Origin of the sequence: Mesorhizobium sp. M0960 (genome assembly GCF_040319055.1) — a bacterium.
In the GTDB taxonomy this organism is placed as follows: domain Bacteria; phylum Pseudomonadota; class Alphaproteobacteria; order Rhizobiales; family Rhizobiaceae; genus Mesorhizobium.
Map to the genome: position 1 here is coordinate 54,896 of NZ_JAMYNN010000002.1, position 53,358 is coordinate 108,253.

Below are 53,358 nucleotides of genomic sequence, written 5' to 3' on the forward strand. Positions count from 1 at the left end.
GAGGACAAGAAGGTCGGGCTCGACAGGCTTTCGCTGCAGGATTTGCAGTCCATTCACCCCGGTATCAGCGCCGACGTGTTTTCGGTTCTGGCCGTGCAGAATTCTGTAAGGAGCCGCACAAGCTTCGGCGGCACCGCGCCGTCCGAGGTGCGCAAGCAGATCCGCTACTGGAAAAAGCGGCTCGCCAAGGCGTAAGACGCGGGGTGCAATGGCCGCAAAACTCGGATAGAAGCGCTGCGGGCAACAGTTTCGGACGGATGACGCGATGACCGGAAGCAGGATTTTGGTGACGCTGACGCTGCTAGCGGCGATGGCGACCGTTGCGGCCTGCGGCAGGAAGGCTGCGCTCGATACGCCCTACGCGGCAGCCGTGCAGGCGCGCAAGGACGCCGAGAAGGCCAAGCAACCTTTGCCGCCGGAGCCGGAAAAACCTGTCGAGGACAAGAAATTCATCCTCGACCCGCTGCTCTGATTTTCGGACCGATCTCGTGAACCATTTCGACTACCGCGACGGCGTACTGCATGCCGAGGACGTGGCGATATCAGATATCGCCGCCAGTGTCGGCACGCCGTTTTATTGCTATTCGACGGCGACGCTGACCAGGCATTTTCGCGTCTTTGCCGAAGCTTTTGCCGGGCTCGACGCGCTCGTCTGCTATGCCATGAAGGCGAATTCCAACCAGGCTGTGCTGAAGGTGCTGGCAAGGCTTGGCGCCGGCGCCGACGTGGTCTCGGAAGGCGAACTGCGCCGCGCTTTGGCTGCCGGCATTCCGGCAAGCAAGATCCTGTTTTCAGGCGTCGGCAAGACCGCGCGCGAAATGGATTTTGCGCTCTCGGCCGGCATTCTCTGTTTCAACGTCGAATCCGAACCGGAGCTGGAGCTGCTGTCGGCCCGCGCCACCGCGCTGGGCAAGATCGCGCCGATCTCGCTGCGCATCAACCCGGATGTCGACGCCAGGACGCACAAGAAGATTTCGACTGGGAAGGCCGAGAACAAGTTCGGCATTCCCTGGCAGCAGGCGCGGAAGGTTTATGCCCGCGCGGCTGAGTTGCCGGGCATCAGGATCACCGGCATAGATACCCATATCGGCAGCCAGATCACCGAATTGCAGCCCTTCGACGACGCCTTCGCGCTGCTGGTGGAACTGGTCGGCGCGTTGCGTGCCGACGGGCATGCCATTGAGCATATCGATGTCGGTGGTGGCCTCGGCATTCCCTACCGCGTCGACAACAACCCGCCGCCTTTGCCCGAAGCCTATGCCCAGATCGTCAGTAAGCATGTCGCCAAGCTCGGGCTGAAAGTGATGTTCGAGCCGGGCCGGCTGATCGTCGGCAATGCCGGCATCCTGGTCTCGGAGGTCATCTTCGTGAAAGAGGGCGACGCCAAGAACTTCCTCGTCGTCGACGCCGCGATGAACGATCTGATCCGGCCGACCCTTTACGACGCCTTCCACGACATCAGGCCGGTGGTGCAGCAGCCGGTCGCGGCACCGCGCATGAAGGTCGACGTCGTCGGCCCGGTCTGCGAGACCGGCGACTATCTCGGGCTCGACCGTGACCTGCCCAGGCTGAAAGCCGGCGACCTGATCGCTGTCGCCACCGCCGGCGCCTATGGCGCCGTCCAGGCCGGCACCTACAACACCAGGCCGCTGGTGCCGGAAGTGCTGGTCGACGGCGACCGCTTCCACATCGTGCGCCCGCGCCAGACCTATGACGAATTGATCGGGCTGGATTCGGTGCCTGATTGGTTGACCTGAGAGATACCTTGCAGCGCTACAGCCGGTGCTGGATGAGCGCCCTGGCCTCGGCGATCCTGTCCTCGTTCCGGCGATAGAATATCCACTGCTTGATACGCTTGCTGCGCAAAAGCCTTGCCTGGGTGAGCACGCGCATATGCTCGCTGAGCGTCGCCTGCGTGATCCCCAGCTTTTCCGCGATCAGCAGCGCGCAGACCCCGTCCTCGACCAGATCACCGTCCGCCTGCGGCGGAAAATGCGCGCGCGGGTCCTTGAGCCAATCGAGGATCTGCAGTCTGCGCTCGCTGGCAATCGCTTTGAAGACGTCGACCTCTTGCATTTAGGCACTTTGCCAAGTTACTAAGTAATGTCAACTCTGAATGGCAACTCTGGGAGTGAAGCATGCTGCATGGCCACACGATCACCCGCGAGCGCATTGCGGCGATGGAACCCCGCATCCGGCCCTTCGTGCGCCACACGCCGGTGCTGCGCGTCGACATGGCCGATTTCGACCGCCCGCCTCTGCCTGTCGACCTGAAGCTCGAATGCCTGCAGCATTCCGGCTCGTTCAAGGCGCGTGGCGCGTTCACCAATCTCCTCGAACGGCCGGTTCCCGCAGTTGGCGTCGTCGCCGCATCGGGCGGCAACCACGGCGCCGCGGTCGCCTATGCCGCCATGCGGCTCGGCCATAAGGCGACTATCTTTGTTCCCGAAGTGAGCCCGCCGGCCAAGCTGGACCGCATCCGCGGCTATGGCGCCGAGCTGATCGTCGGCGGCGCCCGTTATGCCGAGGCGCTGGCCGCCAGCGAGAGCTTCGCCGAAAAATCCGGCGCGCTGCAGATCCACGCCTTCAACCAGGAGGAGACGCTGGTCGGGCAAGGCACGCTGGGCCTCGAGATCGAGGCCGACCTGCCGAAGCTCGACACGCTGCTGGTCGCTGTCGGCGGCGGCGGCTTGATCGGCGGCATCGCCGCTTGGTTTTCCGGCCGCATCAGGATCATTGCCGTCGAGCCGGAGGGTGCGCCGACGCTACACCGCGCTTTCGAGGCGGGCCGGCCTGTCGATGCTCCGACCGAGGGCATCGCCGCCGATTCGCTCGCGCCGAAGCGCGTCGGCGAAATGATGTTTCCTATCGCTGAGGCGTTCGTCGAGCGCTCGATCCTGGTCGGCGACGGCGACATTATCGCCGCCCAGGCGGCGCTGTGGGATCATGTGCGAATCATCTCCGAGCCGGGCGGTGCGGCCGCCTTCGCGGCGCTCCTGTCCGGCCGCTACAGGCCGGCTGTGGGCGAGCGCGTTGCCGTTCTGGTCTGCGGCGCAAACGCCAATCCAGCGAAATTTTGACAATATCCGGGGCATTATTGTTCACGTTTTGGGGAACCGCCTCGCCTTCGCCGTGTTTGTTGGTATCCTTAGAGCGACGTGCAGCCCGCTGAATGCACGAAGTATGCGCTAAGATTTTGGGTCTTCGCATCGTGCTTCCCGAAAAATCGACTTTTCGGGTCCATGCGATAGACTCGTGAGGTCCGGGCTATCCCGCCCGGCCAGGAAGGGCCGATGACGCAACGACCCATCTTCACCAGCGATCGCAGCCTGGCCGGGCGCCTTGCCTTGAGCCGGCTGGCGACGCAGGTGTCAATAATCGTCGAGCGCGGCTGGCCGTTGCTGCTGCCGCTGATCATCGTCGCCAGCCTGTTTCTCAGTATCTCGTGGCTCGGTCTGTTCCCGCTTTTGCCCGATTTGGCGCGAATCGGTCTCATCACGGCATTCGGCGTCGCAGCGCTTGCCGCACTCTATCCATTGCGTTTCTTCCGCACGCCATCCAGTGTCGAGGTCGACCGCCGCATCGAGGCGGCCAACCGGTTGCTGCACAGCCCGGTGCAGGTCCAGACCGATCGCCCGAGCGGCAAGGAAAGCATTTTTTCGCGAGCCCTGTGGCGCGAGCATCAGCGGCGCATGGCCGACCGGCTGGGCGAGCTTGGCGGCGACGTGCCGCGCACGCGCGTCCCCGAGCATGACCCGTGGGCGTTGCGCGCCGTTGCGGCGCTTTTGTTGGTCACCGCCTTTGCCTTCTCCTTCGGGCCGTCGGGCGGCAAGCTGACTGACGGGTTTGTTGCCCGTGCCGCGCGCGACGTCGTGCCGCCGCGCATTGATGCCTGGGTGACGCCACCGGCCTATACCGGCAGGCCACCAGTATTCCTCAACGCCCCTGTCCTTGCCAACAATGCCAATCAAGCGGCGCCGACCTTCACCGTTCCGGAAGGCAGCGACGTGTCGCTGCGCGTCACGGGCGGTTCGGGCGAGGAAACGCTGAACTACGCCGACGCCGGCGGCAACACCCGCGCCATCGATCCGACCGGGCCGCAAGCCAAGCCAGAGGCAAATACTGCAACGCCTTCCACCGTGCGCCAGTTCAGCGGCAAGTTGACGGCCGACGGCATGCTGACGCTGCAATCCGGCGACGGCGAGCTCGGCCGCTGGGCCTTCGCCATAATCCCCGACAAGCCGCCGCAGATCCGCTTTGTCGGTGAGCCGAAACGCGCCGTCAACGGCGCCTTCGAGCTCAACTACCAGATCGACGACGACTATGGCGCGGCCTCCGCCAAGGCGGTTTTCGCATTGGCCGATCCGCAGGTGCCCAACGCGCATCCGCTCTATGGCCCGCCGGATATGCCGCTGACGTTGCCGCGCCGCGGCGGCAAGGCCAATGCCGCCAAAACGACGAAGGATCTGACCGACCATGTCTGGGCCGGTGGCAACGTCAAGCTGTCGCTTGTCGCCACCGACGGCGCCGGACACACGGCGACCAGCGAAACCAAGACGCTGGTGATGCCGGAGCGGCCATTCTCCAACCCCTTGGCGCGGGCCGTGGTCGAGCAGCGCCGCATGCTGGCGCTCGACGCCTATGCCAAGGACCGCGTCCTCGACCTGATGGATGCGATCACGCTCAGGCCCGAAGACACGTTCGACAATATGGCGCACTACCTCGCCATCATGAGCGCCCGCACCCGGCTGAAGATGGCCGACAGCGACGACCAGTTGCGCGACGAGGTCGCTTACCTCTGGGAGATCGCGCTCGGCATCGAGGAAGGCAATCTGTCGGCGGCGGAGAAGCGGCTGCGCCAGGCGCAGCAGGCGCTGCAGGATGCGATCAAGAACGGCGCTAGCGACCAAGAGATCGAGAAGGCGATGAAGGAACTGCGCGAGGCGATGAACCAGTTCCTGCAGGAATTCGCGGCGCGGGCGCAGCAGAATCCGAATGCGCCACAGATGCAGCAAAACGGCCAGGAACTGCGCCAGAGCGACATCGACCGCATGATGGACCAAATCGAGAACCTGGCGAAATCCGGCAATCGCGACCAGGCGCAGCAATTGCTGTCGGAGCTGCAGGACATGATGAACAATCTGCAGGCAGGCCGCCAGCAGCAAGGCGGCCAGCAGGACAGCGAGATGCGCCAGCAGATGGACAAGCTGGGCGAGATCATGCGGCGCCAGCAGGAGATGATGAACGACACCTTCCGTATGGACCAGATGCAGCGCGGCCAGCAACAGCGCGGGCAGAACCGCGACGAGCAACTCGGCGAGAACGGTGAGCAAGGCCCGATGGGCGAAGAGGGCAAGCCCAGCCCGGGCGACGACCGCGATCCGCTCGGCCGGCCGAAGCCGATGACGCCGCAGGAATTTGCCGATGCGCTGAAGCAATTGCAGGAAGGCCAGGGCAAGCTGCAGAGCGAGCTCGATCAATTGAGGAAGGGCCTCGAAGGCATGGGCCTCGACCCCAATGAGGGGTTTGGCGAAGCCGGCAAATCCATGGGCAATGCCGAACAGGCGCTCGGCGAGGGCGAGGGCGACCAAGCCGTCGGCCACCAGGGCCGCGCATTGGAAGCCTTGCGCAGGGGCGCCAAGGATATGATGAAGCAATTGCAAGCGATGCAAGGCGACCAGGGCGGCAACGGGCAGGGCGGACGCCAGCAGAATGCCGACCGTGACCCGCTCGGGCGGCCCCGCACCAGCGAGGGTCCCGATGACGGAAGTTCGGTGAGAGTGCCTGACGAGATCGACGTGCAGCGCGCGCGCCAGATCCTCGAGGCAATCCGCAAGCGGCTCGGCAACGCGCTCAGCCCCGATATCGAGCGCAGCTATCTGGAGCGGTTGCTGGAGCTGAAGTAAGGCTGCACTCTACATTTTTGGAAGATCGCCGTGCGCGGTCCTCCGTGGTGGCAGCTATCGCCGGACCGAGCGACGTGTTTAACGGTTGGTGAACGCCTCGCGGATCGCCTCTTCCATGCCGTCGATCGCCTCGCCGGAAGCGTTCGGATTGCGCCGCAGCACTACGTTCGAGGAATCGATGTCGCCGAAGCCGTCGGCGGCCGTAAGTTCGCGGCAGCCGGCCGGAATGTTGCTGCGCGAGATCGGCGCAATCGCCAGCCCGGAGGTGACGGCGAGCCGCAGGCCGCCATTGGTATCGCTGGTGTAGGCGACACGATAGGCGAGACCGCGCTGTTCCAGCGACTTTATCGCGAAATCCTTGCACCAGCCGGCGCGGTTGTAGAGCGCGATCGGCACCGGCCGGTCCTCATGCATGTGATGCAGCTCCGACGTCACCCATACGGTCGGATCATGCATCAGCACCTCACCGCCCGAGAGATCCTGCCATTCGAACACCACCGCCAGATCGAGCTCGCCGGCGGCGAGCGCCGCGATCTGCGCACCGGAATGCGCGTAGCGGACGGTGATGTCGACCTGAGGATGGCGCTTGGCAAAGGCACCGAGCGCGCGCGACAGGATCGCGTGGCCATATTCCTCCGGGATACCGATGCGCACCGGCCCGCCAAGCGGCGCCGCGACCATCGATGCCGCCGTCTCGTCGAGCAGCGAAACGATGCGCCTGGCGTTGGCGATGAGCTCGCCGCCGCGCCGCGTCAGCGCCACACCACGCGAGCCGCGCTCGAACAGGCTGTCGCCGACCATGCTTTCGAGCTTCTTCATCTGCATCGAGACCGCCGACTGGGTGCGGCCGGCCCGCTCCGCCGCCTTGGTGAAATTGCCGGTGTCGGCGACCGCGACGAAGGTGCGCAAGAGGTCGCTGTCGAGATTGGGTCGCATGTGCCCGCCATAAGAAAATCTGATTGCTGGCATCATTCCAATTCGTTTGCAACATGTCAAACGGCGGACGATAGTCGCCTCACCCATTGGATATGCGGCCGCGAAATCGGCCGCGGACCAATCAAAAGTCCTCACTCGTACCCGCTGCCCGAAACGGTGGCGGGTTCTTTTTACCCGGATGCAGGCCTGCTTCCGGCCGGCGCGCAGGAGACCGGAGCGCCCATGCAGAATCGGCTTGTGCTCGGCATCCTCAGCCTCTGTCTCGGCGTGTTGGTCTTTTCACTGCAGGACCCGCTGGTCAAGGCGGTGTCGAGCCGCTATCCCGTCACCGAGGTGATGGCGATCCGCTCGATCGTCGCCCTGCCGATCCTGGTTTTCCTCGTCCACGCCGACGTCGGATTGCAGGCGATCCAGTCGAAGCGGTTCGGCATGTTGACGATGCGCGCCTTCATCCAGTTCACCTCCTACACGGCCTACTATCTGGCAATCGCCGCCCTGCCGCTGGCCGACGCGGTGGCGCTCTATTTCATGGCGCCACTGTTCATCATGGCGCTGGCCGGCCCGTATCTCGGCGAACGCGTGTCCTGGCAGGCGCTCGCCACCGTCCTGGTCGGCATGCTCGGCGTGCTGGTGATGGCGCGCCCGGGTGCCGGCGTGTTCGACTGGGCGGCGCTGCTGTCGCTAGGCTCGGCTCTGCTCTACGGTTTTTCGCAACTGATGGCACGCAAGATCGGCGACACCGAATCCTCGACCGTTATGGCGTTTTACCAGAACGGCGCCTATCTGGCCGGTGCTGCCCTGGTGGCGGGGCTGTTTTGGCTGGCAGACATCGACCATGCCGTGCATCCGAGCCTCGAATTCCTAGTCCGGCCATGGGTCTGGCCGACGACGCCGGATCTGCTGAAGATGGGGGCATGCGGCTTCGTTGCCTCGGCCGGCATGATCCTGTTGTCGCAGGCCTACCGGTTGGCGCCCGCCAACAGCGTCGCCACCTTCGAATACACCGGTATCATCTGGTCGCCGCTATGGGGTTTTCTGTTCTTTGCCGAAGTGCCGCGACCGGCGACGGCGGCCGGCGCAGCCCTCATCATCGGCGCCGGCCTGTTTGCGCTCAATGCCAGCCGGCGCCGGAGCGGCGCGCCAGCCATCGCTGCGACCTGCGACCCTGCGTGAAGGCGGTCGGCCTTGGGCTTTAGGCGAAACAGGCGAGCGCCTGTTCGACGCGGGCGCGAATTTCAGCCAGCGTGAACGGCTTTTGCACGACATCGAGAATAACGCCGTCCAATTCCTCGGCGCGCTCGCGCTGATCGGCAAAGCCGGTCATCAGCATGATCTTCATCGCCGGGAACAGCGCCGCTGCCGCCTTGGCCATCTCGATGCCGTCCATCTCCGGCATGCGGATGTCGGACAGCACAAGGTCGTAGCCCCCTTGCGCCGCCCGGATCAGAGAAAGACCGTGCGCGCCGTCGGCGGCAATAGTGACATTATGCCCGGCGCGTTCGAGCGCACGGGCGGCGAGGGTGCGGACGGATTCATCGTCCTCGACGATCAAGAGCTTTGCCATGGGCAGGATATTTGGCGAGGAAAAGTTGATGTTTCCTGAAGGCGCTGAGTGTCGATGAGGCCTTTTCAGAATTCGCTCCGGCGAGTCAGATGGCGTGGTTTTCGAGAACCGGAGCGGAGCGGACGTTCGAGTCCGGGAGCTTCGCGCTTGATCCCGAACTCGGTTTCGATTTCGGAAAGCATCATGCGCAAAATCAAAAGTGCTACAGCGTCCTTTGCGCGTCCAAAGGACGCGCTGCGCTGCAGGAAGCGCAGAACACTGCGTCAGGTGGCCGCCGGAGTAGAATTATCAAAAAGGCCTCAAGCGTCGCCCTTGACCATGCCGACGAACGGCAATTCGCGAAACGCGTGGGCGACGTCCATGCCATAACCGACGACGAAATAATCGGGGCAGTCGAAGCCGACATAGTCGGCGTTGAGCGTGGTCTGGCGGCGCATGCGCTTGTCGAGCAGCACGGCGATGGCACAGCTCCTCGCGCCGCGCGACAGCATGAGGTCGCGGGTGAAGCTCAGCGTCTTGCCGGATTCGAGAATGTCGTCGATGAGAAGCACATCGCGGCCGGCGACCTCGTTGTCGATGTCGCGCAGCACCCTCACCTCACCGCTGGTTGTCCCGGCGCCATAGCTCGAGATGAAGATGAACTCGACCTCCGGCGACAGGCCGACATCGTGCATGGCACGGATAAGATCGGCGGCGAAGATGAATGATCCCTTCAGCACCGAGATTACCAGAAGGTCGTGGTAGTCGTGCCCGGCGATCTCCTTGGCAAGTTCCAGATTCCGCCGCGCGATGGCGGACGCCGAAAACAGGACTTCGATGTCCTTGCCGCGCACAACTGGCATTGGCCGCCTTTCCAGAAATGATCGCCTTGTAGGCGAAGCTGACCGAAAACGGTCTTCAACCCCGTTTCTAGGCATGTCGAGCCGTCTGGCAAGGCCAAATCTTTGGCAGGGCGCCGCGAACGGTCTCCAGCGCGTCGCGAATCGTTTATCTGGTGACCTGTTGATTTTCTGGTGCCGTTCTAACGAACCAGCGCATGGCCGCCCGAAATCCAGAAGGCGGCAAAGGCGGCACCGACGCCGGCAATCCAGAAGATCGGCCCACCGTGCACCCACAACGGCCGTTCGACGGCGGTTTCGGGCTTGCGCAACATGTCCATGCCTTCGATCGAAGGCGTAGAAATCATGCGCGCAGGCGGCGGTGCAAAGTCTGGACTCGTAAAATGGCGGGGCAGCACCTCATAATCGGCATCGATGACGTCGGCGGTCACGTCGCGCATGATGCGTTCCGGCTCGGCGGCCGGATCGGTCATGATTTCGCCGGAAACCGGGCGCGCGGTTCGATCGTCAGCCATCGTGGCCCAACACTACGGCACCTGTTCGCTGTTCGTTTCTTTTGGGTAAACGGAAATGGTTAACGCTTCCCCACCGGAACCCCTGTGACTCGTTTGAAAAGCCCCCAAATTAACCGTCGGTTAACCATGCCGGCCGATGGTCTTTCCACAGAAAGGGCTGGCATCTTGCCGCCGAGAATTTCAGGTCGTCGAAAGTGATCCGCTTCGAAAATGTCGGCCTCCGCTATGGCATGGGTCCGGAGATCCTCCGCGACATCTCCTTGCACATTCCGGAGCGCTCCTTTCAGTTCCTGAGCGGACCTTCAGGCGCCGGCAAGACGACGTTGCTGCGGCTTCTGTTCATGTCGCTGAAGCCGACGCGCGGCCTGATCACCATCTTCGGCAAGGACCGCTCGCGCATCTCGCGCACCGAATTGCCGCATCTGAGACGCCGCATCGGCGTGGTGTTCCAGGATTTTCGCCTGCTCGACCATATGACCACCTACGAGAACGTGGCCTTGCCGCTGCGCGTGCGCGGCCGCGAGGAGGCGACCTACCGCACCGACGTCACCGAGCTGCTGAAATGGGTCGGCCTCGGCGAACGCATGCATGTGCTGCCGCCGGTGCTGTCAGGCGGCGAGAAACAGCGCGCAGCGATCGCCCGGGCGTTGATCGAGCAGCCCGAGATCCTGCTCGCCGACGAGCCGACGGGCAATGTCGATCCACCACTGGCGCGACGCCTGCTGCGGCTGTTCATCGAGCTCAACCGGCTGGGCACTGCCGTGGTGATCGCCACGCACGACCTCGGCCTGATGGAACAGGTCGACGCACGGCGCATGATCCTGGCCGGCGGAAGGCTGGACATCTATGACTGAGCTCTCCGTCGAACATTTCGAGGGTCACGACGCCGCGGCGGCCAAGCCCCGCGTCCAGCGCAAGATGGCGCCGATCGTGCCGGCGCAGAACATCGCCGGCCGGGCGCTGGTGCTGGTCATCGCCATCATGACGTTTCTGTCCTGCCTGACGTTTGGCGCAGTCACGCTGGTGCGTGACACCGCCTCGGTCTGGGAGAACCAGATCTCGCGCGAGGCGACCATCCAGATCAAGCCGGTCGACGGCCTCGACATGGAGGCCGCACTTGCGCTGGCCTCGCAGATCGCCGGCGAATTCCCCGGCGTGAAAAGCGCCAGGATCGTCGACCGCGAAGCGACGGCCCGGCTGCTCGAGCCTTGGTTGGGCTCGGGCCTGAACATCGATGAGCTGCCGGTGCCGCGTCTGATCATCATCACCATCGACGAGAACAGTCCGCCCGATTTCGCCGCACTGCGCGCGGCGATCACGCCGAAGCTGCCGAGTGCCTCGCTCGACGATCATCGCACCTGGGTCGACCGGCTGGTTGCCATGGCCCGCACCACGGTAACGATCGGTATCGCAGTGCTGGCACTGATGCTGTCGGCGACGGTGCTGACCGTGGTATTCGCGACGCGCGGCGCCATGGCCGGCAACGGCCACATCATCGAGGTGCTGCATTTCGTCGGCGCCGAGGCGCGCTTCATCGCGCGCGAATTCCGCCGGCATTTTCTGGTCACCGGCATGAAGGGCGCCGCGGCGGGCGGCGCCGCGGCAATCCTCGTCTTCATCGTCTTCTCCTGGTGGTCGTCACGCAACATGGCAACGCCGCAGGCCGACCAGGCGACCGCCCTGTTCGGCAATTTCGCCATCGGCTCGGCGGGTTATCTCGGGGTCGCTGTCATGGTGCTGGTGATCGGCGCGCTGACCGCGGCAACCTCCCATTTCACCGTGGTTACCTATCTCAGCGACATCGACATTCGCCAGCCGGACGCCGGCTAAAGGAAAGATCGATCACGGATGAAAACGCATCGTCACGAAAATTGCATTTTTTTCCTACCAAAGGCCGTATTTCGGGGTTAACCATTTCATGATGGACGTTCGGGACTCGACCGATACCGCTGGGTGCATGCCAGTGCTGGTTGCGCGTCCGCATGAATTCGCCGGGCCTGATGAATTTGCCAAGCCGGATCAGTTCGCCAAACACGGGCGGCTGCTGGCAGCCCGCTCCTTGCGACTTTCGGCCCTCGTTCTGCTCGCCCTTGTGGCGCTGTTTGTCGCCGGCTTCGGCTGGTTCGCCAACACCGTCAGCCGTCTGACGACGCCCGCCGATCCGGCAAGGGCCGACGCTATCATCGTGCTGACCGGCGGTCAGTCGCGCCTCGACGCCGCGATGGGCCTGCTTGCGTCCGGCAAGGGCGAGCGGCTTCTGATCAGCGGCGTCCATCCTTCCGCCAGCCGCCGCCAGCTTCAAGCCGCGACCGGCGGCGACAAGAGGCTGTTTTCCTGCTGCGTAGACATCGACCGCGCCGCGCTCGACACGATCGGCAATGCCGAGGAAAGCGCCAAATGGGTCGAGGACCATGCCTACGGCACGGTCATCCTCGTCACCAACAATTATCACATGCCGCGCAGCCTGCTGGAAATGGGCCGGCTGCTACGCGGCGCCAGGCTTGAACCCTATCCGGTGGTCAACACCAACCTCGGGAATGGCGGCTGGCTGACCAAGCCGGAAGCGCTGCGCGTGCTGTTCACCGAATACAGCAAATACCTGCTGGCGCTGGCGCGTGGCATCATGCCGGTGAAGCAACCGCCCAACAGCGTCACGCTGGCCGACGCCGCGGGCGGAAACTGAACGGCACCGGCAGTTTTTATTCCCTGGCTGTTGCACCCGAGCGCAAGCGCGCGATCTCCTGCTCGAGCCGTTCTATACGCCTGTCGCGTTCGGCCAGAGCCGCCGCCACATCGGCCGCTTCGAAACGCTGCGGGATGTGCTGTGAGCAATTGGAATCCCAGGCAGAAACGGTAAACAGGATGACCTGTTCGGGTCGCGCTTTGTAGTCTTGCGGCACCAGCTTTGCCATCAGTTCGGCATCGCCCTCGACGACCTGCGCTGTGCCCCAGATCTTGATGCGCTGCCGGTGGGCATAATCGATGAGGAACAGGAAAGCCTGTGGGTTGTCGCTGAGATTGCCTTGGGTGATGAACTGCCTGTTGCCGGAAAAATCGGCAAAGCCGATCGTCCGTTCGTCGAGCACCTTGAGGAAACCGGCAGGCCCGCCGCGATGCTGGATGTAAGGCTGCCCGTCAGCATTGGCGGTCGACAGGAAGACGCTGGTCTGCGCCTCGATGAAGGCGGCGAGATCGGGCGTGATTGCCGCCTGCCAGCCACCACGCTCCTCAACACGGGCATAGGCCTGGCGCGAGCCCTTGCGGGCTTGGATCGCCTTCACCGTCGGTGTGAAGGCAACATCGCTGGTGTGAGCGTTCATGAAGACCCTCCTCAACTGCCGAGCTACGCTGCATTACTCACCGAAAAGTAGATACTTCCATCTTCGAGAAGCAGATGCCATATCTGCGATGCGTCCTTCCATTCTTCGGAAGGGCCAATTTTTTCGGGAAAGCTATGGATCGCCTCCACTCCATGTCGCTTTTCGTTGCCGCGGCGGAGACAGGCAGCCTTTCGGCTGCCGGGCGTCGCTTCGGCATTCCGCTGACGACGGTCAGCCGCAAGGTTTCGGACCTGGAAAGGCACCTGAAGACACGGCTGTTGAACCGCTCGGCGCGGCAGCTGTCGCTGACCGATGCCGGCCACGCCTATCTCGCCGCCTGTCGTCGCATTCTCGACGAGGTCGGCGAGGCCGAGCGAATAGCCGCCGGCGAGTACAGCGCCCCGACCGGCGAACTGATCGTCACCGCGCCGATCGTCTTCGGCCGCCTGCATGTGCTGCCGGTCGTCACCGCCTTTCTCGCCGCCTACCCCGACGTAAGTGTGCGGCTGACACTCGCCGACCGGATAACCCAGTTGGTCGAAGAGCACATCGATCTCGCCATCCGCATCGGCGCCCTTGCCGATTCGAGCCTGGTCGCCATCCGCCTCGGTTCGATCCGCCGCGTCGTTTGCGCGAGCCCGGCCTATCTCGCCGAGCACGGCACGCCGAAAAAGCCGCAGGAGCTTGCGGCACACAGTGCGATCACCTTCGAAGGGCTCAACGCCTCCGCCTGGAGTTTCGCCACCGGCAAGGCCGAATTCACCGTACCGGTCCGCTCCAGGTTACGGGTCAACACCGCTGAGGCGGCAATCGATGCGGCGATTGCTGGCGTCGGCGTGACGAGGCTGCTTTCCTACCAGATCGCCGCCGCGGTTCGGTCGGGTACGCTGCGCCCCGTGCTGCAGGAGTTCGAGCCCGAACCATGGCCGGTGAGCCTCGTCCATGCCGGCCAGGGCCTGCTGCCGGTGAAGCTGCGCGCGTTCCTCGACTTCGCCGCCCCACGCCTGAAGCAGCGCCTGCTGCAGGCGGCGTGGCAGGCGTGACGAAAGACGGCCTACCGCAAAACCGGGCCGATCGCCCGCCTCGCACCGTTTCCTTTTTGCCGGCGCTTGGTGTAACCAACGCACACCTCCTCACCGGGCACTTGCTGTATGCTCTATTTCCGCTCGCTGGCGTTCAATCTCGCCTTTTACCTCAATCTGATCGTCCAGATGATCCTCTGGACCCCGTATTATTTCCTGTCGCCGCGCCACCGCGCCTGGTTCGTGCCGAAATTCTGGTCGCGCACCAGCATGTGGCTCTACGACAAGATCGCCGGCACCAGAAGCGAGATCACCGGCCAGGAGAACCTGCCTGAAGGCTCCTTCATCCTGGCGCCGAAGCACCAGTCCTTCTGGGACACGATCGCTTTCCTGCCGTTCCTCGACGATCCCGTTTACATATTGAAGCGGGAGCTGACCTGGATCCCGTTCTTCGGCTGGTACATCTTGAAGATGCGGATGATTCCGGTCGACCGCGGCAGCCGCTCGAAGGCATTGAAGATGGTGATCGCCGCGACCAAAGAGGAATTGGCGCGCAATCCCCGCCAGCTCATCATCTATCCCGAGGGCACGCGCCGGGCGCCGGGCGACGAGCCGGTCTACAAATACGGCATCGTCGAACTCTACGCGCAACTTGGCATTCCGGTGGTGCCGGTCGCTCACGTCGCCGGCCTCTATTGGCCGCGCCGCAAATTCCTGCGCTATCCCGGCACGATCAAGGCGCGCTTCCTGTCGCCGATCCCGCCCGGCCTCGGCAAGGACGAATTCATGCAACGGCTGATCGGCGAGACGGAGGCCGCCTGCGACCAGCTCCTCGTCGAGGCGTCGCAAACGCCGAACCCGCCGCCGATGCCGCCGACTGCGGTGAAAAGGCTTGGTGAGCTGGACGCGAAACCTGAATTGAAAGGCTGAGCCAACGGCCTCAGATGCCACAAGGGCTCACGGCAGGGCAGCCAGGGCGGCTGTTGCAACCAGCGTCACGGCAAACACCAGATTGATGATCCGCGAAGCCAGCGGTTTGCGCAGCAAACGTGCAAAGGCTGCGCCGGCGAGAAGCCACAAGAGATGAATGGCAACGATCATCAAGGTGAGAACCCCCAGCTTGGCTGAAATACCGAGACCGCCGGCGCCGGAAGACGCGCTGGCGAACACGGCGGCAATCGCCACATAGGCTTTCGGGTTGGCAACAGCCAGAAGAAACCCGCCAAGGAAAGTGGGAAGCGCCGCTCCACGGACGCGTGCCGTCAGTGGCGGCGCCGTCGCTATCTTGAACGCCAGGTAAAGGATGTAGGCTGCCGAGGCGACCGCCAGCAGCGCCGCGAGCTTCGGCAACGCGGCGAGAACGGCCATGATGCCCGTCGCCACCACCACGAGCACGAGGATCGTGCCAACAACGATCCCCGAGGCATAGCGGAGCGAATCCCGCAGGCCGAACGCGGCGCCGACCGCGGTGACGCTTATCGTCGCCGGCCCCGGGCTGCCCATGACGATGGCCGATGCCAGCACAAGCGCCAGCAATTGCTGCCATAGCTGCTGATCGAGAAGAACCTGTCCGGCCATGCGGCGTCCCTGCATCCTGTGACGATGTAGGACGGTAGGCAAGGCAGCGGTGCGGGTCTTGAACGATCGTGCGCGGCTATGCGCTGGCCTTGTCGAGCTCGGCGATATCGTCCGGACTGAGCTGCAACGACGCCGCACGCACCAGGCTGTCGAGCTGGCCGAGCGTCGTCGCGCTGGCGATCGGAGCGGTGACGCCGGGGCGCGCCATGACCCAGGCCAGCGCCGCTTCCGCCGGCTTGGCCGAATGTCTGGCCGACACGGCGTCGAGCGCTGAGAGAATGCGCATGCCACGCGCGTTGAGATACCCTTTCACACCGCCGCCGCGCGGGCTTTTGCCGAGATCGGCTTCGCTGCGGTACTTGCCGCTCAAAAACCCTTTGGCGAGGCTGAAATAGGTGATGACGCCGATGTCCTCGGCCACGCACAGATCACGCAGCGGACCATCGAAGAACGAGCGGTCGTAGAGGTTGTATTCCGGCTGCAGCACCTCGTAGCGCGGCAGGCCGCGCAGGCTTGCTACGTCGAGTGCGGCGCGCAATTGGGCGGCGTCGAGGTTGGAAGCGCCGGCATAGCGGATTTTGCCCTTGTCGAGCAGTTTCTGGTAAGCACCGAGCGTTTCCTCATACGGGGTCGCAGGGTCGGGCCAGTGCGACAGATAGAGATCGACGGTATCGACCTGCAGCCGCTTCAGCGAGGCATCAATGGCCTTTTCGATATAGGCGGCGGACAGATCCCTTTTGCCCTGCCCCATGTCCGAACCGACCTTGGTGATGACGACAACCCTGTCGCGGTTGCCGCGGCTCTTCATCCATTTGCCGATGATGGTTTCGGATTCGCCGCCCTGGTGGCCGGCAATCCAGCGCGAATAGGAATCGGCCGTGTCGATGGCGTTGAGACCGGCGTCGACAAAGCGGTCGAGCAAGTCGAACGAGGTTTTCTCACCGGCGGTCCAGCCGAACACATTGCCGCCCAGAACCAATGGCGCGATGGATAGGTCGGTGCGACCGAGACGACGTTTCTGCAAGGCTGATCTCCATGGTGATTCATGCTGAGGCGGGTGGGAGCCGCCGACCGGGCTAACCTATGTCGCGCCATGGCAACGTCAAACGCATAGCCTCTTTTCCAACCCGCTGGCGCTTCACAAAACCGCGACCCGCCGCGCCGTGTCCGGCTTCCAAACCAGCCCCTCTGAGGAAATTGGCAAGTTTAGCACATAGATTGTCAAATCTGCCAATTCTGGCCTTTGCCGGCCGGCCATAAGTTCCGCGGCGCCGACGCAAATTTCGGCACGGTCTGGCCAAGCCCAGACGGTTTGCCCCGGATCGTTTGTTATGGAGACCGGCATGAAGGCAATTGTATTTGACGCCATCGGCTCGCCGCGCGACGTGCTCTACGTTGACGACCTGCCGATGCCGCGGATCGGCGATGGCGAGGTGCTGGTCAGGATGGTCTCGGCCTCGATCAATCCGGGCGACTTCCTGTTTATCCAGAACCTCTATCCCGAACCGAAGAAGCCGCATTTTCCCCAGCAGATCGCGGGAAACCATGGCGCCGGCATCGTCGAAGCCGTTGGCGCGAACGTTTTGCTGGAACCGGGCACGCTCGTCGCGTTCAGCTATTATGGCAGTTGGGCCGAGTACGCGGCCATTCCCGCCGAATGGCTGATCCCGTTGCCTGCCGGCTATCCGGTCGAACGCGCCGGGCAGATGGTGAACCCCATTACCGCGTGGGATCTGATGGTGGATTCCCGTGTGCGGCCTGGCCAGTGGCTGGCTGTCACGGCCGGCTATTCGTCGATTTCGACAATGGTGATGCAGTTCGCCCAACGACGCGGCATCAACGTGATCGCGCTGGTGCGGCGCTCGCACCAAAGCTTCGATCTGAAGACGCTTGGCGTCGCCGCCATTCTTGACCTTTCGGACTTGAAGGCAAGTATCCGGGAAGCCGTGATGGATATCACCGGTGGCGCCGGATTGAACGGGATTATCGACAATGTCGGCGGACCTGTCAGCGGCGAATTGATCCGCACCCTGGCGCTCGGCGGGCAGATGGTGATCAATGGCGGCATGAGTGCCGAGCGCTTCGAACTTCACAATTTCGATGTGTTGCTGAGCGGCGTCGAGATCAGGGCGAATATCTATCGCTACTTCTTTTCGCCGCCGGTCGAAGCCGAACGACCTGTGCTACGCGAGATCATCGACATCTTCGGCCAGCCCGGCTTCCACGTTCCTGTCGGCGGTCTCCGCCCGTTGACCGAGTTCAAGCTCGCCGTGGCAAACAGTCTGGATCGCGCCGATCTTGGCAAACAGATTTTCAGGATGTAGCCCGGACCACGACGCCGCAAGCATCATGGTCAACGACCAAAGAAGCTACGTCGCGACCCGTCTTGTCACCTCTTCCAGCCAGCGATCGCTTATACCCAGTGCTTCGAGGTGCTCCAGCGTGCTGAGCACGTAATCCTCATTCCTCCCCGACTGGCCGACGGCGCCGCGAACGACGGCTGCTGCCTCGGCGGCGTCGAGCGCACCGGCATATTGCTCATGGCTGCGGTCCACGACATAGGCGATGGCTTCGACCGTCTCGCCCCCATCCGTTTCACGCTTGTCGAGGCGAACGCTGAGCACACGCTCGAGATAGACGTTGGTGACCAGCTCGCGTTCGCGCAGATAGGTGATGACCTCGTTGCGCAGCTCGCCTGGAACCCGGAACGCCAGCCCGATGCAGGAGCCGCCGCGGTCGAGGCCGAGCACCAGGCCCGGCCGTTCGCGCGAGCCGCGATGCACGAAAGAATAGACGCAGAGCGAACGGCGATAGCCATGCAGGCGGGCACGCCGCGTCTCGACATGTGCGAATCCCGGCCGCCAGATCAGTGAGCCGTAGCCAAAAACCCAAAAATCGCCCATATCGCCAAGCCTGATTGTGACGAACCACCCCACCGGTGGTGTTTCAGTCCGTCTACCTGTTGTTGCCGAAAGCGACAGCCCGCCCGTGTCACCCGCGTTAACGAAAGCCGCAGCATGACGTCAAGTGACGAGCGCCCGCCGCCCAGCCAACGTCGCCGCCTGTTGTGGCTTGCCGCTTTCATCCTCGTGCTGTTCGGCATCTACAGCGCCGGCTGGTTCTACCTGGCGGATCTGGTCGAGAGCGCAACCGAAAAGGCGGTCGCCGATCTCGACGACAAAGGCATCAAGGCCGACTGCGCCAATCTCGCGGTCAGCGGCTATCCCTTCACCTTCACCCTTTCCTGCGACAGTCTGGCTTACGAGGACGACAGCCGCAACGTCGCTGCATCGACAGGCAAAATCAACGCCGCCACGCAGATCACGCGGCTTCTGTCGCCTGCCGCCGAGTTCAGGGGGCCGCTCAGGACCTCTGTTCCCGGCATGACGCCGCTGTGGATCGACTGGGATGATTTGCAAGCCGACATGAAGCTGTCCTGGCCGCTGCCGAGGCGCCTCTCGCTGCAGGCAGAAGGCCTGTCCGGCCAGACCGATCCGGCGGACGACACCGATCCCGTCTCGCTGTTCAGCGCCGGAACCGCCACCGGACAATTGCGCCCAAACGGCCCGGACATCGACTATGCCGGCAATTTCACCGATCTCGAAATCGACGCAGAGGCCATCGGCGGGCGCGTCTTGCCACCGCTCGACGGCAGCGGCGACGTGACATTGAAGAACGGCGTGACGCTGATCAAGGCAAGTCCGAAGAGCCTGCGCGGCCAGGCGGCCGAAATCCACGAGCTCGATCTGTCGTCCGGAACCGCGCGCATCACCGTTTCCGGACCGCTGTCGATCGATGACGACGGTCTCATAAATGCCGACCTGATGATCAAGCTCACTGATCCGAAGGCCGTGGCGGCAATCCTCGCCACCGCCATCCCCGAGCAGAAGAAAGAAATCCAGACCGGCTTCGCCGGACTGGCGCTGCTCGGCAACGCACCGTCGATGCCGCTGAAGATCGTCAAGGGCAAGGCCTCGCTCGGCTTCATCCCGCTCGGCAAGATCAAGCCGCTCGACTAGAGCATTCCAGGAAAAGTGTGAACGGTTTTCCGTCCGGAATTGCGTCAAACAAAAAGATAGACCGGTTCGGCGTTTTCCGTGAAACGATGAACCGTTCTGGGGCGGCACGGCCTGCGATCGGCTTGCCGCGGCTTATCCCTTCGGCGGGTGTTCGACTGCCTGGCGGCCGAAATCCGGTACGTCGATGTCCTGGCCGGCCTCGATGATCGAGCGGCGGACAGCGCGGGTGCGGGTGAACAGGTCGAACAGCTTTTCGCCGTCGCCCCAGCGGATCGCCCGCTGCAGCGAGGACAGATCTTCCGAGAACCGCGCCAGCATTTCGAGGATGGCGTCCTTGTTGTGCAGGCAGACGTCGCGCCACATGGTCGGGTCGGACGCCGCGAGACGGGTGAAGTCGCGAAAGCCGGAAGCCGAGTATTTGATGACCTCGGACTTGGTCACCGACTCCAGATCGTCGGCGGTACCGACGATGTTATAGGCGATGATGTGCGGCAGGTGCGAAACGATGGCCAGCGTCATGTCGTGATGCTGGGGGTCCATCGTGTCGATGTTGGAGCCGCAGCGGCGCCAGAATTCCGAGAGCTTTTCCAGCGCCACGGGATCGGTGCCGGCCAGCGGCGTGAAAATGCACCAGCGGTTCTCGAACAGTTCGGCAAAACCGGCATCCGGTCCCGATTTTTCGGTGCCGGCCAAAGGATGGCCGGGGATGAAGTGCACGCCATCAGGCACATGCGGCTGCATCTGCGCGATCACCGATGCCTTGGTCGAGCCGACATCGGTGAGGATGGCGCCCTTCTTCAGCGCCGGTGCGATCTCCTGGGCGACCGTGCCTGAAGAGCCGACCGGCACCGAAACGATGACCAGATCGGCATCGCGAACCGCTTCTTTCGCATCTGTCGTGTAGGTGTCGCCAAGGCCGAGTTGGCTCGCCCGCTCCAGCGTCGCTTCGCTGCGCGTCGAAATGGCGACTTGGCCGGCAAGTCCCTCGCGGCGGATGACGCGGGCCAGCGACGAACCGATCAGGCCGATGCCGACCAGCGCGATCTTTTCGAACATCGGTGAGGTCATGGTGCCCTAGCTTTTCAGGAATGTCGCGAGTGCTGCGACAACGCCGCGATTAGCCTCTTCGGTGCCGATGCTCATGCGCAGCGCGTTGGGAAAACCGTAGCCGGAAACGCGCCGCAATATGTAGCCGCGCGCACTGAGGTAGTCGTCGGCGGCCGCCGCCGAATGCTTTTTGTCCTCGGGAAAGTGGATCAGGATGAAATTGCCGACGCTCGGGGTCACCCGCAGCCCGAGCCCGGTCAATTGCTCGCTCAGCCAGGCCAGCCAGGTCTCGTTATGCGCGACGCTGCGCTCGATATGAGCCCGGTCGCGGATCGCCGCGATGCCTGCCTCGATCGCCGTCGCATTGACGTTGAAGGGCCCGCGCACGCGGTTGATCGCGTCGATGACGTGCGTTGGCGCATAGATCCAGCCGATCCGCGCGCCACCGAGGCCCAATTTCGAGAAAGTGCGGGTCATGACTACGTTTTCCGCGCTGCCCACCAACTCGACGCCAGCTTCATAGTCGTTGCGCCGGACATATTCGGCGTAGGCGGCATCCAGCACCAGAAGCACGTTTCGCGGCAGGCCCGCATGCAGGCGGCGCACCTCCTGGAATGGCACGTAAGTGCCGGTCGGGTTGTTCGGATTGGCAAGGAAGATGATCCTGGTACGCGGCGTCACCGCGGCGAGGATCGCATCGATGTCGGCGCGTTCATCAGTCTCCTTGACCGTTACCGGGACGGCACCGGCCGACTGGATGTAGATCTTGTAGACCATGAAGCCGTGTTCGGTGATGATGGCTTCATCGCCGGGCGCGAGGTAGGTCTGCGCAAGCAGGCCCAGGATCTCGTCGGAACCGTTGGAGCAGACGATGTTCGCCGGATTGAGCCCGTGCACGTCGGCGATCGCCTCCCGCAGGCGCCTGGCGCTGCCGTCGGGATAGACCGCGAGCTTGTCGGCGACCGCGCGCGCGGCCTCTATCGCCTTTGGCGAAGGACCGAGCGGGTTCTCGTTCGCCGACAGTTTGTGGACTTTGACGACACCTTCAGGCGCCGCGCTCTTGCCGGGCACATAGGCTTCGATGTCCATGATGCCGGCGCGGGGCGTTGGACGTGTCTGATCCGGTGTCTGGCTCATTCCATGAAATCCGTCGAGGAAGCCTCCATCCGGAAGCCGCAGCGGAAATACAAGCCGTGGCCCGGAATGTCGAGGGGCGGCAATTCGGGATCAATAACTTGCCGTTGACGAAGCCATGCGTCAGTCCTAGAAGAGCAGCGACAGTTCCGTGGTGATTTGGCCGGTCGGCTTGCAGCCACGTTAAACAACTTGCTAAAGGGCCGTTTGCATCTTGTAACCGGCTTTGCGAAGGCATGGCCGGTTTTTTGTTGCCCTGACTGGTTGTTGCCCGAACCGGCGGACAACTGAAGGCCGGGCAAGGAGATGTGATGGTCGCTTTGCGCGCGCGAAAAACCAACAACGAGGCCGACCAGCCGTCGAGCCCGGTGTTGCGTTTCGGCGCCGACAAGCCGCTCAAGCTCGACGCCGGCACGCTGCTGTCGCCGTTCCAGATCGCCTACCAGACCTATGGCACGCTCAACGACGCGCGCTCCAACGCCATCCTCGTCTGCCATGCGCTGACCGGTGACCAGCATGTCGCCAACACCAATCCGGTGACCGGCAAGCCGGGCTGGTGGGAAGTGCTGATCGGCCCCGGCAAGATCATCGATACCGACCGTTTCTTCGTCATCTCGTCCAACGTCATCGGCGGCTGCCTCGGTTCCACCGGCCCCGCCTCGACAAATCCCGCAACCGCCAAGCCTTACGGGCTCGACCTGCCGATCATCACCATCCGCGACATGGTGCGGGCGCAGCTGATGCTGGTCGAGCATTTCGGCATCGAACAGCTGTTCAGCGTGCTGGGCGGCTCGATGGGCGGCATGCAGGTGCTGCAATGGGCCTCCAGCTATCCCGAGCGCGTCTTCTCGGCCCTGCCGATCGCCACCGGCGCCCGCCATTCCTCGCAGAACATCGCTTTCCACGAGGTCGGCAGGCAAGCGGTGATGGCCGACCCCGACTGGCATGGCGGCAAATATTTCGAGCACGGCAAGCGACCGGAAAAGGGGCTGGCGGTGGCGCGCATGGCCGCCCACATCACTTATCTGTCGGAAGCAGCGCTGCACCGCAAGTTCGGCCGCAACCTGCAGGACCGCGAAGCGTTGACCTTCGGCTTCGATGCCGACTTCCAGATCGAGAGCTATCTGCGCCATCAGGGCATGACCTTCGTCGATCGCTTCGATGCCAACTCCTATCTCTACATGACCCGGGCGATGGACTATTTCGATCTCGCCGCCGACCATGGCGGCCGGCTGGCCGATGCCTTCGCCGGCACCAAGACCCGTTTTTGCCTGGTCTCCTTCACCAGCGACTGGCTGTTCCCGACCGAGGAGAGCCGCTCGGTCGTTCACGCGCTGAACGCGGCCGGCGCCTCGGTATCGTTCGTCGAAATCGAGACCGACCGCGGCCACGACGCCTTCCTGCTCGACGAGCCGGACCTGTTCGCCGCCATCAAAGGCTTCATCGCCTCGGCGGCCCGGGCTAGAGGGCTCGGCGCATGACCTCGAAAAGTTGCACGCTTTTCGGATCAGGACCATGTGCCAGGCATCAGCGCATGACCCTGAAAAGTTGCAGACTTTTCGGATCAGGATCATGCGCCAGGCATCAGCGCATGGCCCCGAAAAGTTGCAGACTTTTCGGATCAGGACCATGCGCCAGGCAGGAGCCGAGCCAATGAGCGTCAACCGCGCCCAGCGCGTCGACCTCGAAGTCGTCGCCGATCTCATCCCGCCGCAGTCGCGGGTGCTGGACGTCGGTTCCGGCGACGGCCTGCTGCTCGAATTGCTGCAGGCGACCAAGAAGGTCGACGGCCGCGGGCTGGAACTGTCGCAGCGCGGCGTCAACGAATGCGTGGCGCGCGGCCTGTCGGTCATTCAAGGCGATGCCGACAAGGACCTCCAATTCTATCCCGACAAGGGCTTCGACTTTGTCGTCTTGTCGCAGACCTTGCAGGCGACCCGCAATCCGAAGCTGGTGCTCGACGAACTGCTCCGGATCGGCAACCGCGCCATCGTCTCATTTCCCAATTTCGGCCACTGGCGGGTGCGCTTTTCGCTGCTCTTCAACGGCCGAATGCCGGTGACCAAGGACCTGCCCTATTACTGGTACGACACCCCCAACATCCATTTCTGCACCATTCGCGATTTCGTCAATCTATGCGACGAGCTGGGCGCGACGGTGGAAAAGGCAACCGCGCTCGACGCCAACGGCCAGCGGATCGGCTTCTCCATGCCGTGGTGGTTCTGGAACTTTTTCGGCCAGCAGGCGGTATTTCTGCTGAAACGATAGGTTAACAGGCAGAAGCAACGAACCTCCGACCTCCGCAAAAAACCATATTTTCAGTTTTCCATTCAATGAAGTTGCCCAGCATTCTTTGTTGCTTTAACAGGTCTCAAATGGGTTGGTTTGGGGAAGCAATGAAGACGCTAGTATTAGCAACAGCTTTGATATCGGCCACTTTGATTTCTGGGTGTACGACATCGAAGACCGATTTCCAGAATGGACAAGTCGCGTTGAGCGGCAGCCCGGCGCTGAAGCGGCAGGCGATCCAGCGGTGCATGACCAAGTTCAAGATGCGGTTCGGCAAGGTTGAAAGGGCAAACCTCGCCGCGCTCATGAACGTCCCGGACGCCGGATTGGAACACACGTTCTGCACGCGATTGATGAACGGCTTCGCGAACGGGAGGATCAACTACTCGGATTATCTGGCTGCATTGTCGCACGGCGACATGTCCAACGCGATCAAGGTGCTGCAGGGGCGGTGAAGCTGCCGATGCAGACGCGATCCAAATTCAGTGTCGCCGGACAGATGGCGGCGCCATAGAAGCCGATCGTAGCCGATCATTGCCCTATTCAAGTACGTCGGTGGCCTTGTGCGGGTGCTCGACGCCGTCGACGAAGACCACGTCGGACTGAGAATTCGCGGTGCGCAGCGGCAAGATCTCCTGATAGGCGGGCGAGCGGTACCATCCGCGCGCCTGCTGCATGTCTGGAAACTCGATCATGACGAGGTGCCCCGGCCAATTGTTTTCAACCACGTCCACCTCGCTGCCATGCACAATGAAGCGCCCGCCGAACTGCTCAAGCGTGGCATCGATCTTCTGCAGGTACTCGACGATCGGCGGCCCCGGCGTGACCTGGCGCATATGGGCGACGGCGTAGGCGGTCATGGTGTAACTCCTTGTGGTCGAAAGCCGGACAACCGGCTTGATGGGAGCAGTTTGCCGGGACGTTGCGCGCTGGTCGATTACCCCCGAGGTAATGACACCGAATACAAAACTGGCGCGCCGCTGCCGTCACCTGAAAGATATTTCTGCCTGGCACCGATGATTTCCGCCCACCTGCGCTGTCCTTATCGATGAGCGCGCCTGGATGGTCCGGCGGCCGGGAACAGAGAGGTGATCCATGGGATCGTTGCAAAATCAGAATGTCGTCGTCGTCGGAGGCAGCCGGGGTGTCGGCCGCTCCATTGCGGAGGTCGCCCTCAAGGAGAAAGCGACGGTGCTGGCGGTCGCCCGCGGAAAACAGGCCCTGGCGCAATTTGCCTGGGAGGTCTCCGGCGTGAAGACGCTCGCGATCGATGCGACGGTGGACTCCGCCCCCGATAAGGTCTTCGCCGCGCTTGAGCCGGACGTGCTGGTGATCTGCGCAGGTGCGCTGGCCCCTTCCGCGCCGGTGCATGAACAGAACTGGAAGGCCTTCTCGGCAAATTGGGACACCGACGTCAAGGCGTCGTTCCTGTTTTGCCGGGCCGCTCTGCGCCGTCCGCTCAAGCCGGGAACCCGGATCGTTCTGATCTCCAGCGGCGCGGCCTTGACCGGCGGACCACCCAATGCCGGCGGCTATGCCGGCGCAAAACGCATGCAGATGTTCCTGGCCGGTCATAGCCAGAAGGAGTCGGACCGGCTTGGCCTCGGCCTGCGCTTCATGGCGCTCGCGCCGATGCGGATCATGCCGGAGACCGGCGTGGGCAAGGCCGGCGTCGACAGCATCGCGGCCTATATGGGCATCCAGCCGGCGGACTTCATCGCCGCCATGACCGACATGCAGACGCCGGCCGATGTCGGACGGGCGGTGGTCGCACTCGCCACCGGCCAGCCGCAAGGCAGTTCCTTCATGGTGAGCGGGAGCGGGCTTGCCCCGGCCGCCTGAGGCGCGCGTAATGCAAACCTGACCCGGAACCCGAAAGTAGCATGACAGACGCTCAACCACCTCTGGAACCGGCACGTCAGCCGATCCTCGATCGGCTGGCCTTCGAGAAGGTCACGGCCGCGCATCGCCGCGAGCTCAAGCTGCATTGCTATCGCATGATGGGTTCGCTGCACGAGGCCGACGACCTCGTCCAGGACACGTTGCTTCGCGCCTGGCGCGCAAGGTCGGAGTTCGACGGGCGGGGTTCGGTTCGCGGTTGGCTCTATGTGATCGCGACCAATGCTTGCCTTAACGCCATCAAGGCGAGGTCGAGGGCGCGTCGCATTCTCCGGGAACCCGGACGGCCGCCGTCGCACGGGGCGGCCATAGGCGGGCCCGTAGCTGACGTCGCGTGGCTGGAGCCCTACCCCGACGCCGAGCTTCCAGACATTGCCGGCAGCGAGCCAGGTCCGGAAGCCCGTTACGAGAGCCGCGAGGCCGTCCAGCTCGCCTTCGTCGCCGCTATCCAGGATCTGCCGCCCAGGCAGCGCGCCGCGCTGCTGCTTGCCGACGTCCTGGGATGGTCGGCCGTCGAGACGGCGCGTTTGCTGGGCGGATCGACGGCTTCGATCAACAGCGCGTTGCAGCGCGCCCGCGCAACGCTGACGGCGCGCTATCCTGGCGGACGGCCGGCCAGCCGATCACGGCCCAACCCCGAAGAAGGCCTGCTGCTCGAACGTTACATGCAGGCCTGGCAGGCCGCCAATCTCGAAGGTTTGATCGAGCTCCTGCGTGAGGACGCCATCTATACCATGCCGCCTTGGCGCGAATGGTATCAAGGCCGCGAAGCGATCCGCGGTTTCTTCGAGACCGTCTGGCCGAGGTTCGGCGGCTTCCGCACGCTGGCCACCGCGGCCAATGGCCAGCCGGCGGTCGGGGTCTATTCCCGCAGCCACGATGACCCGGCGTGGCGGGCCCATTCCCTGCATGTGTTCGAGCCAGCCGAGGGCGGGATCGCTTCCTTGACGATCTTCATAGGGCCGCTCGGGCCATCTCTGTTCCCGGCCTTCGGCCTGCCACCGGCCTAGCTTACCCGTGGGCAAGCCTTACCGGTCGAGTTCCGGGAAATACGGGTCGGAGAAAAACCGCCGGTCGCGCTCGCCTTGCAGGCAGTCGATCGGTGCGTCGGTGCGGATCGTCCTCGGATCCTCCTTGGGATACTCGACGCCGCTGACCTCGAGGATCAGTTTGCGGCGAGTGGCGGTGGCGAATTCGGAAACCGCGTAGATCGGTAGCACGAACGAGCCCGGTCCGCCGGTGACGCATTCGGCATAATACCGGTCGAGATGGCTGAAGGTCGGTGACGGGCTGATCAGGATCGGCAACCCGTTGATGACGATGCCCTTCGCCAGCGCCGCATCGCGTGCCGTTGTGACCGGCAAGCCGGTGTTGTTTGGGCCATCGCCAGAGACGTCGATGACGCGGCGTTTGGCCACGAAGGCCGTGCCATCGAAAAGCTCGGCGCCGAAGGCCACGGCACCGGAAATAGAGGTGCCGCGAAAGCTCCTGAACGGGCGGGCCGCGATCTTGTCGGCGAAAGCGTTGGCGCTCTCCTTGCTGTCGATGACGTGCCAGGCAATGACCGCATCGTCGCGGATGGTGCCGGCCCATTCGAAATAGGCGATGGCGATGCGGCCGGAAGGGCCGGTACGCACGGCATTGATGAAGTCGGGATGTCGCAGCGCCGCGACATAGCCGGCGCGCTGCAGGGCAAACTCCCTTTCATCCATCGACTGCGAGATGTCGACGGCCAGCACCAGCTCGACGTCGACGGCAATGGCATTGGCGGGCGCGGCCACAGGTGCTGCCGGGGCACAGGCAAGGCAGGCGAGCAGGGCGAGAGCGTCAAGCATGGCCGATCGGAACGTTCCCATCTGAAACGATCGCGATAGTTTTTCGCCGCGATCGCGGCGAAATAAAGCTTGGCTTCTATTTCTTTCGGCGAGCCGAGGCGATAATCGGGGGCGGTTCGATGGCGCCTGCCCTGACACGGGCCGGCTTGAGGGGCGGTTGGCCGGCATCCTTGACGATGGTCAACGCTCGCGGGAAGAAGCGGGTATTGTGCTGGCCGCGGCCGATATTGAGGATCGCGGCGTCGGGAAGGCGCTTGTCCAGCATCGACAGCACTTGCCTCAGCGTCGCGCCGTCGAACGCGTCCAGCGCCTCGTCGATGATCACCCATTTCGGCCGTCGCAAGGCGAGCCTGGCAAAGGCCAGCAGACGCTGCTCGTCGTCGCTGAGCTCACGCTCCCAGCGCGCCGAGTGATCGAGCGAGGACGACAGGCGTTGCAGCCCGACATCGGCCAGCACCTCCGAAATCTCGGCATCGCTCGCCTCCGCCGCGCCGTCTGAATGGTTGAGCACCTCGCGCAGCCTGCCGAGCGGGAAATAGGGAGTACGCGGAACGAAGATCGGCGCTTCTCCGGCCGGCATGCCGATCCGGCCGCTGCCCCATGGCCACAGACCGGCAATGGCGCGGAAGAAAAGCGTCTTGCCGGCGCCCGGATCTCCGGTGATCATGACGCGGTCGCCGGCGCGGATTTCGACATGCGGCTCGGCAAGCTTGGTGCATCCGTCCGGCGAGGCAATCTCGAGCTTCTCGAATGTCAGGCTGCCGTCGGGATTTTCGCCGAACGAAATGCGCCTTTCCGTATCGTGCAGCGCGTCGGTGTCGCCGAGCGCGATGCGGAAGTCGGCGACCCGCATCAGCGTGGCGCGCCAATCGGCGATGCCGCCGATATTGTTGATGAACCAGCGCAGCGAGGAATGGACCTGGTTGAAGGCGCCGACCGCCATCATCAAGCCGCCAAAGCTGATATCGCCGGCAAAATAGACCGGGGAAGCGACGAGGATCGGCGCGACGACAGTGATCCAGCCATAGGTGTCGGTTACCCAGGAAAGATTGATCTGGGCGCTGTAGATGCGCCGCATGGCGCCCAGCACCATGCCAAGGTCGAATTCGAGCCGGCGCCTGGCATCGGCCTCGCCATGCGCAAGCGCGATGGCATCGACATTCTCGTTGACGCGAACCACCGAGGAGCGCAGTTCCGCCTCACGCGTATAGCGATCGTTGTTGAAGCGGATCAGCGGCCGCCCGACCAGCCAGCTCAACCACGAAGCTGTGCCCGCATAGAGGATCGCCGCCCAGACCATGTAACCGGGTATGGCCAGCGAATGGCCGCCTATGTGGAAGACGAAGCCGGAAGACAGCGACCACAAGACGCCAACGAACGAGGCAAGCAGGATGCAGGACTGCAGCAGGCCGATGCCGAGACCGGTCGAAAGGTCGGAGAGATGCCCGGCATCCTGCTGCAGGCGCTGGTCGGGATTGACGCCGATGGCGCCGGCATGGGTCAGCCGGAAGGCACGCGCCGGCCGCATCCATTCGCCGATCAGGTCGAGCGTCAGCGCCTCGCGCAGCTTCAGGCGAAGCATCTGGTCGAGCCAGGTCTGGCTGACATTGAGCACCACAAGCCCGCCGGCGATGCCGGCGAAGACCAGAAGCTGATGCAGGAAAGCCGGCATGTCGCGCCGCGCCAGCGCGTCGTAGAAAGGCTGGTTCCAGCGATTGAGCAGAACCTGCCCGATCGAGCTCGCCACGATGACGGCGACGATGCCGATCGCTGCCCAAAGCAATTGTTTTCGCACTGGCGAGGTGGTCAGCGCCAATTTGATTGTTGCCAGCTGCTCACGCAGGCTGCTGGCTTCGATCGACGTGGCAAGCTTCTGGGCGCTGGGCTCGACATCCGGATGATCAGCCATGAGTGGATCCTTGCATTCGGAAGCGGTGCTAAACCCCGGTGATAGGATCGACCGCATATGCCTTCAATCGGGCAGCGAACCCGTCCGCGACAGATAGGTGAGAAAAAGCCTGCGTCGGATCACGAACGCGTCATCCTGGCGACGCCGGACGTTCGGCCCCCGACAGCCGGCCAAGCGTCGGCGCGCCATGCGGCGAGAGAACCGGCACGAAGACGCGGCGGGAGGCGCGCTGCGCCACCGGGACGCCCTGATAGAGCCGCTTCTGCGCCTCGACAACGATGACGCCCGAAAAGATCGGCCAGAAGCGCCGGCCGGCACGCTCCAGCACATTGTGGAACTGCATCATGAAACGTCGCGGCGACGGCGGAAAGAACAGCGCATCGGACCATGCCGCCGGCGTGAAATTCGCTTCGCGCAGCAATTCGGTCAGCTGGCCGCGCGAGAACGGCCGGCCATTGCCGAAAGGCGTATGCTCGAAGCGCGCCCAGACGCCTCGCCGGTTGGGCACGACGATGACGACACGGCCGGCCGGCGACAGCACCCGCCAGATCTCGTTCAGCGTCTCGCGCGGGTTCTCGACATGTTCGAGCGAATGGACGAGCAGCATGCGGTCGATGCAGGAATCGACCAGCGGCAGCTCCTCGTCGAAGACCAGGGCGGTCGCCGTCGGCCCCGTCGCCGGCCAGACCACCGCGCCCTGCGTCGCCGGCATGAAGGCAAAGACACGCTCGGCATCGCTGCCGAAGCGCTCCAGCCATGGCAAGGTATAGCCGAGGCCGACCAGCCGCTCGTTGGGCACAGCAGCCCATAGCGAGGACAGCGCCATGGTGATCGAGCGTTCGGCCAGGCGCCCGAGCGTGGTCGAATAGAAGGAACGGAGGTCGACAATATCTGAATGCATGGGCGGAACGGTAGCTTCGAAGCAGTCCAAGTTCAACAAAGGCAGATGACATCAGCTGGCAGGCGCCCTATGTCTGCGCCTGTAAACGGAGAGATATGATGCCGGTCGAGATCGAACAATTCATGTGCCGCAGCGACAATTTCGGCGTGCTGGTGCATGACCCCAAAAGCGGCCAGACGGCGCTCATCGACGCACCCGAAGAGGCGCCGATCCTGGCCGCCATCAAGCGCACCGGCTGGACGCCGACGATGATCCTGACCACCCACCACCATCTCGACCACGTCGAGGCCAATCTGGCGCTGAAGGAGCGTTTCAAGCTGCGCATCGTCGGGCCGGAAGCCGAAAAGGCAAAGATTCCCGGCATCGACGAAACCGTCGAGCAAGGCTCGGTCGTCCACCTCGGCGATGAGCGGATCGAGGTCATCGCCACACCCGGCCACACCGCAGGCCATGTCACCTATCACCTGCCGGCGTCAAAAGTGGCATTCGCCGCCGATACGCTGTTTGCGCTCGGCTGTGGGCGGCTGCTCGAATGCAAGCCGCCGGTGATGTACGAATCCCTGAAAAAGCTCGCAGCGCTGCCGGCCGAGACGGTCGTCTATTGCGGACATGAGTATACGCTGGCCAACGCCCGTTTCGCGCTGACCGTCGACCCGACCAATTCGGCGCTGAAAGAGCGTGCCGCCAAGATCGAGGCGCTGCGCGCCGACGGCAAGCCGACGCTGCCGACGACGATCGGCGAGGAACTGTCGACCAATCCGTTCCTGCGCTGGCACGATCCGGCGATCCGCAGGCATCTCGGCCTGGAAAAGGCCTCCGACGCCGAAGTGTTCGCCGAGATCCGCAAGCGCAAGGACAATTTCTGAGCGGCACCAGGAGCTAGGGCATGACCAGTTCCGCCGAAATCATCGCCCTGCTCGGCCTGAAGCCGCATCCGGAAGGCGGCTGGTATGCCGAAACCTTTCGCGACGGCGCGGCAGGCACGCGCGGCCATTCGACGGCGATCTATTTCCTTCTGGAGAAGGACCAATTGTCGGCCTGGCACCGGGTCAAGGACGCGGCCGAGGTTTGGCACTTCTATGACGGTGCGCCGCTGGCGCTGTCGATACATCGAGAAGGCGGTCCCGTCATCGAGGAGATCCTTGGCACGGCGCTTGCCGCAGGCGAGCGGCCGCAGATCGTCGTGCCGGCAGGCTGGTGGCAGTCGGCACGCAGCCTCGGCGAATGGACGCTGGTCGGCTGCACCGTGGCGCCGGGCTTCGATTTCGCCGCCTTCGAATTGGCAGAGCCGGGCTGGCAGCCGGGCACGCCGTAGTGGTGAAGACCTGACGCTTGGTACCCAACGACAACAGCCGCTCAGGATGGAAAGCCGTCGTTCAGGTTGTCGCAAGAGTCACTCTCGAACCTCCGAAATTTTGCAACGGAAACTACCCTTGATATTCAGGGGGCGACCAATATGTCCCAACACTTAGGATTTCTGCGAAACTACCCGACGATGATCACTTGGCCGGTGATGGCCCCTTCCACGCTCTTCGCATAGGCGAGCCCCACCCGTTTCGACGAAACGGGCTCGTGACCGGGGAACCACTCGCCATATCTCGGCACGGACACGTCCAGAAGTCCGGGACTCACAACATTGATGCGAAGACCGCGCGGCATCTCGATCGCCGCACCAAGGACAAAACCGCCGAGCGCGCCGTTCGCTGTTGCCGCCCCTGTTCCCATCCGAATGGGATCGCGGTCGAGCACTCCGCTAGTCAGTGTGAACGAGCCGCCATCGCTGACAGTGGCCAACCCTGCCAACACCAGATTGACCTGGCCCATGACCTTATGGCGCAGGCCAAGCATAAACGTCTCTTCGGTGTACTTGCCAAGCGGCCCGAAATGGACATTGCCTGCGGTAGAGATGACGGCATCCACTTTGCCACATTTGGCGTACATGGCATCGAGCGATGCGCGGTCAGCCATATCAACCTGAAAGTCGCCACTAGAGCGGCTGGCCTTGATGATCGCGTGGCGGGAACCCAACTCGTCGCAAACCGCTTTGCCGATGTCACCTTCCGCGCCGACGACAATAATTCTCATGATATTTCTTCTGCCATCTCGTCATATCGTTTGAGCTTGTAGGCAAGGAGTTCGGCGCAGCCATCCAACGCAGCTCGCCGCTTGTCCAGATGCGCTGCGTGATCAAGAAGAACCGCTTTCCGTTCGGGCAGAGTCTCGCTGCCCCGCTGATAAAGCCGCGCAAAGTATCGCATCTGCTCCATGGGCATACCTGTCTCGCGCAGCGAGGACAGGAGTATTAGCCATTCGACATTCTCTGCCGAGAAGTCCCGCCTCCCGTCACGTCCTCGCCTGACCTTCGGAAGCAAACCCAATTTTTCATAATAGCGGATAGTGTCGATACCCAGTCCGCTTGTAGCTGCCGCCTCCGAAATGCGCATGTGTCGCCTACCCTGCCGATTGTGCGCTAGGCTACCAAGCTGGAGCAGCTCTAGGTCAAGCGAGAATTTTTACCCTCTGATCTGACGACCTCGAGGATTGCGTCACAAAGGCTTGCCCATGGGCACCAAGCGTCGGATCTTTCGCCGTTTGCAGGCCGGCATCATCTGAATATCGACATGCCTAGCCTAAAACGAAACCCAGGGTGATCGCCAGCTGACCGGCGTAATACAGCGCCCAGACCGCATGGCGCATCCAGGCACGGTGCGGCGAGATGGCGGGCAGCAGGAACTTTTCCGCGGCAAGCAGCCCGTCGGACAATATGAGCAGGGCGACGCCACCGATGACCCAGGCACTACTCAGGGTAAGCGCGCCAATGCCCATGGCGAGGATTGCCGCCACACGAAGGCCTATCGGCAGGCGCAGTGCCGGGCCGACGCGGCGCCGGAGCGCGAAAACCATCGCCAGCGCCAACACGACCATCGCCAGCACGATCGCTGCCCGCCACGGCTCGGCCAAAAGCAGCCCGAGGCCGCCGCCGGCACGCAGGAACAGCACGACGTAAAGCACATGCGCGGCAAGAAAACTGGCCGCGCCGCCAAGAAATGCCTTCTCGCCGTCGCGCGACAGGAAGGCGTCGCCGACGGCGCTGACGCCCAGTGCGGCGACGAGCAGCCATGGGCCGCTCTGCTGCACGACCAGCACCGCCAGCATCGCCACCGCCAATGTCCTTGCCGCCGACCGCGAAAGACGCGGCGGCATGCCGAGGCTGAACGCATAGATCACCGCCGCCGCCAATGAAAACAGCAGCGTCGCATTGGCATTGGCATCGATGCCGCCGGGAAACGGCATCAAGCGTTTGCCTCGCTCGTGGCCCTCTTGCGCAGCAACAGCGATTTCGCCGCCAGTGCCGCGCCGCCGGTGATCAGCACGCAGGCGGCGAGGATGCGCCATGACGGCTCGGCGAAGCCGGCGGCGATCAGCACCAGTGTCGACAGCAGCGGCGCGGCGTAGCTTGCCGCCCCCAGCACCTGGATGTTGCCGCGCTTGACACCGATGTCCCAGGCATAGAACGCCGCCCCTACCGGCATCAGACCGAGGCCGAGCACGGCCAGCCACTGGCCGGCGCCGTTGGGCAGCACCGTTTCTTCCAGCAACAGATGGCAGACGAGCGAAAGTGCCGCCGTGGCGGCGCAGAACCAGGTGACGATGCTGGTCGGCACCGACGGGAAGCGCCGCGATAACAGCGAATAGGACGACCACAACACGGCACAGACGGCGGCCATCGCATAGCCGAAGGCATAACGTGCATCGAAGGCAAGTCCGCCGCCCTTGGTGACGATCAGGACCGTGCCGGCAAGGCCGAGCAGCGCGCCGACGATATGGTTCCAGGCCAGCCGCTCGCCAGGCATCAGCGCCGATCCCAGCACGATCAGCAGCGGCCACAGATAGGCGATAAGGCTGGCCTCGACGGCCGGCGCATTGCGCAGCGCGGTGAAGTAGAAGAAGTGGTAGCCGAACAGGCCGGCAATGCCGATCACCCAGACTTTGCGTGGTATTTTGACTTGGCGCGGTATCTTCGCGGCGCCATCGGCTGCCGGCATGAACAGCCGGGCAACCAGGCCGACGCAGGTGCCGATCGTAAAGGTGATTGCCGAAAGCAGGAACGGCGGCACCGAACCCGAAGCATCCGTAAACAGCGCCAGCAGCGCCCACATGGCGACCGCGGAGAAGCCGATCAGTGTTGCGCGCGCCATACCCGTCGCCCCGTGGCCCATTGGCGGCGCACCATCACGCCTATTCGTCTGCTTCGAACCGCTCCGCGCTGACCGTCAACGGGCCGATTTGCGTGCTGACCGTGGCGCGGATCGGCGCATATACGCCGCTTTGGCCGACCGGTGCAAACGTCACCATGATGCGGCTGCGTTTCTTCAGGTAGTTCAGCGCCTTGCGGTTCTTGCGGTAACCGGCCACCGGCTCGAAGCCCAGCCTGCAGGTGACCGTATCGCCCTTGTAGCCGGCCACCGAGATCGACCCTTTGGACTCGTAGGTCAGTTTCAGATCGGCACGCATTTCGCCGTCATAGAGCTTCACCGTGCGCCCGCAGACCTGGTCGAGGCTGTCGGCATGGATGACGGTGGCGGCCATCGGATCGAGGACCGATACGAGATGGCTGCCGGCCAGCGGTATCCAATTCTCGGGATTGCGCTTCTTCGGTTCAGGCACGACCTTGGTTGAGGTGACGACGCCGTTGGCAAACTGGATGTCGATCATCGATGCCTTCTTGCCGGACGTGTAGTCGGCGTGGAACGCCTGCGGCTGCAACTGCTTGCCCGAAATCTTGCCCTTAGACGAGATCGTGCCCCGCGTGTCGTCGAACAATGTGGCGAGCCCGGCGGCAGAAACGCTGCCCTCGATCGAATAGGTGTCGCCCTCGTAATGGCTGGAGAATTTCGCCTTGGCCACGGAAAGGCCGAGGAACGACACCGAATACTCTCCCGTGAAGGATTGCGGCTCAGCGGCCGAAACCGTCGTCGACAGCGCGACGGCCACCAGCACGACCAGGGCATGAAGGAAAGAACGAGGCATGGGCGGGTCCTTGATTGTCGACCGGAGACGGGCGATCTGGCATGTCCCTGTGCGACCGCTTATAGGCTGAATTCCGGCCTTAATGTGAAGGCGGCGTCGGCAGGGACGCTGGGGCTGGTCGACGGCCAAAATAAAAAACCCGCCTCGGCGGGCGGGTCGTTGGAGCCAATTAGCACCATACGGAAATTAGTAGCATAGCTGCCGGCACAAAGCAAGAACAAAATGTGGCCACCTGGAAAATCGCGACAGGTTTGCGCAGCCCTCATCGCCCTGCCGGGCACTTCTCCCCGTATAGGGACGGGGAGAAGGTCGCCTTGCAAACGGTTTCGCCAATTTGCGGAGTTGCAGAAAGCGCCGAGCCTGCGGCCCAGCCCCTTCTCCCCGTCACTATGCGGGGAGAAGGTGCCGGCAGGCGGATGAGGGGCAGCGCCGGCATCGGTCATCTTTTGATTGATTCCCTTGGCACTAACCAACCCCAAGCTTGACGCCTCGGCGAAATGCAACTATGGAACGCCAACTTTTTCCATAAGGCCGCCTGACCGAAACCGCGCGCCACCCGGCGCGGGTCGAATGTTTGGCCAGGACCGAGAACCGAAGGTTAGAACCATGTCCCGCACCTGCGAACTCACTGCCAAGGCAGTCATGTCCGGCAACAATGTGAGCCACGCCAACAACAAGACCAAGCGTCGCTTCCTGCCCAATCTCGTCAATGTGACGCTGATCTCTGAAGCGCTGAACCAGAATGTGCGCCTGCGCATTTCGGCCAACGCGCTGCGTTCGGTCGAGCATCGCGGCGGCCTCGATGCCTTCCTGGCCAAGGCCGATGCCAAGCAATTGTCGCAGCGCGCCCGCCTGTTGAAGAAGCAGATCGCCAAGAAGCTCGCCGAACAGCCGGCCGCCTGAGTTCTTCGGCGGCAGCCGCCTTCCAGGGCGTGATCCGAACTCCGGATCGCGTTCCGCTGGTTCCATTACCCAGGATAAAAAAATGATTTTCCTCTCGCGATACCTGCCCTTCGTGGCCGCCATGGCGCTCGTCGTCGTGGCCTCGAACATCCTCGTGCAGTTTCCGATGCAGGGCGCAATCGGCGGGTTGTCGCTGGCCGACATCCTGACCTGGGGCGCCTTCACCTATCCGTTCTCCTTCCTGGTCACCGATCTCGCCAATCGCCGCTACGGCCCGGCGGTGGCGCGCAGGATCGTCTTTGTCGGGTTCATGACAGCGGTGGTCTGCTCGATCGTCATCCCGCCCTTGCTGTTTCGCCACGGCCTGATCGAATTCGAGACCGCCGCCGACCGGCTGGTGCGTATTGCCGCGGCGTCGGGTGCGGCCTTCCTCACCGCGCAATTGCTCGACGTCACCGTGTTCAACCGACTGCGCCGGCAGAGCTGGTGGCGCGCGCCGATCGTCGGCACGCTGGTCGGCTCCGTTTTCGATACGGTGGTGTTTTTCACCGTCGCCTTCGCGGCGGCTTTCGCCTTCGCCGGGCCGAACGATGGCTTTGCGCTGGAGACCGCACCGCTCATGGGCATGCTGCCAGTCGAGACGATGCGCTGGATATCCTGGGCGCTCGGCGATCTCAGCGTCAAGCTGATCATAGCGGTGGTAGCGCTGATCCCTTACCGGCTGCTTGCCGCCCGCTGGAGCCAGCCGGCACTGGCGGCATAGAGCATGATCCCGAACCGAAGGTCCGCGTTAGCGAAAAGTGGGAACCGGTTTTCGGACAAGATCATGCTCAAAGACTATCGAGCATGATCCCCTGGCTTCAGCTGGACTCGGCAAAAACGCCTGACGGCGGACAGGAGCTTCGCCTGAAACGGCGCGGCGGCGAATTCTCGATCATGCTTAGCGCCAACGAGCTGATGAACAGTCGGCTCAGCGGTTCCGAAGAGGCGCTGGCCAAACTGTCCCGTCAAAGGATTGCCGGCCGCCGGAACCCAAGCATCCTGATCGGCGGCCTGGGCATGGGCTTTACCTTGCGCGCGGCGCTGGCCGAGCTCGGCGACGATGCGCAGGTCACTGTTGCCGAACTGGTGCCGGCAGTCGTGACGTGGGCGCGCGGCCCGATGGCCGAGGTTTTCGACGGTTGCCTTGACGACCGGCGCGTCAGTGTTCACGAGACCGATGTCGGTCAGCTCATCCGTTCGCAAGCATCGGCCTGGGACGCGATCCTGCTCGACGTCGACAACGGTCCCGAGGGCATCGTCTACAAGGCCAACGATGCGCTCTACAGCGGCACCGGCCTCAACGCCGCACGCGCCGCGCTCAAGCCCGGCGGTGTGCTGGCGGTCTGGTCGCAGGGCCCTGACGCAGGTTTCACCCGAAGGCTCAAGCAGGCGGGCTTCACGGTCGACGAGGTTAAGGTGCGGGCTCACGGCAAGCGCGGCGCTCGTCACATCGTCTGGCTCGCGAGTAAAGCATAGCGGAAGCAATTCGGGCGGATTGCTGTTTGGGCTCCGCCCGGCATGCCGACACCTACTACTTCGCTTTCTGAAGCTCGGCCGCGAGCGCCTGCAGCAGCCCGCGCGTGCCCTCTTCGCGTCCTTGCGCTGAATCAATGCCATCGAAAAACGCACCCTGTTCGGTATAGGTCAGGCGAGTGCCGTCGCCGGAGGGTGCGAGCTCGACGGTGGTGAGCGACGCCGACAGCGGCTGCGGCCCGACCGCCATCCGGTAGGAAAATACGATGCGTCGGTCAGGGACGATGTCCTGGAACTGCGCATCGAGCCTGATTTCCGGGCCGCCCTGATAGCTGAACCGCGAAACCTCGCCGCCGCCGACATGGAAATCGAAGGTGAACTCGGCGATGGTGAAGCCGTCACCTTCGACGCGCCAGCGCCGCACTGTCGCCTTGTCGGAAAAGGCGAAGAAGACGCGCTCGGGCGATTGCGGATAGGTCCGCTCGATCGTGAAGGTCGAATGGATGACGGAGTGGTCGTTCACGGGCGCAATCTGGTTCATTTCTCTTCGTCCTTTTCCTGGTCGTGGAGTGTTGCGTTCGGTTGGTCAGTCTCCGCCAGAATCTGGCCGAGACGGTCGAGGTGGCGTTCGGCCGGCGTGCGGCGCGCGGCGATCCAGTCGGCGAGCGGGGCGAGCCCGCCGGGCTCGATCCGGCAGGTGCGCACGCGTCCGATTTTTTCGCTGCGGATCAGCCCGCACGCTTCCAGCGCCTGGAGATGCTGGAGCACCGCGGCGAAGGTCATGCCGAACGGCTCCGCCAGCTGGCTGACGGTGGCCGGCCCGCGGCCCAGCCTTTCCAGGATTGCCCGCCGCGTCGGCTCGGCAAGAGCCCGCAGGATGCTGTCGATCTCGGAATAGTTAAGCATGGACTTGAGTATTTCGCCGATGACACAAATTGTCAAGCCACAACTAAAGTATTTTTGCAGATGGTGAGAGCCGGTTGGAAACGCGCGACGCGGGTCATTGCGAGGGGAAATCGCCATGGGAAATTGCATGCGCTGCGAAACGGCGCGGAAATGCCAGCATCGCCAACAGCCGATCAATGGCCGATCGCGCGTCAATCCTCGTGCAGGATGAATTCCAGATAGAGGTTGCGCTGCAGGATCGAGTGGTTGTCGTCGGACATCAGCGACACGATCAGCGCGCCGTCGTCGCGGGTCCAGACGTCGAGCGCTTCCATGTTGTCGATCTGGTAATCCATGTCGGCTTCAAGCAGCACCGGCCCGTCGGCGACGGCGCCCTTCTCGACGCTTTCGCCATAGATGCGCCGCAGCCGCATCTTGACGCCGCCGGCCATCGAAAAACTGCGCTCCAGAAGCAACAGGTCGCCATCCGGCAGGAAGGCGCCGTCGGTGATGTCGAAGTCGCCATTGCGCTTGACGGTGAAGACGCCCTTATGCGGCCCTTCGATGATCGCCGCGAAGATGTTACCGGCCTTGTCGAGGCTCTTTTCCGACACCACGACCAGCCCGCCCGCGTGCTGTCCGTAAGGATGGGCGCGGGCGACGGTCTCAAAGCCGCGATTGCGGCGAAGTTCCCAGGCCGGGATCAGGAAGTCCAATTGCTTGAACGGCGCCTTCATGTCGTCCGGATCGATCTTGACCTCTGCGATACGGTGATCGCGCTCGAAGCCGACCGTGGCGATGCCGTCCTGGACCGCGAGGCCTTCGGCATCGACCGCCCATTTCAGGTCGATGGCCTGGCCGGCCGCATCGACCATCTGCTGCATGCGAAAATTCTGAATGCCGGAAGGCCGCTTGTCGGCATCGTGGACAAGGGTGCCGAAGAACCAGAAGCCGGTATCGGCGACGCCGATGAAATCGCTGCCCGGCTTGAGGAACCGAAGCGCCGACAGCGCGCCGAAATCGCGCGTCGGCGAGGTCATTTCGAGCCCGCCGACGAATTCGAGCGGCCCGAACTGTTTGTCCGGCCGGCCGATATGGAATTCGCTGATCGGCCGTGCCGAGATTTCGGCCGGCTCGACCGGGGCCGGCCCGGCAGCGACAGCCGGCGCCAAACTGATGCCTGACAACGCAATGGCGGCCAAAAGCGTCTGCCAAAGGCCGCCGCGGGAAAAAATCATCCGGCGCGCCGCATGCCGCCGCGCCGCGTGTCGCGCACGGTTTCCTCGGCGAACAGCGAGGCCAGTTGCTCGGTCATGGCGCCGGCCAGTTCTTCGGCATCGACGATGGTGACGGCGCGGCGATAGTAGCGGGTGACGTCGTGGCCGATGCCGATGGCCAAAAGCTCGACCGGCGAGCGCGTCTCGATGAGCTCGATGATGGCGCGCAGATGCCGCTCGAGATAATTGCCCGGATTGACCGACAGCGTTGAATCGTCGACCGGCGCGCCGTCCGAGATCATCATCAGGATCTTGCGCTGCTCCGGCCGCGCGATCAGCCGGTTGTGCGCCCAAAGCAGCGCCTCGCCGTCGATGTTTTCCTTGAGCAGGCCCTCGCGCATCATCAGGCCGAGATTGCGGCGCGCCCGCCGCCACGGATGGTCGGCGGATTTATAGATGATGTGGCGCAGATCGTTGAGCCGGCCGGGGTTCGGCGGCTTGCCTTCCTTCAGCCATTTCTCGCGCGCCTGCCCGCCCTTCCAGGCGCGGGTGGTGAAGCCGAGGATTTCGACTGAGACGCCGCAGCGTTCCAGCGTGCGCGCCAGGATGTCGGCGCAGGTCGCCGCGACCGTGATCGGCCGGCCGCGCATCGAACCCGAATTGTCGAGCACCAGCGACACCACCGTGTCGCGGAATTTGGTATCACGCTCCTGCTTGAAGGACAGCGGCTGCATCGGGTCGATGACGACGCGCACCAGCCGTGCCGGATCGAGATAACCTTCTTCGAGGTCGAAATCCCAGGAGCGGTTCTGCTGCGCCATCAGGCGGCGCTGCAACCGGTTGGCCAGCCGCCCGACGACGCCGGACAGGTTGGCGAGCTGCTTGTCGAGGAAGGCGCGCAGCCGGTCGAGCTCCTCCTCCTCGCACAGTTCCTCCGCGCCTACGGTCTCGTCGAAGGCCGTGGTGAAGACCTTGTAGTCGATCTCTTTCGGCAGATTGGTGAAGGGATTGTCGTTGCGGCGCGCCTCGCCGGGCGTCTCCGCGTCGGCGTCGTCATCGTCGGAAAGGTCGTCGGCAGTGGCGTCGGAGGCCTCGGTCTCGGCCGATTGCTCGTCGTCGGACGATGCCTCGGTATCTTCGGACTGCGACTGCTCGGAGCCGGAATCGTCTTCGCCGCCCTCCTCGCTCTGCTCCTCGCCTTGCGGCTGGTTTTCGTCGTTGTCCTCCGAGTCTTCCGTCTCCTGGTCGTCGCCGAGTTCCTCGGCCATTTCCATGGAGGCGAGCATCTCGCGCACGACGCGGGCAAAGGCCTGCTGGTCGTCGAGCTTTGCCGACAGCCCGTCGAGGTCGGCGCTAGCCTTTTCCTCGACCCAAGGCCGCCAGAGATCGACCAGCCGTTCGCCGCTCTTCGGCACAGTGCGGCCGGTCAGCTTTTCGCGCACCATCAGCGCCAGCGCCTCCTCGATCGGCGCGTCGGCCTTGTCCTTGACGTCGACGAGGTTGGCCCGGGCGTATTTGTCTTCGAGCATCGAGCCGATATTGTCGGCAACGCCCTGCATGGCGCGGCTGCCGATCGCCTCGACCCGGGCCTGCTCGACCGCGTCATAGATGGCGCGGGCCTGCTTGCCTTCCGGCGCCAGCCTGGTGTGGATGCGCGCATCATGGCAGGCGCGCTTCAGCGCCATGGAATCGCCGAGCCCCCGGGTGATGGCGATATCGGCTTTCGATGCCTTCTTCGGCAGTTCGGGCAGCCGGGCGCGGCTGCCGGCCAGCGCCGGCCGGTCCTTGGCGAAGCCGACTTCGAGGTCCTTGTCGCCGGCGATGGCGCGCATGCAGACGGTAACCGCGCGCTTGAAGCTGTCGTTCTCAGCGCCGGTCTTGGATTTGTTTCGCGTGTTGTCGCCCGGACCCGCCATCGAGACTCTGCTTAGCCCAGCACCACATTGGCAGCCGATTCCGGCAGATCTTCGCCGAAGGCGCGCTGGTAGAACTCGGCGACCAGCGAGCGTTCCAGCTCGTCGCATTTGTTGAGGAAGGTCAGCCGGAACGCCATGCCGATATTGCCGAAGATCTCGGCATTCTCGGCCCAGGTGATGACCGTGCGCGGGCTCATCACCGTCGACAAATCGCCGTTGATGAAGGCCGAGCGCGTCATGTCGGCGACGCGCACCATCTTGTTGACGATCTCCTTGCCCTTGCCGTCGCGATAGTGCTTGGCCTTGGCCAGCACGATGTTCACCTCATTGTCGTGCGGCAAATAGTTCAGCGTGGTGACGATCGACCAGCGGTCCATCTGCGCCTGGTTGATCTGCTGGGTGCCGTGATAGAGGCCGGTGGTGTCGCCCAGCCCAACCGTGTTGGCGGTCGAAAACAGCCGGAAGGCCGGATGCGGGCGGATGACCCGGCTCTGGTCGAGCAGCGTCAGCCGGCCCGACGATTCCAGCACGCGCTGGATGACGAACATCACGTCCGGACGCCCGGCATCGTATTCGTCGAAGCACAGCGCAACATTGTGCTGATAGGCCCAGGGCAGGATGCCGTCGCGGAATTCGGTGATCTGCAGCCCGTCCTTGACGACGATGGCGTCCTTGCCGACGAGGTCGATACGGCTGACATGGCTGTCGAGATTAACGCGCACGCAGGGCCAGTTGAGGCGGGCGGCGACCTGCTCGATATGCGTCGATTTGCCGGTGCCGTGATAGCCCGACACCATGACCCGGCGGTTGTAGGCAAAGCCGGCGAGGATCGCCATGGTCGTGTTCTTGTCGAACAGATAGTCCGGGTCGATGTCGGGCACATGCTCGCTCGTCACCGAATAGGCCGGCACCACCATCTTGGAGTCGAAGCCGAATGTCTCCTTCACCGACACCGTGGTGTCGGGCAGGTTGGCGATATCGCGATCGACCTTGTTCATCTCTATCAACGTCTCCACAAGCGAAACGCCGCGTTTCGCTGGCAATCGATTTTGTTCGGGGGCGGTCTTAGAGCCTTTTCCAACCTTATGAAAGTTGGAAAGCGACACGAACCGTAAGGTCGCTCAGCACAAACCTGCCTGCTTGAGCACGCGATAGGCCTGGAGCACATCGCGGAACCGGTCTTCCGAACCTCTGTCGCCGCCATTCGCATCCGGATGGTGGCGTTTCACAAGTTCCTTATAGCGCGCCTTGATATCCTTGCCAGTCGCCTTTGTATCAAGGCCAAGCGTTTCCAGTGCCTTGGCCTCAAGCGGCTTGGCCTTGCGCTCGCGTGCTTCGCGCGGGTCCTTCGGGCCTTTGAACAGATCGAACGGATCGCGCATGCGGTTGTAGTAGCCGGCGCGACCGGAGCGCGCCTGGGCGAAGTCGGGCGAGGAGCGTGTCGAAGCACCGTTGACGCCCATTTTCCAGGTCGGCCGGTGGCCGGTCATGGCCTCCTTCTGGAAGCGGGCAATCTCGGTGTCGGGAACGCCCGAGAAATAATTGAAGCCCTTATTGTACTCGCGCACATGATCGAAGCAGAACTGGAAGTACTCGCCTTCCTTCATGCGTCCGACCGGGGCGCGGTGGGTGCCGGCCTCCTTGCAGCCATCCCACTGGCAGATCGGTGAGCGCGACTTCAGCTCCGCGTCCTTCTCCGGGCGGATGCGAATCTTTTCGAAATATTTTGGGTACGGCTTCATCTCACCCATTTATGGGCTGTTCGCTGATGCGAAACAAGAATTGACATTTTCGCGATGATCGCCCTAACCGCTGAATCGCGGCATAAAACCGGCGAACGGCGAATTTTGTGCGATGACATAGATGTGGTGAAGGGAAGCGGCGATGTCCATACAGGCAACGATGGAAGACAAGCTGAAAAAGGCGTTTTCGCCGGAACGGCTGGCCGTCATCAACGAAAGCCATCTCCATGCCGGCCATCATCATCTGGATTCCGGCCATCACGCCACCTTCGACGGCACCGGCGAGACGCATTTCCGCGTCCGCATCGTCGCGCCCGCCTTTGCCGGCATGAGCCGCGTCGAACGCCACCGCGCCGTCAACGCATTGCTGGCCGAGGAATTGAAATCCGGCGTCCATGCCCTGGCGATCGAGCCGGCGGCGCCCGGCGAAAAGACCCGCTGGTAACTCAGCCGAGGCTCGCCCTCAGGAAAGCCATCACCGCGGCGGTCAACGCATCGCCTTCGGTGCCGAAGTCGCGATTGATCGACATGTGCGAATAGGCGCTGCCATCGAACAGCGTGACCCTGGTTCCGGTGGCGCCCAGACGCCCGGCAAAGGCCTGCGCGTCCGCCGCGCGGGTTTTCGCCCGCGAATAGGCGATGAACGTCGGCGGATGCTTGCGGCCGTCGACATAGGTGACCGGCGACAGCGCCCGCCACTGCGCCGGATCGGGAAAGGCGCGGGCATAGACCCCTGCCATGCCGCCGCTCCTGGCCAACGCCTCCAGATCATAGGCCCTGGTATCGTCGAGGACCAGCGCCGCGACGCCGGGCAGGCCGCCGCGCAGGCCGGTCAGCGCGACGAGATGGCAGCCGGCCGAATGGCCCATCGCGACGATCCGGTCCGGATCGCCGCCATGGCTGGCGATGTTGGCGCGGACGTAGCGATACGCCAGTTCGACATCGGCGGCCTGGGTGGCGACGTCGGCTTCAGGCAGCATCCGGTAGTCGATCGAGACGAAGCAGAAGCCATTGTCGAGCAGGAATTGCGGCTTGGAGTTGACGTTGTTGCGGTTGCCGACCCGCCAGGCGCCGCCATGGACGAAAAAGACGACCGGCAGGCCGCTTGCGCCATCGCGGGAATAAATGTCGAGCTTGGCCGGCCCATAGTCGAAGGTTTCGGGTGATGGCGGACGCAGCTGCAATGCCGCTGCAGCCTGACCCGGCAGCAGCGCCGCCATCGACACCAGAAGCAGGGTTCGCCGATCGATTGTCATAGACTCCTGACTGCCCACGGCTGCCATAAGGCGTGCACTGTCATTCGCCAAGCATCGCCGGCTTGATCCTCAGCCGCGCGATCCGATTCTTGTCGCGTTTCATGACGACGAAGCGCTTGCCGTGAAACGTAAAGGCCTGCTTTTCGTCCGGAATCGACTGCGCCTCGTGGATGACAAGGCCGGCAATGGTGGTGGCTTCCTCGTCCGGCAGGTTCCAGTCGAGCGCCCGGTTGAGGTCGCGGATCGACACCGTGCCGTCGACGACGACGGAGCCGTCGGCTTCCTGCTTGACGCCCTGGATGTCGATGTCGTGCTCGTCGGCGATCTCGCCGACGATCTCCTCGATGATGTCCTCCAGCGTCACCAGTCCCTCGACCTCGCCATATTCGTCGACGACGATGGCGAAATGCGCCTTGCGGCGCAGGAAGGCGTTGAGCTGCTCCTGCAGCGTCGTGGTGTCGGGCACGAACCACGGCCGCGACGCGATCTTCATCACGTCGATCCTGGAGAAATCATTGCCGACCTCGTTCAGCGCGCGCAGCAGGTCCTTCGCGTGCAGCACGCCGACGATGTTGTCGAGCGAGCCCTTCCACAGCGGCATGCGGGTATGCGGGCTCTGCAGGATCTCGCGCACCACCGCTTCCGGCGGGTCGTCGGCGTTGACCGAGCGCATATTGGTGCGGTGGACCATCACGTCCGACACTTCGAGCTCCTCAAGGTCGAACAGGCCGCCAATGCGGGCACGATCCTCGCGCACCACCTGGCCGTCGCGGCGGAAATCGTCGACGGCGCCACGCAATTCCTCATGCGTCGAGCGCTGCGGCTCGATACGCTGCAACTCGTAGCCGAAGGCGGCGAACAGGTGCCGACGCAAGACGAAGCCCAGCAGGCCGAGGCCGGCAAGCGCAGCAGCCGCGATCCAGCCGGCCTGGCTCATCCCGGATGGTTCTCCCCGAGGAACGCCAGCACTTCCGAGGCCGGCACATCCCTGGCGATGAAGGCCTGACCGATGCCGCGCGTCAGGATGAAGGTCAGCGCGCCGCGCGACACCTTTTTGTCCTGGGTGATGAAGGAGAACAGCTTTTCGGCGTCAGGTAATTCGCCTGGAATGTCGGCCATGCACCACGGCAGGCCGACGACGCGAAGGTGCGCCTCGACGCGCGCCGCATCGTCGGGGCTCGCCAAATTGAGCCTTGAAGAAAAACGGTGCGCCAGCGCCATGCCGATGGCAACGCCCTCGCCATGCACCAGCCGCGTGCCGTCATAGCCGGTCGCCGCCTCGAGCGCGTGACCGAAGGTGTGGCCGAGATTGAGCAGCGCACGGTCGCCGGTCTCGAATTCGTCGCGTGCAACGACGTCGGCCTTGGCGCGACAGGCCTCGGCAATCGCTTTTGCCCGCTCCGGCCCGCCGGCAAACACGCGAGACCAGTTTTCCTCCAGCCAGGCGAAGAACTCCGGCCGGTCGATCAGCCCGTATTTGGCCAGTTCGGCATAGCCGGCGCGAAACTCGCGGATCGGCAGCGTGTCGAGCACTTCGGTGTCGGCCAGTACCAGCCTCGGCTGGTGAAACACCCCGACCAGGTTCTTGCCGCGCTTGCTGTTGATGCCGGTCTTGCCGCCGACGGAGGAATCGACCTGCGCCAGCAGCGAGGTCGGGATTTGCACGAAGTTCATGCCGCGCCGCGCGATGCCGGCGGCAAAGCCGGCGAGGTCGCCGATGACGCCGCCGCCGAGCGCGACGACGACATCGCCACGCTCCAGCTTGGCGGCCAGCACGCCGTCGACCACCTCTTCCAGGTGCGCAAAGCTCTTGGTCTTTTCGCCGGGCGGCAGCGTGATGACTGCATGTTGGATGCCACCGCTTGCCAGGCCGGCCGCAAGCGTTGCGAGATGCGCGCTAGCGACGTTTTCGTCGGTGACGACCGCCGCCCTTGTGCCCGGCAGACGGCGCGCAATTTCGGCGCCGGCGCGTGACAGCAGGCCGGGGCCGATCAAAATGTCGTAGGTACGCTCGCCAAGCCCGACTTCGACAGAGACCGTTGCATCAGCGCTCACGACCGCACCTCGTCGATGTCGGCAACGCCGAGATGGCCGCGCAGCGCGTCCACCACTTCGGCGGCAATGATCTCCTTGCGGTCGTCGCGGGTCGGCACGATGACATCGGCCGCGGCGTAAACCGGGTAGCGTTCCGCCATCAGCCGCTCCAGCACCCCCCGGGGATCGGCGCTTTTCAGCAGCGGCCGGTTCTGCTTCTTGGAAACGCGCTCCATCAACAGGTCGATCTCGGCCTTCAGCCAGACCGAAACGCCATGGCTGGCGATCGCCTCGCGCGTCTGCGCATTCATGAAGGCGCCGCCGCCGGTCGACAGCACCTGGGGCCCGTGCTCCAGCACGCGCAGGATGACGCGCTGCTCCAGTGCCCGGAACTCCGCCTCGCCATAGCGCTCGAACAGGTCCGGGACGCTCATGCGCGAAACACTTTCGATCTCCTGGTCGCTGTCGATAAAGGGTAGCGCCAGCATCGCCGCCACCTTGCGGCCGATCGCCGTCTTGCCGGCGCCCATCAGCCCGACAAAGACGATGGAACGGTCGCCCAGCCGGCCGAGCAGCGCGGCATGGCTCTCGCCCGGAGGGTTTGCTGGTAACGCGTTCATGTTTCTAGGGCCTCTTTGCCGGCGTATCGACATCAAAAGCCTGTTTGCGTCAAGCGCGGCGCGCCCGGGACCTGTTATCGGCTTCACCCTTGAATTGGTGGGATTGGCGTCTCATAAGGGCACAGGGTTGGAAATGCAGAACAAGACGACGGGCGAAAATTAATGCCGACACTGTTTCGCTTTGTCGTGACGCTCGTGATTCTGGCCGGCATTGTCTACGGCGCGATGTTCGCCCTGGTCATGTTCGTCGAGCCGAGAAAGGCGGAAATGAGCGTGCGTATCCCTCCGGAAAAGCTCAATCCCAAAAAATGAACAGCGCCGCCCGCATCGAAGCCTTTCTCGAGATGATGAGCGCCGAGCGCGGCGCTGCCGAAAACACGCTTTCCTCCTATCGCCGCGACCTCGAGGACGCTTCCGCCGGGATCGGCGGCGGGCTCGCCGCTGCCACCAGCACCGACATCCGTGCCTATCTCGACGACATCGCCGCGCGCGGCTTTGCCGCCACCTCGCAGGCGCGCAAATTGTCGGCAATCCGTCAGTTCTTCAAGTTCCTCTACGCCGAAGGCCTGCGCGGCGACGATCCGACCGGCACGCTGGACAGCCCGAAGAAAGGCCGGCCGCTGCCGAAGACGATGAGCGAGGCCGATACCGGCCGGCTGCTCGACCGCGCCACGCAGGAGGCGATCGACCCCTCGCTCAACGACGACGACAGCCTGGCGGCGCTGCGCCTGCACGCACTGGTCGAGGTCCTCTACGCCACCGGCCTGCGGGTTTCGGAGTTGGTCAGCCTGCCGGTGACGGTGGCGCAGCGCGACGACCGCTTCTTCATGGTGCGCGGCAAGGGCAACAAGGAACGCATGGTGCCGCTGTCGGCCAAGGCGCGCACGGCGATGCGGACCTGGCTTGCCGCACGGGCGGCGGTGCCGGCTCTTGCCGACAGCCCGTTCCTGTTTCCGGCCGCCTCCGAAAACGGCTATCTCTCGAGACAGGTCTTTGCCCGCGAGCTGAAAGGGCTTGCCGCGCGAGCCGGCATTGCCGCGGCGAAGATATCGCCGCATGTGCTGCGCCATGCTTTCGCCAGCCATCTGCTGCAGAACGGCGCCGATCTCAGGGCCGTGCAGCAGCTGCTCGGCCATGCCGATATTTCAACGACGCAGATCTACACCCATGTACTGGAGGAGCGGCTGGTGCGTCTGGTCAACGATCATCATCCGCTTGCCGACTAGGCGTCATGTCGCTATGTGAGAACGACGTTCCACCGCGCCCAGCCTGCATTTTCGGGCTTGCGTCAGTCATTGCCTTCCGACCTGCCGGTTCGCCCAAGAATGTACAATTACCTCGATTTCGAAAAGCCTGTGCAGGATCTCGAAGGCAAGATCCTCGAGCTGAAGAAGCTTGCCGAGAACGGTGAGGCGGTCGACGTCGGCGATGAGATCGCCCGTCTCGAGAAGCGCTCACGCGATGCGCTGCGCGACGCCTATAAGGCGCTAACGCCATGGCAGAAGGTGCAGGTGGCGCGCCATCCGGACAGGCCGCATTGCATCGACTACATCAAGGGCCTGCTTACCGATTTCACGCCGCTCGCCGGCGACCGCAATTTCGGCGAGGACCAGGCGATCGTCGGCGGCTTCGCCCGCTTCCGTGGCGAGCCGGTGGCGATCATCGGCCAGGAAAAAGGTTCCGACACGGCAAGCCGGCTGAAGCATAATTTCGGCTCGGTGCGGCCGGAGGGCTACCGCAAGGCGGTACGGCTGATGGAACTCGCCGACCGCTTCCAAATCCCGCTGCTGACGCTGGTCGACACTGCCGGCGCCTATCCCGGCGTCAACGCCGAAGAGCGCGGCCAGGCGGAAGCCATCGCCCGCTCGACCTCAGCCTGCCTTGGCCTGAAGGTGCCGTCGATCTCGGTGGTGATCGGCGAAGGCGGCTCCGGCGGCGCCATAGCGATCGCCACCGCCAACCGCGTCTACATGCTCGAACACGCCATCTATTCGGTGATCTCGCCGGAGGGCGCCGCCTCGATCCTGTGGCGCGACACCACCCGGTCCAGGGATGCTGCGACCAACATGAAGATCACGGCGCAGGATCTGCTGGAGCTGAAGATCATCGACGCCATCGTCGCCGAACCGCTCGGCGGTGCCCATCGCGCCCCCGAAACGGTGATTGCCGCCACCGGCGACCTCATCGCCAGGACGATGAAGGAATTTTCCGGCGCCAACACCGACTTCCGCGAGCATCGCCGCGAGAAATACCTGGCGATGGGCCGCAATCTGTAGCCAACGCAGGTGCGCGGCCTGAAATGTGACGGCGTGGAGCAATTTCGCCACAAAAATGCCGCTGCGTTCGTCACAGTGAGCTTGCCGTAGGGGACGCGCCAATTTCGTTTGGGGCAAGAGGGCTGCTTGGCGCAAGGTCGCTTGCGGTAAGGAATTTTCAAGGTTAACGGGCTTAAGGTCCGTCAGTGGTCAGTTTAGCAGCCGCGGCATCCGCGGCGCAGAGATGAAGACGATAGCCATATCCATGTTTGCCAAGCTTGCCCGCACCGGAGTTCTGATCGCTGCGATCGGCGTCGCCGGCTGCAATGATGCTTCGATGAAGGATTTTGCACCGCAGGCCAACAAGCCGCTGCCGGACAAGATCCTGGCCGAGATGAGGGCCAAGGGCATGGTCCGCACCTCTTCGGTGATGGCCCGCATCTTCAAGGAAGAAGGCAAGCTCGAAATCTGGAAGGCCAAGACCAACGGCCGCTACGACCTGGTCGCCAGCTACGACATCTGCAAATGGTCGGGCAAGCTCGGGCCGAAGTTCACCGAAGGCGACCGCCAAGCGCCGGAAGGCTTTTACACGGTCCGCCCGGCGCAGATGAACCCGCGGTCGAATTATCACCTGTCCTTCAACATCGGCTACCCGAACGCCTATGACCGCGCCAATGGCCGCACTGGTTCCAACCTGATGGTCCATGGCGCCTGCTCGTCGTCGGGCTGCTATTCGATGACCGACGCGCAGATCGAGCAGATCTACGCTTTCGGTCGTGACGCCTTCCAGGGCGGCCAGACCGAGTTCCAGATCCAGGCTTTTCCGTTCCGCATGACTGCAGCCAACATGGCGCGCTACCGCAACGACCCGAACTACGAATTCTGGAAGATGCTGAAGGTCGGCTACGACAATTTCGAAGTCACCAAGGTGCCGCCGAAAGTCGACGTCTGCGAGAAGCGCTACGTCTTCAACCAGGTTGCGGCCGACGGCTCGACCTTTAATCCGACCGGCGCTTGCCCTGCGACCACCCAGCCCGATTCACTGAAGAGCGCCATCAACGCCTATCAAAGCACCTATGAGGCGGCCTTCAACGGCGCCGTCAAGGCCAGCGTGCCGGCACCCAAGCCGACCATCGCCGGGATCAAGGAAGCCAGCATCGTTTCCGACTGGTCGAAACGGCGTGCCCGCGGCGAACGCGTGCCGATCGAGCCGCCGTCGCTCAACCCAGACGGCACGGTGACCGAGACGGCGCGCATGGGCCGCGTCGATTCGCCGGCCGGCCGCAAGATGGCGGCACTCGACGCCGAAAAGGCCGCCAAGCAGAAGGCCGAGGAACAAAGGCTAGCCGCCATTGAAGCGGCCAAGGCCGCCAAAGAGGCAGCCAAGGCGCAGGCGCTGGCCGAGAAGGAAGCGGCCAAGGCGCAGGCACTGGCTGAAAAGGAAGCTGCCAAGACCGCCGCCGAGATGCCTGTCGCCACCGCCACTGTAGCGCCATCGGAGGCCGCCCCGGCAGTCGAAACGCAGGCTGCGGACGCCGAAAGCACGGCGACAAGGTTGAAGAAAAAGCTGCTCGGCATGTTTGGCGGCTGAGCTTCATGCTTGAACAAGAAGATGGGGGCCAAGGAGACAGGCCCTCAACCAGCCCCGCCGCCGTCTACGACCTCAAAGGTCTGAACTGCCCGTTGCCCGCGCTCAAGGCCAAAAAGCGCTTGGCCGCAATGCAGCCGGGTAGCCGCCTCTGGCTCGAAACCACCGACCCCCTCGCCGTCATCGACATCCCCGCCTTCTGCGCCGAGAGCGGCCATCGGCTGATCGAAACGGCGGCAATATCGGGCGGCCACCGCTTCCTGGTCGAGCGCGGCGGCGGCCGAGCCTGGACTTAGCTCGTTCTGCTGACGGTGCGCTGCCCCTCATCTGCCTGCCGGCATCTTCTCCCCGTATAGTGACGGGGAGAAGGGGCTGGCCGCAACTTTGGCGCTCTTTCTGCGGCGCTGGAGATTGGCGAAATCGTCGACGAGAGCGTCCTTCTTGAGAAGATGCCGGCAGGCAGATGAGGGGCAGCGCGGCGTTCGACTTAAAACTGATGAAAGCCTCTACCGCCCGGCAATAGCCAGCGGGTTGCTTTCCAGTGCCGCGCGGTCCGGCGTGTCGATCGACGGCCGGTTGGTGAAGGCGGCGAACAGCCGGCGGACATAGTCTTCGGGCATGTCGAGCGTGATCAGCACCAGCCTGGTGCCGCGCTGGCCGTCCGGCCAGGCCGGCAGTTGCACCGGCGGATGCAGGATCTTCTGCACGCCATGAATAACCAGCGGCCGCGACGGATCTTCTGCAAGCTCGATGACGCCTTTCATCCGCAACAGGCGCTCGCCATGCGCCGAGCGCAACAGATCGAGGAACATCTCGATTGCCGAAAACGGCACCGGCCCGTCATGAACCAGCGAATACGCGCGGATGCGGGAATCGTGCCTGTGGCCATGGTCATGGTGACCGTGGTCGGCATGACCATGACCGCTGTGGTCATGGCTGCCAACATCATGGTCGTGGCCGGCTTCTTCGCCGAGCCAACGCTGCACATCGACGGATTTGGTGGCCGGATTGTAGAGGCCGCAATCGAACAGGGTCGCGGCGCTTGCCTGGCTCGCGTCGAGCACCACGGCACCCGGGTTGATCTGCCTGAGCCGCGCCCGCAACGCCTCCGCGTCGCCTGCATCCGTGGCCAGGTCGGCCTTGCTGAGCACGATGCGATCGGCGACGGCCACCTGCTTCACCGCCTCGACATGGGCATCGAGCGTCGCATTGCCGTTGACGGCGTCGACCAGGGTGATGACGCCGTCGAGCCGGAAGGCCTGGACCAGGGCCGGGTGCGCCATGATCGACTGCAGCACAGGGGCGGGATCGGCGAGCCCGGTGGTCTCGACGACAACGCGGGCAAGCCGGTCGATGCGGCCGGTCTGCAGCCGGTCGACGAGGTCGGCCAGCGTGTCGACCAGCTCGCCGCGCACCGTGCAACAGAGGCAGCCGTCGGAAAGCTGGATGATGCCGTCGGACGCCTGCTCGACCAGAAGATGGTCGATCGCCACTTCGCCGAACTCGTTGATGATGACGGCGGTGTCGGCGAGCGCGGGATTCCGGAGCAGCCGGTTGAGCAGCGTCGTCTTGCCGGCGCCGAGAAAGCCGGTGAGCACCGAAACGGGGATCGGGAAGCCGGCCATACGGCTAGTTCAGCGCCTTGGCCGGCCGTTGGACCTGCGCGGCGGTGGTGGACCCGGC

Annotated in this window: 61 protein-coding genes and 1 riboswitch (2 of these 62 only partly in view); of the genes, 29 read left to right on the forward strand and 32 right to left on the reverse strand. The window is 63.7% G+C overall.

Annotated elements, in window-relative coordinates:
- From argH to lysA, 3 genes are all read left to right on the forward strand, one after another.
- Positions 1–195, forward strand: partial view of an argininosuccinate lyase gene (gene argH / locus NKH63_RS05225; protein WP_352483518.1) — the final stretch only. The gene continues 1,206 nt to the left of window position 1, outside the view; the window shows 195 of its 1,401 coding nt (coding positions 1,207–1,401); its start codon lies beyond the left edge, outside the window; it ends in the stop codon at positions 193–195.
- A 70-nt stretch (positions 196–265) separates the two neighbouring features.
- Positions 266–472, forward strand: a complete 207-nt coding sequence (locus NKH63_RS05230; RefSeq protein WP_023677931.1) for a hypothetical protein — start codon at positions 266–268, stop codon at positions 470–472.
- Positions 473–488: 16 nt separating this feature from the next.
- Positions 489–1,757: a diaminopimelate decarboxylase gene (gene lysA / locus NKH63_RS05235; RefSeq protein WP_352591122.1), complete on the forward strand. Its 1,269-nt coding sequence runs from the start codon at positions 489–491 to the stop codon at positions 1,755–1,757.
- 16 nt (positions 1,758–1,773) lie between these two features.
- Here lysA and NKH63_RS05240 read toward each other — a convergent pair whose 3' ends face one another.
- On the reverse strand, positions 1,774–2,076 hold the full coding sequence (locus NKH63_RS05240; protein ID WP_352591125.1) for an ArsR/SmtB family transcription factor: 303 nt from the start codon (positions 2,074–2,076) through the stop codon (positions 1,774–1,776).
- Positions 2,077–2,138: 62 nt separating this feature from the next.
- On the opposite strand from NKH63_RS05240, the gene NKH63_RS05245 reads away from it, so the two are divergent.
- Together NKH63_RS05245 and NKH63_RS05250 are read left to right on the forward strand one after the other, a co-directional pair.
- Positions 2,139–3,080, forward strand: a complete 942-nt coding sequence (locus NKH63_RS05245) for a threonine/serine dehydratase (RefSeq protein ID WP_352483515.1) — start codon at positions 2,139–2,141, stop codon at positions 3,078–3,080.
- A gap of 213 nt (positions 3,081–3,293) precedes the next feature.
- The gene (locus NKH63_RS05250) at positions 3,294–5,906 is read left to right on the forward strand and encodes a TIGR02302 family protein (protein ID WP_352591128.1); all 2,613 of its coding nucleotides are present in this window, start codon (positions 3,294–3,296) and stop codon (positions 5,904–5,906) included.
- Between the two features lie 78 nt (positions 5,907–5,984).
- On the opposite strand, the gene NKH63_RS05255 is transcribed toward NKH63_RS05250, so the two are convergent.
- Positions 5,985–6,842: a LysR substrate-binding domain-containing protein gene (locus NKH63_RS05255; RefSeq protein WP_023721091.1), complete on the reverse strand. Its 858-nt coding sequence runs from the start codon at positions 6,840–6,842 to the stop codon at positions 5,985–5,987.
- Between the two features lie 222 nt (positions 6,843–7,064).
- Here NKH63_RS05255 and NKH63_RS05260 point away from each other — a divergent pair, with 222 nt between their 5' ends.
- Positions 7,065–8,015, forward strand: coding sequence for a DMT family transporter (locus NKH63_RS05260; protein ID WP_352895395.1), 951 nt, complete (start codon positions 7,065–7,067; stop codon positions 8,013–8,015).
- 19 nt (positions 8,016–8,034) lie between these two features.
- Here NKH63_RS05260 and NKH63_RS05265 read toward each other — a convergent pair whose 3' ends face one another.
- The 3 genes from NKH63_RS05265 to NKH63_RS05275 form a co-directional block, all read right to left on the reverse strand.
- Positions 8,035–8,406, reverse strand: a complete 372-nt coding sequence (locus NKH63_RS05265; protein ID WP_023721093.1) for a response regulator — start codon at positions 8,404–8,406, stop codon at positions 8,035–8,037.
- A gap of 299 nt (positions 8,407–8,705) precedes the next feature.
- A complete protein-coding gene (gene hpt / locus NKH63_RS05270; protein WP_023721145.1) occupies positions 8,706–9,248 on the reverse strand; it encodes a hypoxanthine phosphoribosyltransferase in 543 nt (180 codons plus the stop codon).
- Between the two features lie 179 nt (positions 9,249–9,427).
- Positions 9,428–9,760: a hypothetical protein gene (locus NKH63_RS05275; RefSeq protein WP_352895396.1), complete on the reverse strand. Its 333-nt coding sequence runs from the start codon at positions 9,758–9,760 to the stop codon at positions 9,428–9,430.
- Between the two features lie 194 nt (positions 9,761–9,954).
- Here NKH63_RS05275 and ftsE point away from each other — a divergent pair, with 194 nt between their 5' ends.
- From ftsE to NKH63_RS05290, 3 genes are all read left to right on the forward strand, one after another.
- On the forward strand, positions 9,955–10,614 hold the full coding sequence (gene ftsE, locus NKH63_RS05280; protein WP_023677923.1) for a cell division ATP-binding protein FtsE: 660 nt from the start codon (positions 9,955–9,957) through the stop codon (positions 10,612–10,614).
- Complete coding sequence (locus NKH63_RS05285) at positions 10,607–11,590, forward strand: cell division protein FtsX (RefSeq protein ID WP_352495619.1); 984 nt, start codon at positions 10,607–10,609, stop codon at positions 11,588–11,590. The genes ftsE and NKH63_RS05285 overlap by 8 nt, the downstream gene beginning before the upstream one ends.
- 88 nt (positions 11,591–11,678) lie before the next feature.
- Positions 11,679–12,443 carry a YdcF family protein gene (locus NKH63_RS05290; RefSeq protein ID WP_352789542.1) on the forward strand — a complete coding sequence of 255 codons (765 nt, stop codon included), beginning with the start codon at positions 11,679–11,681 and terminating at the stop codon, positions 12,441–12,443.
- 16 nt (positions 12,444–12,459) lie between these two features.
- Here the strand turns inward: NKH63_RS05290 and NKH63_RS05295 are convergent, their stop codons facing one another.
- A complete protein-coding gene (locus NKH63_RS05295) occupies positions 12,460–13,080 on the reverse strand; it encodes a pyridoxamine 5'-phosphate oxidase family protein (protein WP_352483511.1) in 621 nt (206 codons plus the stop codon).
- 134 nt (positions 13,081–13,214) lie between these two features.
- Here NKH63_RS05295 and NKH63_RS05300 point away from each other — a divergent pair, with 134 nt between their 5' ends.
- Together NKH63_RS05300 and NKH63_RS05305 are read left to right on the forward strand one after the other, a co-directional pair.
- Entirely contained in the window at positions 13,215–14,123 is a 909-nt protein-coding gene (locus tag NKH63_RS05300) for a LysR family transcriptional regulator (RefSeq protein WP_352483510.1), read from the forward strand.
- A gap of 108 nt (positions 14,124–14,231) precedes the next feature.
- Positions 14,232–15,032 (forward strand): lysophospholipid acyltransferase family protein, encoded by an 801-nt coding sequence (locus NKH63_RS05305; RefSeq protein ID WP_352917667.1) that lies wholly within the window; start codon positions 14,232–14,234, stop codon positions 15,030–15,032.
- A 27-nt stretch (positions 15,033–15,059) separates the two neighbouring features.
- Here the strand turns inward: NKH63_RS05305 and NKH63_RS05310 are convergent, their stop codons facing one another.
- Positions 15,060–15,680, reverse strand: a complete 621-nt coding sequence (locus NKH63_RS05310) for a LysE family translocator (RefSeq protein ID WP_352917668.1) — start codon at positions 15,678–15,680, stop codon at positions 15,060–15,062.
- 76 nt (positions 15,681–15,756) lie between these two features.
- On the reverse strand, positions 15,757–16,704 hold the full coding sequence (locus NKH63_RS05315; RefSeq protein WP_352917669.1) for an aldo/keto reductase: 948 nt from the start codon (positions 16,702–16,704) through the stop codon (positions 15,757–15,759).
- A gap of 319 nt (positions 16,705–17,023) precedes the next feature.
- Between NKH63_RS05315 and NKH63_RS05320 the strand changes: the two genes are divergently transcribed.
- Positions 17,024–18,004 carry a quinone oxidoreductase family protein gene (locus NKH63_RS05320; protein WP_352917670.1) on the forward strand — a complete coding sequence of 327 codons (981 nt, stop codon included), beginning with the start codon at positions 17,024–17,026 and terminating at the stop codon, positions 18,002–18,004.
- 45 nt (positions 18,005–18,049) lie between these two features.
- On the opposite strand, the gene NKH63_RS05325 is transcribed toward NKH63_RS05320, so the two are convergent.
- The gene (locus NKH63_RS05325) at positions 18,050–18,583 is read right to left on the reverse strand and encodes a gamma-glutamylcyclotransferase (protein ID WP_352483506.1); all 534 of its coding nucleotides are present in this window, start codon (positions 18,581–18,583) and stop codon (positions 18,050–18,052) included.
- Between the two features lie 114 nt (positions 18,584–18,697).
- Between NKH63_RS05325 and NKH63_RS05330 the strand changes: the two genes are divergently transcribed.
- Positions 18,698–19,699: a DUF2125 domain-containing protein gene (locus NKH63_RS05330; RefSeq protein ID WP_352917671.1), complete on the forward strand. Its 1,002-nt coding sequence runs from the start codon at positions 18,698–18,700 to the stop codon at positions 19,697–19,699.
- Between the two features lie 132 nt (positions 19,700–19,831).
- Here NKH63_RS05330 and NKH63_RS05335 read toward each other — a convergent pair whose 3' ends face one another.
- Together NKH63_RS05335 and hisC are read right to left on the reverse strand one after the other, a co-directional pair.
- Positions 19,832–20,767 (reverse strand): prephenate/arogenate dehydrogenase family protein, encoded by a 936-nt coding sequence (locus NKH63_RS05335; RefSeq protein WP_352483504.1) that lies wholly within the window; start codon positions 20,765–20,767, stop codon positions 19,832–19,834.
- A 6-nt stretch (positions 20,768–20,773) separates the two neighbouring features.
- On the reverse strand, positions 20,774–21,883 hold the full coding sequence (gene hisC, locus NKH63_RS05340; protein WP_352917672.1) for a histidinol-phosphate transaminase: 1,110 nt from the start codon (positions 21,881–21,883) through the stop codon (positions 20,774–20,776).
- A gap of 138 nt (positions 21,884–22,021) precedes the next feature.
- Positions 22,022–22,099: riboswitch (SAM riboswitch) on the forward strand.
- 92 nt (positions 22,100–22,191) lie between these two features.
- Between hisC and metX the strand changes: the two genes are divergently transcribed.
- The 3 genes from metX (at position 22,192) to NKH63_RS05355 (ending at position 24,624) form a co-directional block, all read left to right on the forward strand.
- The gene (metX, locus tag NKH63_RS05345) at positions 22,192–23,361 is read left to right on the forward strand and encodes a homoserine O-acetyltransferase MetX (protein ID WP_352917673.1); all 1,170 of its coding nucleotides are present in this window, start codon (positions 22,192–22,194) and stop codon (positions 23,359–23,361) included.
- Positions 23,362–23,533: 172 nt separating this feature from the next.
- Positions 23,534–24,148 carry a methionine biosynthesis protein MetW gene (gene metW / locus NKH63_RS05350; protein WP_023721109.1) on the forward strand — a complete coding sequence of 205 codons (615 nt, stop codon included), beginning with the start codon at positions 23,534–23,536 and terminating at the stop codon, positions 24,146–24,148.
- A 224-nt stretch (positions 24,149–24,372) separates the two neighbouring features.
- The gene (locus NKH63_RS05355; protein WP_352467541.1) at positions 24,373–24,624 is read left to right on the forward strand and encodes a hypothetical protein; all 252 of its coding nucleotides are present in this window, start codon (positions 24,373–24,375) and stop codon (positions 24,622–24,624) included.
- Positions 24,625–24,708: 84 nt separating this feature from the next.
- On the opposite strand, the gene NKH63_RS05360 is transcribed toward NKH63_RS05355, so the two are convergent.
- Positions 24,709–25,029, reverse strand: coding sequence for a DUF1330 domain-containing protein (locus NKH63_RS05360; RefSeq protein ID WP_352917674.1), 321 nt, complete (start codon positions 25,027–25,029; stop codon positions 24,709–24,711).
- 235 nt (positions 25,030–25,264) lie between these two features.
- Between NKH63_RS05360 and NKH63_RS05365 the strand changes: the two genes are divergently transcribed.
- Positions 25,265–26,011 (forward strand): SDR family NAD(P)-dependent oxidoreductase, encoded by a 747-nt coding sequence (locus NKH63_RS05365; RefSeq protein WP_352591154.1) that lies wholly within the window; start codon positions 25,265–25,267, stop codon positions 26,009–26,011.
- Between the two features lie 41 nt (positions 26,012–26,052).
- Positions 26,053–27,078, forward strand: a complete 1,026-nt coding sequence (locus NKH63_RS05370; protein ID WP_352917675.1) for an RNA polymerase subunit sigma-70 — start codon at positions 26,053–26,055, stop codon at positions 27,076–27,078.
- Positions 27,079–27,096: 18 nt separating this feature from the next.
- Here NKH63_RS05370 and NKH63_RS05375 read toward each other — a convergent pair whose 3' ends face one another.
- From NKH63_RS05375 to NKH63_RS05385, 3 genes are all read right to left on the reverse strand, one after another.
- Positions 27,097–27,903: a DUF1194 domain-containing protein gene (locus tag NKH63_RS05375; RefSeq protein ID WP_352483499.1), complete on the reverse strand. Its 807-nt coding sequence runs from the start codon at positions 27,901–27,903 to the stop codon at positions 27,097–27,099.
- A 76-nt stretch (positions 27,904–27,979) separates the two neighbouring features.
- Positions 27,980–29,812, reverse strand: coding sequence for an ABC transporter ATP-binding protein/permease (locus NKH63_RS05380; RefSeq protein WP_023721115.1), 1,833 nt, complete (start codon positions 29,810–29,812; stop codon positions 27,980–27,982).
- A gap of 130 nt (positions 29,813–29,942) precedes the next feature.
- Entirely contained in the window at positions 29,943–30,713 is a 771-nt protein-coding gene (locus tag NKH63_RS05385; RefSeq protein WP_023721116.1) for a class I SAM-dependent methyltransferase, read from the reverse strand.
- A 98-nt stretch (positions 30,714–30,811) separates the two neighbouring features.
- On the opposite strand from NKH63_RS05385, the gene gloB reads away from it, so the two are divergent.
- Together gloB and NKH63_RS05395 are read left to right on the forward strand one after the other, a co-directional pair.
- On the forward strand, positions 30,812–31,579 hold the full coding sequence (gloB, locus tag NKH63_RS05390; protein WP_023721117.1) for a hydroxyacylglutathione hydrolase: 768 nt from the start codon (positions 30,812–30,814) through the stop codon (positions 31,577–31,579).
- A 20-nt stretch (positions 31,580–31,599) separates the two neighbouring features.
- The gene (locus NKH63_RS05395; protein ID WP_352917676.1) at positions 31,600–32,028 is read left to right on the forward strand and encodes a cupin domain-containing protein; all 429 of its coding nucleotides are present in this window, start codon (positions 31,600–31,602) and stop codon (positions 32,026–32,028) included.
- 170 nt (positions 32,029–32,198) lie between these two features.
- On the opposite strand, the gene NKH63_RS05400 is transcribed toward NKH63_RS05395, so the two are convergent.
- The 5 genes from NKH63_RS05400 to NKH63_RS05420 all read right to left on the reverse strand — a co-directional run bounded on the left by NKH63_RS05400 (position 32,199) and on the right by NKH63_RS05420 (position 35,744).
- Positions 32,199–32,798 (reverse strand): short chain dehydrogenase, encoded by a 600-nt coding sequence (locus tag NKH63_RS05400; protein WP_352495626.1) that lies wholly within the window; start codon positions 32,796–32,798, stop codon positions 32,199–32,201.
- Positions 32,795–33,157 (reverse strand): MerR family transcriptional regulator, encoded by a 363-nt coding sequence (locus tag NKH63_RS05405; RefSeq protein ID WP_352495627.1) that lies wholly within the window; start codon positions 33,155–33,157, stop codon positions 32,795–32,797. Before NKH63_RS05405 ends, NKH63_RS05400 begins: the two co-directional genes overlap by 4 nt.
- 181 nt (positions 33,158–33,338) lie before the next feature.
- The gene (locus tag NKH63_RS05410; protein WP_352495628.1) at positions 33,339–34,007 is read right to left on the reverse strand and encodes a lysoplasmalogenase family protein; all 669 of its coding nucleotides are present in this window, start codon (positions 34,005–34,007) and stop codon (positions 33,339–33,341) included.
- On the reverse strand, positions 34,007–34,912 hold the full coding sequence (yddG, locus tag NKH63_RS05415) for an aromatic amino acid exporter YddG (RefSeq protein ID WP_352495629.1): 906 nt from the start codon (positions 34,910–34,912) through the stop codon (positions 34,007–34,009). Before yddG ends, NKH63_RS05410 begins: the two co-directional genes overlap by 1 nt.
- A 40-nt stretch (positions 34,913–34,952) precedes the next feature.
- Positions 34,953–35,744, reverse strand: a complete 792-nt coding sequence (locus NKH63_RS05420; RefSeq protein ID WP_023721122.1) for a DUF3108 domain-containing protein — start codon at positions 35,742–35,744, stop codon at positions 34,953–34,955.
- 606 nt (positions 35,745–36,350) lie between these two features.
- On the opposite strand from NKH63_RS05420, the gene rpmB reads away from it, so the two are divergent.
- The 3 genes from rpmB (at position 36,351) to NKH63_RS05435 (ending at position 38,165) form a co-directional block, all read left to right on the forward strand.
- Positions 36,351–36,647, forward strand: coding sequence for a 50S ribosomal protein L28 (gene rpmB, locus NKH63_RS05425; RefSeq protein ID WP_023721124.1), 297 nt, complete (start codon positions 36,351–36,353; stop codon positions 36,645–36,647).
- 82 nt (positions 36,648–36,729) lie between these two features.
- Complete coding sequence (locus NKH63_RS05430; protein ID WP_023721125.1) at positions 36,730–37,410, forward strand: queuosine precursor transporter; 681 nt, start codon at positions 36,730–36,732, stop codon at positions 37,408–37,410.
- Between the two features lie 83 nt (positions 37,411–37,493).
- Positions 37,494–38,165, forward strand: a complete 672-nt coding sequence (locus NKH63_RS05435) for a spermidine synthase (protein WP_352917677.1) — start codon at positions 37,494–37,496, stop codon at positions 38,163–38,165.
- A 55-nt stretch (positions 38,166–38,220) separates the two neighbouring features.
- On the opposite strand, the gene NKH63_RS05440 is transcribed toward NKH63_RS05435, so the two are convergent.
- From NKH63_RS05440 to NKH63_RS05465, 6 genes are all read right to left on the reverse strand, one after another.
- Entirely contained in the window at positions 38,221–38,703 is a 483-nt protein-coding gene (locus NKH63_RS05440) for an SRPBCC family protein (protein WP_352483490.1), read from the reverse strand.
- Positions 38,700–39,068 (reverse strand): ArsR/SmtB family transcription factor, encoded by a 369-nt coding sequence (locus NKH63_RS05445; RefSeq protein WP_352483563.1) that lies wholly within the window; start codon positions 39,066–39,068, stop codon positions 38,700–38,702. The genes NKH63_RS05440 and NKH63_RS05445 overlap by 4 nt, the downstream gene beginning before the upstream one ends.
- A gap of 191 nt (positions 39,069–39,259) precedes the next feature.
- Complete coding sequence (locus NKH63_RS05450) at positions 39,260–40,285, reverse strand: esterase-like activity of phytase family protein (RefSeq protein ID WP_352591175.1); 1,026 nt, start codon at positions 40,283–40,285, stop codon at positions 39,260–39,262.
- On the reverse strand, positions 40,282–42,180 hold the full coding sequence (cobT, locus tag NKH63_RS05455; protein WP_023721130.1) for a cobaltochelatase subunit CobT: 1,899 nt from the start codon (positions 42,178–42,180) through the stop codon (positions 40,282–40,284). Before cobT ends, NKH63_RS05450 begins: the two co-directional genes overlap by 4 nt.
- Before the next feature lie 11 nt (positions 42,181–42,191).
- Positions 42,192–43,178 (reverse strand): cobaltochelatase subunit CobS, encoded by a 987-nt coding sequence (gene cobS, locus NKH63_RS05460; protein WP_023721131.1) that lies wholly within the window; start codon positions 43,176–43,178, stop codon positions 42,192–42,194.
- Between the two features lie 123 nt (positions 43,179–43,301).
- Positions 43,302–43,931 carry a J domain-containing protein gene (locus tag NKH63_RS05465; RefSeq protein WP_036238769.1) on the reverse strand — a complete coding sequence of 210 codons (630 nt, stop codon included), beginning with the start codon at positions 43,929–43,931 and terminating at the stop codon, positions 43,302–43,304.
- Positions 43,932–44,064: 133 nt separating this feature from the next.
- On the opposite strand from NKH63_RS05465, the gene NKH63_RS05470 reads away from it, so the two are divergent.
- Positions 44,065–44,367 (forward strand): BolA family protein, encoded by a 303-nt coding sequence (locus NKH63_RS05470; RefSeq protein ID WP_023721132.1) that lies wholly within the window; start codon positions 44,065–44,067, stop codon positions 44,365–44,367.
- Between the two features lies 1 nt (position 44,368).
- Here NKH63_RS05470 and NKH63_RS05475 read toward each other — a convergent pair whose 3' ends face one another.
- Genes NKH63_RS05475 through NKH63_RS05490 form a run of 4 tightly spaced genes read right to left on the reverse strand, consistent with a single transcriptional unit; the run spans position 44,369 to position 47,832 of the window.
- The gene (locus NKH63_RS05475) at positions 44,369–45,178 is read right to left on the reverse strand and encodes an alpha/beta hydrolase (protein WP_352483488.1); all 810 of its coding nucleotides are present in this window, start codon (positions 45,176–45,178) and stop codon (positions 44,369–44,371) included.
- A 40-nt stretch (positions 45,179–45,218) separates the two neighbouring features.
- Positions 45,219–46,115, reverse strand: a complete 897-nt coding sequence (locus NKH63_RS05480) for an HlyC/CorC family transporter (protein ID WP_023721135.1) — start codon at positions 46,113–46,115, stop codon at positions 45,219–45,221.
- A complete protein-coding gene (gene aroB, locus NKH63_RS05485) occupies positions 46,112–47,233 on the reverse strand; it encodes a 3-dehydroquinate synthase (protein WP_352483487.1) in 1,122 nt (373 codons plus the stop codon). The genes NKH63_RS05480 and aroB overlap by 4 nt, the downstream gene beginning before the upstream one ends.
- Positions 47,230–47,832 carry a shikimate kinase gene (locus NKH63_RS05490; protein ID WP_352483486.1) on the reverse strand — a complete coding sequence of 201 codons (603 nt, stop codon included), beginning with the start codon at positions 47,830–47,832 and terminating at the stop codon, positions 47,230–47,232. The genes aroB and NKH63_RS05490 overlap by 4 nt, the downstream gene beginning before the upstream one ends.
- Before the next feature lie 162 nt (positions 47,833–47,994).
- Here NKH63_RS05490 and NKH63_RS05495 point away from each other — a divergent pair, with 162 nt between their 5' ends.
- The 5 genes from NKH63_RS05495 (at position 47,995) to NKH63_RS05515 (ending at position 51,971) form a co-directional block, all read left to right on the forward strand.
- Complete coding sequence (locus tag NKH63_RS05495) at positions 47,995–48,144, forward strand: hypothetical protein (RefSeq protein WP_023721139.1); 150 nt, start codon at positions 47,995–47,997, stop codon at positions 48,142–48,144.
- On the forward strand, positions 48,141–49,058 hold the full coding sequence (locus tag NKH63_RS05500) for a site-specific tyrosine recombinase XerD (protein ID WP_352495633.1): 918 nt from the start codon (positions 48,141–48,143) through the stop codon (positions 49,056–49,058). Before NKH63_RS05495 ends, NKH63_RS05500 begins: the two co-directional genes overlap by 4 nt.
- 99 nt (positions 49,059–49,157) lie before the next feature.
- Complete coding sequence (locus NKH63_RS05505) at positions 49,158–50,108, forward strand: acetyl-CoA carboxylase carboxyltransferase subunit alpha (RefSeq protein ID WP_023721141.1); 951 nt, start codon at positions 49,158–49,160, stop codon at positions 50,106–50,108.
- Positions 50,109–50,352: 244 nt separating this feature from the next.
- Positions 50,353–51,678, forward strand: a complete 1,326-nt coding sequence (locus tag NKH63_RS05510) for a L,D-transpeptidase family protein (protein ID WP_352483562.1) — start codon at positions 50,353–50,355, stop codon at positions 51,676–51,678.
- Between the two features lie 5 nt (positions 51,679–51,683).
- Complete coding sequence (locus NKH63_RS05515) at positions 51,684–51,971, forward strand: sulfurtransferase TusA family protein (protein WP_023721143.1); 288 nt, start codon at positions 51,684–51,686, stop codon at positions 51,969–51,971.
- 210 nt (positions 51,972–52,181) lie between these two features.
- Here NKH63_RS05515 and NKH63_RS05520 read toward each other — a convergent pair whose 3' ends face one another.
- Both NKH63_RS05520 and NKH63_RS05525 read right to left on the reverse strand, forming a co-directional pair.
- A complete protein-coding gene (locus NKH63_RS05520; RefSeq protein ID WP_352860689.1) occupies positions 52,182–53,300 on the reverse strand; it encodes a CobW family GTP-binding protein in 1,119 nt (372 codons plus the stop codon).
- A 4-nt stretch (positions 53,301–53,304) separates the two neighbouring features.
- Positions 53,305–53,358, reverse strand: partial view of a D-alanyl-D-alanine carboxypeptidase family protein gene (locus NKH63_RS05525; RefSeq protein WP_352548874.1) — the 3' portion only. It continues 1,125 nt past the right edge of the window; the window shows 54 of its 1,179 coding nt (coding positions 1,126–1,179); its start codon lies beyond the right edge, outside the window — the gene reads right to left on this strand; the stop codon is at positions 53,305–53,307.

Coding starts and splice junctions, on each gene's coding strand:
- NKH63_RS05230 (WP_023677931.1), top strand. CDS start 266: ATGACCGGAAGCAGGATTTTGGTGACGCTGACGCTGCTAGCGGCGATG.
- NKH63_RS05240 (WP_352591125.1), bottom strand. CDS start 2,076: ATGCAAGAGGTCGACGTCTTCAAAGCGATTGCCAGCGAGCGCAGACTG.
- NKH63_RS05245 (WP_352483515.1), top strand. CDS start 2,139: ATGCTGCATGGCCACACGATCACCCGCGAGCGCATTGCGGCGATGGAA.
- NKH63_RS05250 (WP_352591128.1), top strand. CDS start 3,294: ATGACGCAACGACCCATCTTCACCAGCGATCGCAGCCTGGCCGGGCGC.
- NKH63_RS05255 (WP_023721091.1), bottom strand. CDS start 6,842: ATGCGACCCAATCTCGACAGCGACCTCTTGCGCACCTTCGTCGCGGTC.
- NKH63_RS05260 (WP_352895395.1), top strand. CDS start 7,065: ATGCAGAATCGGCTTGTGCTCGGCATCCTCAGCCTCTGTCTCGGCGTG.
- NKH63_RS05265 (WP_023721093.1), bottom strand. CDS start 8,406: ATGGCAAAGCTCTTGATCGTCGAGGACGATGAATCCGTCCGCACCCTC.
- hpt (WP_023721145.1), bottom strand. CDS start 9,248: ATGCCAGTTGTGCGCGGCAAGGACATCGAAGTCCTGTTTTCGGCGTCC.
- NKH63_RS05275 (WP_352895396.1), bottom strand. CDS start 9,760: ATGGCTGACGATCGAACCGCGCGCCCGGTTTCCGGCGAAATCATGACC.
- NKH63_RS05285 (WP_352495619.1), top strand. CDS start 10,607: ATGACTGAGCTCTCCGTCGAACATTTCGAGGGTCACGACGCCGCGGCG.
- NKH63_RS05290 (WP_352789542.1), top strand. CDS start 11,679: ATGATGGACGTTCGGGACTCGACCGATACCGCTGGGTGCATGCCAGTG.
- NKH63_RS05295 (WP_352483511.1), bottom strand. CDS start 13,080: ATGAACGCTCACACCAGCGATGTTGCCTTCACACCGACGGTGAAGGCG.
- NKH63_RS05300 (WP_352483510.1), top strand. CDS start 13,215: ATGGATCGCCTCCACTCCATGTCGCTTTTCGTTGCCGCGGCGGAGACA.
- NKH63_RS05305 (WP_352917667.1), top strand. CDS start 14,232: ATGCTCTATTTCCGCTCGCTGGCGTTCAATCTCGCCTTTTACCTCAAT.
- NKH63_RS05310 (WP_352917668.1), bottom strand. CDS start 15,680: ATGGCCGGACAGGTTCTTCTCGATCAGCAGCTATGGCAGCAATTGCTG.
- NKH63_RS05320 (WP_352917670.1), top strand. CDS start 17,024: ATGAAGGCAATTGTATTTGACGCCATCGGCTCGCCGCGCGACGTGCTC.
- NKH63_RS05325 (WP_352483506.1), bottom strand. CDS start 18,583: ATGGGCGATTTTTGGGTTTTTGGCTACGGCTCACTGATCTGGCGGCCG.
- NKH63_RS05330 (WP_352917671.1), top strand. CDS start 18,698: ATGACGTCAAGTGACGAGCGCCCGCCGCCCAGCCAACGTCGCCGCCTG.
- NKH63_RS05335 (WP_352483504.1), bottom strand. CDS start 20,767: ATGACCTCACCGATGTTCGAAAAGATCGCGCTGGTCGGCATCGGCCTG.
- hisC (WP_352917672.1), bottom strand. CDS start 21,883: ATGAGCCAGACACCGGATCAGACACGTCCAACGCCCCGCGCCGGCATC.
- metX (WP_352917673.1), top strand. CDS start 22,192: ATGGTCGCTTTGCGCGCGCGAAAAACCAACAACGAGGCCGACCAGCCG.
- metW (WP_023721109.1), top strand. CDS start 23,534: ATGAGCGTCAACCGCGCCCAGCGCGTCGACCTCGAAGTCGTCGCCGAT.
- NKH63_RS05360 (WP_352917674.1), bottom strand. CDS start 25,029: ATGACCGCCTACGCCGTCGCCCATATGCGCCAGGTCACGCCGGGGCCG.
- NKH63_RS05365 (WP_352591154.1), top strand. CDS start 25,265: ATGGGATCGTTGCAAAATCAGAATGTCGTCGTCGTCGGAGGCAGCCGG.
- NKH63_RS05370 (WP_352917675.1), top strand. CDS start 26,053: ATGACAGACGCTCAACCACCTCTGGAACCGGCACGTCAGCCGATCCTC.
- NKH63_RS05375 (WP_352483499.1), bottom strand. CDS start 27,903: ATGCTTGACGCTCTCGCCCTGCTCGCCTGCCTTGCCTGTGCCCCGGCA.
- NKH63_RS05380 (WP_023721115.1), bottom strand. CDS start 29,812: ATGGCTGATCATCCGGATGTCGAGCCCAGCGCCCAGAAGCTTGCCACG.
- NKH63_RS05385 (WP_023721116.1), bottom strand. CDS start 30,713: ATGCATTCAGATATTGTCGACCTCCGTTCCTTCTATTCGACCACGCTC.
- gloB (WP_023721117.1), top strand. CDS start 30,812: ATGCCGGTCGAGATCGAACAATTCATGTGCCGCAGCGACAATTTCGGC.
- NKH63_RS05395 (WP_352917676.1), top strand. CDS start 31,600: ATGACCAGTTCCGCCGAAATCATCGCCCTGCTCGGCCTGAAGCCGCAT.
- NKH63_RS05400 (WP_352495626.1), bottom strand. CDS start 32,798: ATGAGAATTATTGTCGTCGGCGCGGAAGGTGACATCGGCAAAGCGGTT.
- NKH63_RS05405 (WP_352495627.1), bottom strand. CDS start 33,157: ATGCGCATTTCGGAGGCGGCAGCTACAAGCGGACTGGGTATCGACACT.
- NKH63_RS05410 (WP_352495628.1), bottom strand. CDS start 34,007: ATGCCGTTTCCCGGCGGCATCGATGCCAATGCCAATGCGACGCTGCTG.
- yddG (WP_352495629.1), bottom strand. CDS start 34,912: ATGGCGCGCGCAACACTGATCGGCTTCTCCGCGGTCGCCATGTGGGCG.
- NKH63_RS05420 (WP_023721122.1), bottom strand. CDS start 35,744: ATGCCTCGTTCTTTCCTTCATGCCCTGGTCGTGCTGGTGGCCGTCGCG.
- rpmB (WP_023721124.1), top strand. CDS start 36,351: ATGTCCCGCACCTGCGAACTCACTGCCAAGGCAGTCATGTCCGGCAAC.
- NKH63_RS05430 (WP_023721125.1), top strand. CDS start 36,730: ATGATTTTCCTCTCGCGATACCTGCCCTTCGTGGCCGCCATGGCGCTC.
- NKH63_RS05435 (WP_352917677.1), top strand. CDS start 37,494: ATGATCCCCTGGCTTCAGCTGGACTCGGCAAAAACGCCTGACGGCGGA.
- NKH63_RS05440 (WP_352483490.1), bottom strand. CDS start 38,703: ATGAACCAGATTGCGCCCGTGAACGACCACTCCGTCATCCATTCGACC.
- NKH63_RS05445 (WP_352483563.1), bottom strand. CDS start 39,068: ATGCTTAACTATTCCGAGATCGACAGCATCCTGCGGGCTCTTGCCGAG.
- NKH63_RS05450 (WP_352591175.1), bottom strand. CDS start 40,285: ATGATTTTTTCCCGCGGCGGCCTTTGGCAGACGCTTTTGGCCGCCATT.
- cobT (WP_023721130.1), bottom strand. CDS start 42,180: ATGGCGGGTCCGGGCGACAACACGCGAAACAAATCCAAGACCGGCGCT.
- cobS (WP_023721131.1), bottom strand. CDS start 43,178: ATGAACAAGGTCGATCGCGATATCGCCAACCTGCCCGACACCACGGTG.
- NKH63_RS05465 (WP_036238769.1), bottom strand. CDS start 43,931: ATGGGTGAGATGAAGCCGTACCCAAAATATTTCGAAAAGATTCGCATC.
- NKH63_RS05470 (WP_023721132.1), top strand. CDS start 44,065: ATGTCCATACAGGCAACGATGGAAGACAAGCTGAAAAAGGCGTTTTCG.
- NKH63_RS05475 (WP_352483488.1), bottom strand. CDS start 45,178: ATGACAATCGATCGGCGAACCCTGCTTCTGGTGTCGATGGCGGCGCTG.
- NKH63_RS05480 (WP_023721135.1), bottom strand. CDS start 46,115: ATGAGCCAGGCCGGCTGGATCGCGGCTGCTGCGCTTGCCGGCCTCGGC.
- NKH63_RS05490 (WP_352483486.1), bottom strand. CDS start 47,832: ATGAACGCGTTACCAGCAAACCCTCCGGGCGAGAGCCATGCCGCGCTG.
- NKH63_RS05495 (WP_023721139.1), top strand. CDS start 47,995: ATGCCGACACTGTTTCGCTTTGTCGTGACGCTCGTGATTCTGGCCGGC.
- NKH63_RS05500 (WP_352495633.1), top strand. CDS start 48,141: ATGAACAGCGCCGCCCGCATCGAAGCCTTTCTCGAGATGATGAGCGCC.
- NKH63_RS05505 (WP_023721141.1), top strand. CDS start 49,158: ATGTACAATTACCTCGATTTCGAAAAGCCTGTGCAGGATCTCGAAGGC.
- NKH63_RS05510 (WP_352483562.1), top strand. CDS start 50,353: ATGTTTGCCAAGCTTGCCCGCACCGGAGTTCTGATCGCTGCGATCGGC.
- NKH63_RS05515 (WP_023721143.1), top strand. CDS start 51,684: ATGCTTGAACAAGAAGATGGGGGCCAAGGAGACAGGCCCTCAACCAGC.
- NKH63_RS05520 (WP_352860689.1), bottom strand. CDS start 53,300: ATGGCCGGCTTCCCGATCCCCGTTTCGGTGCTCACCGGCTTTCTCGGC.